This is a genomic window from Acinetobacter sp. AR_0276 (assembly GCF_003000705.1).
GTDB classification, from domain to species: domain Bacteria; phylum Pseudomonadota; class Gammaproteobacteria; order Pseudomonadales; family Moraxellaceae; genus Acinetobacter; species Acinetobacter nosocomialis.
The window spans coordinates 1,383,766-1,441,436 of sequence record NZ_PSQO01000004.1; the positions used below are offsets into that span (position 1 = coordinate 1,383,766).

Annotated in this window: 53 protein-coding genes (2 of these 53 only partly in view); 24 read left to right on the forward strand and 29 right to left on the reverse strand. The window is 37.9% G+C overall.

Annotation, left to right across the window (positions count from 1 at the left end; all coding sequences use genetic code 11):
- The 3 genes from CSB87_RS07460 to dxs form a co-directional block, all read right to left on the reverse strand.
- Nucleotides 1–419 carry the start of a DEAD/DEAH box helicase gene (locus CSB87_RS07460; protein ID WP_016804170.1) on the reverse strand. 1,435 nt of this gene lie to the left of the window's left edge, so 419 of the gene's 1,854 nt are visible here — the first part of the coding sequence; its start codon is at nucleotides 417–419; its stop codon lies beyond the left edge, outside the window.
- Nucleotides 420–829: 410 nt separating this feature from the next.
- Entirely contained in the window at nucleotides 830–1,660 is an 831-nt protein-coding gene (locus CSB87_RS07465; protein WP_002052337.1) for an inositol monophosphatase family protein, read from the reverse strand.
- A gap of 121 nt (nucleotides 1,661–1,781) precedes the next feature.
- Nucleotides 1,782–3,686: a 1-deoxy-D-xylulose-5-phosphate synthase gene (gene dxs, locus CSB87_RS07470; RefSeq protein ID WP_031953386.1), complete on the reverse strand. Its 1,905-nt coding sequence runs from the start codon at nucleotides 3,684–3,686 to the stop codon at nucleotides 1,782–1,784.
- Between the two features lie 303 nt (nucleotides 3,687–3,989).
- On the opposite strand from dxs, the gene ribA reads away from it, so the two are divergent.
- From ribA to aroE, 3 genes are all read left to right on the forward strand, one after another.
- Entirely contained in the window at nucleotides 3,990–4,592 is a 603-nt protein-coding gene (gene ribA, locus CSB87_RS07475) for a GTP cyclohydrolase II (protein ID WP_001121170.1), read from the forward strand.
- A gap of 127 nt (nucleotides 4,593–4,719) precedes the next feature.
- Nucleotides 4,720–5,670, forward strand: coding sequence for an oxygen-dependent coproporphyrinogen oxidase (gene hemF, locus CSB87_RS07480; protein ID WP_004884608.1), 951 nt, complete (start codon nucleotides 4,720–4,722; stop codon nucleotides 5,668–5,670).
- A 177-nt stretch (nucleotides 5,671–5,847) separates the two neighbouring features.
- Nucleotides 5,848–6,636, forward strand: a complete 789-nt coding sequence (gene aroE / locus CSB87_RS07485; protein WP_031953387.1) for a shikimate dehydrogenase — start codon at nucleotides 5,848–5,850, stop codon at nucleotides 6,634–6,636.
- Between the two features lie 47 nt (nucleotides 6,637–6,683).
- Here aroE and CSB87_RS07490 read toward each other — a convergent pair whose 3' ends face one another.
- Nucleotides 6,684–9,026 carry a hypothetical protein gene (locus CSB87_RS07490; protein WP_031953388.1) on the reverse strand — a complete coding sequence of 781 codons (2,343 nt, stop codon included), beginning with the start codon at nucleotides 9,024–9,026 and terminating at the stop codon, nucleotides 6,684–6,686.
- A 257-nt stretch (nucleotides 9,027–9,283) separates the two neighbouring features.
- Between CSB87_RS07490 and CSB87_RS07495 the strand changes: the two genes are divergently transcribed.
- A complete protein-coding gene (locus tag CSB87_RS07495; protein ID WP_004884612.1) occupies nucleotides 9,284–11,107 on the forward strand; it encodes an acyl-CoA dehydrogenase C-terminal domain-containing protein in 1,824 nt (607 codons plus the stop codon).
- A gap of 71 nt (nucleotides 11,108–11,178) precedes the next feature.
- Here CSB87_RS07495 and CSB87_RS07500 read toward each other — a convergent pair whose 3' ends face one another.
- A complete protein-coding gene (locus tag CSB87_RS07500) occupies nucleotides 11,179–11,826 on the reverse strand; it encodes a hypothetical protein (RefSeq protein WP_016803860.1) in 648 nt (215 codons plus the stop codon).
- Between the two features lie 251 nt (nucleotides 11,827–12,077).
- On the opposite strand from CSB87_RS07500, the gene CSB87_RS07505 reads away from it, so the two are divergent.
- Nucleotides 12,078–12,332, forward strand: a complete 255-nt coding sequence (locus tag CSB87_RS07505; protein WP_031959411.1) for a PspC domain-containing protein — start codon at nucleotides 12,078–12,080, stop codon at nucleotides 12,330–12,332.
- 69 nt (nucleotides 12,333–12,401) lie between these two features.
- On the opposite strand, the gene CSB87_RS07510 is transcribed toward CSB87_RS07505, so the two are convergent.
- The 4 genes from CSB87_RS07510 to CSB87_RS07525 all read right to left on the reverse strand — a co-directional run bounded on the left by CSB87_RS07510 (nucleotide 12,402) and on the right by CSB87_RS07525 (nucleotide 16,224).
- On the reverse strand, nucleotides 12,402–13,502 hold the full coding sequence (locus tag CSB87_RS07510; protein ID WP_002052280.1) for an HPP family protein: 1,101 nt from the start codon (nucleotides 13,500–13,502) through the stop codon (nucleotides 12,402–12,404).
- A 132-nt stretch (nucleotides 13,503–13,634) separates the two neighbouring features.
- A complete protein-coding gene (locus CSB87_RS07515) occupies nucleotides 13,635–14,432 on the reverse strand; it encodes a TIGR03915 family putative DNA repair protein (RefSeq protein WP_031953391.1) in 798 nt (265 codons plus the stop codon).
- A gap of 3 nt (nucleotides 14,433–14,435) precedes the next feature.
- Nucleotides 14,436–15,698, reverse strand: a complete 1,263-nt coding sequence (locus CSB87_RS07520; protein WP_004711767.1) for a putative DNA modification/repair radical SAM protein — start codon at nucleotides 15,696–15,698, stop codon at nucleotides 14,436–14,438.
- Nucleotides 15,699–15,807: 109 nt separating this feature from the next.
- Nucleotides 15,808–16,224 (reverse strand): lysozyme inhibitor LprI family protein, encoded by a 417-nt coding sequence (locus CSB87_RS07525; RefSeq protein ID WP_004711766.1) that lies wholly within the window; start codon nucleotides 16,222–16,224, stop codon nucleotides 15,808–15,810.
- Nucleotides 16,225–16,253: 29 nt separating this feature from the next.
- Between CSB87_RS07525 and CSB87_RS07530 the strand changes: the two genes are divergently transcribed.
- From CSB87_RS07530 to glyS, 3 genes are all read left to right on the forward strand, one after another.
- Entirely contained in the window at nucleotides 16,254–16,679 is a 426-nt protein-coding gene (locus tag CSB87_RS07530; protein ID WP_031953394.1) for a hypothetical protein, read from the forward strand.
- 89 nt (nucleotides 16,680–16,768) lie between these two features.
- On the forward strand, nucleotides 16,769–17,746 hold the full coding sequence (glyQ, locus tag CSB87_RS07535) for a glycine--tRNA ligase subunit alpha (protein ID WP_000085212.1): 978 nt from the start codon (nucleotides 16,769–16,771) through the stop codon (nucleotides 17,744–17,746).
- Nucleotides 17,746–19,815, forward strand: coding sequence for a glycine--tRNA ligase subunit beta (glyS, locus tag CSB87_RS07540; protein WP_031953395.1), 2,070 nt, complete (start codon nucleotides 17,746–17,748; stop codon nucleotides 19,813–19,815). The genes glyQ and glyS overlap by 1 nt, the downstream gene beginning before the upstream one ends.
- 46 nt (nucleotides 19,816–19,861) lie before the next feature.
- Here the strand turns inward: glyS and CSB87_RS07545 are convergent, their stop codons facing one another.
- The 3 genes from CSB87_RS07545 to CSB87_RS07555 form a co-directional block, all read right to left on the reverse strand.
- On the reverse strand, nucleotides 19,862–21,658 hold the full coding sequence (locus tag CSB87_RS07545; protein ID WP_031953396.1) for an AAA family ATPase: 1,797 nt from the start codon (nucleotides 21,656–21,658) through the stop codon (nucleotides 19,862–19,864).
- 266 nt (nucleotides 21,659–21,924) lie between these two features.
- On the reverse strand, nucleotides 21,925–22,209 hold the full coding sequence (locus CSB87_RS07550; protein ID WP_031953397.1) for a YciI family protein: 285 nt from the start codon (nucleotides 22,207–22,209) through the stop codon (nucleotides 21,925–21,927).
- 36 nt (nucleotides 22,210–22,245) lie between these two features.
- Entirely contained in the window at nucleotides 22,246–23,148 is a 903-nt protein-coding gene (locus CSB87_RS07555; RefSeq protein ID WP_031953398.1) for a DMT family transporter, read from the reverse strand.
- 108 nt (nucleotides 23,149–23,256) lie between these two features.
- Here CSB87_RS07555 and CSB87_RS07560 point away from each other — a divergent pair, with 108 nt between their 5' ends.
- The 3 genes from CSB87_RS07560 to CSB87_RS07570 all read left to right on the forward strand — a co-directional run bounded on the left by CSB87_RS07560 (nucleotide 23,257) and on the right by CSB87_RS07570 (nucleotide 25,206).
- The gene (locus CSB87_RS07560; protein WP_004884623.1) at nucleotides 23,257–24,123 is read left to right on the forward strand and encodes a LysR family transcriptional regulator; all 867 of its coding nucleotides are present in this window, start codon (nucleotides 23,257–23,259) and stop codon (nucleotides 24,121–24,123) included.
- Between the two features lie 145 nt (nucleotides 24,124–24,268).
- On the forward strand, nucleotides 24,269–24,688 hold the full coding sequence (locus CSB87_RS07565; RefSeq protein ID WP_031953399.1) for a hypothetical protein: 420 nt from the start codon (nucleotides 24,269–24,271) through the stop codon (nucleotides 24,686–24,688).
- An 86-nt stretch (nucleotides 24,689–24,774) separates the two neighbouring features.
- Nucleotides 24,775–25,206: a hypothetical protein gene (locus CSB87_RS07570; RefSeq protein ID WP_006580724.1), complete on the forward strand. Its 432-nt coding sequence runs from the start codon at nucleotides 24,775–24,777 to the stop codon at nucleotides 25,204–25,206.
- A gap of 100 nt (nucleotides 25,207–25,306) precedes the next feature.
- Here CSB87_RS07570 and CSB87_RS07575 read toward each other — a convergent pair whose 3' ends face one another.
- Nucleotides 25,307–26,638, reverse strand: coding sequence for a S8 family peptidase (locus CSB87_RS07575; RefSeq protein WP_006582579.1), 1,332 nt, complete (start codon nucleotides 26,636–26,638; stop codon nucleotides 25,307–25,309).
- A gap of 35 nt (nucleotides 26,639–26,673) precedes the next feature.
- Entirely contained in the window at nucleotides 26,674–26,982 is a 309-nt protein-coding gene (locus CSB87_RS07580; protein ID WP_031944342.1) for a hypothetical protein, read from the reverse strand.
- A gap of 583 nt (nucleotides 26,983–27,565) precedes the next feature.
- Here CSB87_RS07580 and CSB87_RS07585 point away from each other — a divergent pair.
- Complete coding sequence (locus tag CSB87_RS07585) at nucleotides 27,566–28,300, forward strand: hypothetical protein (protein ID WP_031953400.1); 735 nt, start codon at nucleotides 27,566–27,568, stop codon at nucleotides 28,298–28,300.
- 55 nt (nucleotides 28,301–28,355) lie between these two features.
- Here the strand turns inward: CSB87_RS07585 and astE are convergent, their stop codons facing one another.
- From astE to CSB87_RS07625, 8 genes are all read right to left on the reverse strand, one after another.
- Nucleotides 28,356–29,333 carry a succinylglutamate desuccinylase gene (gene astE, locus CSB87_RS07590; RefSeq protein ID WP_031953402.1) on the reverse strand — a complete coding sequence of 326 codons (978 nt, stop codon included), beginning with the start codon at nucleotides 29,331–29,333 and terminating at the stop codon, nucleotides 28,356–28,358.
- Between the two features lie 12 nt (nucleotides 29,334–29,345).
- Complete coding sequence (gene astB / locus CSB87_RS07595; protein WP_031953404.1) at nucleotides 29,346–30,689, reverse strand: N-succinylarginine dihydrolase; 1,344 nt, start codon at nucleotides 30,687–30,689, stop codon at nucleotides 29,346–29,348.
- 17 nt (nucleotides 30,690–30,706) lie between these two features.
- The gene (gene astD / locus CSB87_RS07600; protein ID WP_031953405.1) at nucleotides 30,707–32,176 is read right to left on the reverse strand and encodes a succinylglutamate-semialdehyde dehydrogenase; all 1,470 of its coding nucleotides are present in this window, start codon (nucleotides 32,174–32,176) and stop codon (nucleotides 30,707–30,709) included.
- On the reverse strand, nucleotides 32,176–33,207 hold the full coding sequence (gene astA, locus CSB87_RS07605) for an arginine N-succinyltransferase (RefSeq protein ID WP_002052326.1): 1,032 nt from the start codon (nucleotides 33,205–33,207) through the stop codon (nucleotides 32,176–32,178). The genes astD and astA overlap by 1 nt, the downstream gene beginning before the upstream one ends.
- Before the next feature lie 18 nt (nucleotides 33,208–33,225).
- Nucleotides 33,226–34,440 carry an aspartate aminotransferase family protein gene (locus CSB87_RS07610; protein WP_017392622.1) on the reverse strand — a complete coding sequence of 405 codons (1,215 nt, stop codon included), beginning with the start codon at nucleotides 34,438–34,440 and terminating at the stop codon, nucleotides 33,226–33,228.
- A gap of 138 nt (nucleotides 34,441–34,578) precedes the next feature.
- Nucleotides 34,579–35,850: a Glu/Leu/Phe/Val family dehydrogenase gene (locus CSB87_RS07615; protein ID WP_002048804.1), complete on the reverse strand. Its 1,272-nt coding sequence runs from the start codon at nucleotides 35,848–35,850 to the stop codon at nucleotides 34,579–34,581.
- A 1,036-nt stretch (nucleotides 35,851–36,886) separates the two neighbouring features.
- Nucleotides 36,887–38,320 carry an amino acid permease gene (locus CSB87_RS07620; protein ID WP_004711738.1) on the reverse strand — a complete coding sequence of 478 codons (1,434 nt, stop codon included), beginning with the start codon at nucleotides 38,318–38,320 and terminating at the stop codon, nucleotides 36,887–36,889.
- Nucleotides 38,321–38,734: 414 nt separating this feature from the next.
- Nucleotides 38,735–40,012, reverse strand: a complete 1,278-nt coding sequence (locus CSB87_RS07625; protein WP_031953407.1) for a hypothetical protein — start codon at nucleotides 40,010–40,012, stop codon at nucleotides 38,735–38,737.
- A gap of 127 nt (nucleotides 40,013–40,139) precedes the next feature.
- Between CSB87_RS07625 and CSB87_RS07630 the strand changes: the two genes are divergently transcribed.
- Together CSB87_RS07630 and CSB87_RS07635 are read left to right on the forward strand one after the other, a co-directional pair.
- Nucleotides 40,140–40,934, forward strand: a complete 795-nt coding sequence (locus tag CSB87_RS07630) for a class I SAM-dependent methyltransferase (protein ID WP_031953408.1) — start codon at nucleotides 40,140–40,142, stop codon at nucleotides 40,932–40,934.
- A 15-nt stretch (nucleotides 40,935–40,949) separates the two neighbouring features.
- Complete coding sequence (locus CSB87_RS07635) at nucleotides 40,950–41,483, forward strand: hypothetical protein (protein WP_031953409.1); 534 nt, start codon at nucleotides 40,950–40,952, stop codon at nucleotides 41,481–41,483.
- A gap of 48 nt (nucleotides 41,484–41,531) precedes the next feature.
- On the opposite strand, the gene CSB87_RS07640 is transcribed toward CSB87_RS07635, so the two are convergent.
- Nucleotides 41,532–42,104 (reverse strand): hypothetical protein, encoded by a 573-nt coding sequence (locus tag CSB87_RS07640; RefSeq protein WP_004884649.1) that lies wholly within the window; start codon nucleotides 42,102–42,104, stop codon nucleotides 41,532–41,534.
- A 139-nt stretch (nucleotides 42,105–42,243) separates the two neighbouring features.
- Complete coding sequence (locus CSB87_RS07645) at nucleotides 42,244–42,711, reverse strand: Holliday junction resolvase-like protein (protein ID WP_002048811.1); 468 nt, start codon at nucleotides 42,709–42,711, stop codon at nucleotides 42,244–42,246.
- A gap of 158 nt (nucleotides 42,712–42,869) precedes the next feature.
- Here CSB87_RS07645 and CSB87_RS07650 point away from each other — a divergent pair, with 158 nt between their 5' ends.
- The 4 genes from CSB87_RS07650 (at nucleotide 42,870) to yccS (ending at nucleotide 47,794) form a co-directional block, all read left to right on the forward strand.
- Nucleotides 42,870–43,514: a ParA family protein gene (locus CSB87_RS07650; protein WP_002048798.1), complete on the forward strand. Its 645-nt coding sequence runs from the start codon at nucleotides 42,870–42,872 to the stop codon at nucleotides 43,512–43,514.
- Nucleotides 43,515–43,639: 125 nt separating this feature from the next.
- A complete protein-coding gene (locus CSB87_RS07655; protein ID WP_004711728.1) occupies nucleotides 43,640–44,758 on the forward strand; it encodes an AI-2E family transporter in 1,119 nt (372 codons plus the stop codon).
- Nucleotides 44,759–44,874: 116 nt separating this feature from the next.
- On the forward strand, nucleotides 44,875–45,450 hold the full coding sequence (sodC, locus tag CSB87_RS07660; RefSeq protein WP_006580736.1) for a superoxide dismutase family protein: 576 nt from the start codon (nucleotides 44,875–44,877) through the stop codon (nucleotides 45,448–45,450).
- Between the two features lie 193 nt (nucleotides 45,451–45,643).
- Nucleotides 45,644–47,794, forward strand: a complete 2,151-nt coding sequence (yccS, locus tag CSB87_RS07665; RefSeq protein WP_031953414.1) for a YccS family putative transporter — start codon at nucleotides 45,644–45,646, stop codon at nucleotides 47,792–47,794.
- Nucleotides 47,795–47,830: 36 nt separating this feature from the next.
- Here the strand turns inward: yccS and CSB87_RS07670 are convergent, their stop codons facing one another.
- Nucleotides 47,831–49,060 carry an MFS transporter gene (locus CSB87_RS07670; protein ID WP_031953416.1) on the reverse strand — a complete coding sequence of 410 codons (1,230 nt, stop codon included), beginning with the start codon at nucleotides 49,058–49,060 and terminating at the stop codon, nucleotides 47,831–47,833.
- Between the two features lie 368 nt (nucleotides 49,061–49,428).
- A complete protein-coding gene (locus tag CSB87_RS07675; RefSeq protein ID WP_031953418.1) occupies nucleotides 49,429–49,794 on the reverse strand; it encodes a hypothetical protein in 366 nt (121 codons plus the stop codon).
- Between the two features lie 221 nt (nucleotides 49,795–50,015).
- Here CSB87_RS07675 and CSB87_RS07680 point away from each other — a divergent pair, with 221 nt between their 5' ends.
- Both CSB87_RS07680 and CSB87_RS07685 read left to right on the forward strand, forming a co-directional pair.
- Nucleotides 50,016–50,603 (forward strand): NAD(P)H-dependent oxidoreductase, encoded by a 588-nt coding sequence (locus CSB87_RS07680; RefSeq protein ID WP_006582570.1) that lies wholly within the window; start codon nucleotides 50,016–50,018, stop codon nucleotides 50,601–50,603.
- A 13-nt stretch (nucleotides 50,604–50,616) separates the two neighbouring features.
- On the forward strand, nucleotides 50,617–50,931 hold the full coding sequence (locus CSB87_RS07685) for a putative quinol monooxygenase (protein WP_004711717.1): 315 nt from the start codon (nucleotides 50,617–50,619) through the stop codon (nucleotides 50,929–50,931).
- A gap of 45 nt (nucleotides 50,932–50,976) precedes the next feature.
- On the opposite strand, the gene CSB87_RS07690 is transcribed toward CSB87_RS07685, so the two are convergent.
- Entirely contained in the window at nucleotides 50,977–51,345 is a 369-nt protein-coding gene (locus tag CSB87_RS07690) for a hypothetical protein (protein WP_002051640.1), read from the reverse strand.
- A 185-nt stretch (nucleotides 51,346–51,530) separates the two neighbouring features.
- Between CSB87_RS07690 and CSB87_RS07695 the strand changes: the two genes are divergently transcribed.
- Nucleotides 51,531–52,319, forward strand: coding sequence for a hypothetical protein (locus tag CSB87_RS07695; RefSeq protein ID WP_031953419.1), 789 nt, complete (start codon nucleotides 51,531–51,533; stop codon nucleotides 52,317–52,319).
- Between the two features lie 66 nt (nucleotides 52,320–52,385).
- On the opposite strand, the gene CSB87_RS07700 is transcribed toward CSB87_RS07695, so the two are convergent.
- Nucleotides 52,386–53,795, reverse strand: coding sequence for an FAD-binding oxidoreductase (locus CSB87_RS07700; protein ID WP_002051720.1), 1,410 nt, complete (start codon nucleotides 53,793–53,795; stop codon nucleotides 52,386–52,388).
- 378 nt (nucleotides 53,796–54,173) lie between these two features.
- On the opposite strand from CSB87_RS07700, the gene serA reads away from it, so the two are divergent.
- From serA to CSB87_RS07715, 3 genes are all read left to right on the forward strand, one after another.
- Nucleotides 54,174–55,406 (forward strand): phosphoglycerate dehydrogenase, encoded by a 1,233-nt coding sequence (gene serA, locus CSB87_RS07705; protein ID WP_002051786.1) that lies wholly within the window; start codon nucleotides 54,174–54,176, stop codon nucleotides 55,404–55,406.
- Nucleotides 55,407–55,504: 98 nt separating this feature from the next.
- On the forward strand, nucleotides 55,505–56,389 hold the full coding sequence (locus CSB87_RS07710; protein WP_004884668.1) for an EamA family transporter: 885 nt from the start codon (nucleotides 55,505–55,507) through the stop codon (nucleotides 56,387–56,389).
- A 90-nt stretch (nucleotides 56,390–56,479) separates the two neighbouring features.
- On the forward strand, nucleotides 56,480–57,343 hold the full coding sequence (locus CSB87_RS07715) for an EamA family transporter (RefSeq protein ID WP_031953420.1): 864 nt from the start codon (nucleotides 56,480–56,482) through the stop codon (nucleotides 57,341–57,343).
- A 7-nt stretch (nucleotides 57,344–57,350) separates the two neighbouring features.
- Here the strand turns inward: CSB87_RS07715 and CSB87_RS07720 are convergent, their stop codons facing one another.
- A protein-coding gene (locus CSB87_RS07720; RefSeq protein WP_002051715.1) for a hemerythrin domain-containing protein crosses the window boundary here: on the reverse strand, nucleotides 57,351–57,671 show its 3' portion. The gene runs 123 nt beyond the window's last position; only the last 321 of its 444 coding nucleotides appear in the window; its start codon lies off the right edge, out of view — the gene reads right to left on this strand; it ends in the stop codon at nucleotides 57,351–57,353.

The following is a 57,671-nucleotide window of genomic DNA, read 5'->3' on the forward strand; positions in this document are numbered from 1 at the left end:
GTTGCAACAACAACTTGCGCGCCTTTTAACTGTTGAATTTGTTTAGCAAACGGCATACCACCCATAATGGCAGCAATACGAACACCTTTCATGTGACGTACAAATGCGATTGCATCTTGGCTTACTTGTTGTGCTAATTCACGAGTAGGAGAAATTACCAAAATATTTGGTTGAGTTACAGCTTTCATGCGTTCTTTGAACGGAACGAAAGTTTCTTGACCTGCCAAGTTATTTAATGTCGGCAACAAGAATGCAGCAGTTTTACCAGAACCAGTCTGGCTAGAAACTAAAAGGTCTTTACCTTCTAAAGCTGCAGGAATAGATTGTTCTTGCACAGGAGTCGGGGTAGTAAAACCTAAACCTTCAAGCGCTTGTTGTAAGGTTTCATGCAAAGAAAATTCGGCAAAAGTTTTGCTCATAGAGAGTTTCACCCTAATGGGTGCTCCATTTTTAATAAGTACAAAATAGACATCGGCACAAAGCGGCAAAGCAAAATTAGCTGAACCTTATTATTCAGCGGCAATCCGAGTAACGACGATGTGGATTAAACGCACGCTTGATTACGGCCGAACCTGAAGAATCGCTGAGCGATCGGGGCGCAAGAAATGGTCCTCTCTATGGACAGCGTGCGCTTACAATGAATAGAACAGAATGTTCAGGTAATGAACGGAAATTTAAGTGCGTGGGCGGATTATAGCAGAAAGAATTTAAAAGTCATGTGTTTTAATCAACTTTATCGTTATTTCTATTATTATTTCTATTTTACCGATCATTAAAAAATTAAAACCCTCTATAAAAAGAGGGTTTTAACTCACAAAGCGTTTCTCAATTATTTTGCAGCTTTATCCCAAGCAGGAACTACTGTTTGCATTAATGGTTTTAGCATTTTAAGTGAACAAGCAAGCACTTGACCATTTTCAAGTGAATCATTTCCACCACGAGCATCAACCACTACACCGCCTGCTTCTTTAATAATAAGTTCACCAGCAGCGATATCCCATGGTTTTAAACCAAGTTCAAAGAAACCATCGAAACGACCAGCAGCAACATAAGCTAAATCTAGAGCAGCTGAACCACCACGACGGATTTGAGCACCCGCTTGAGTAACAGCTAATAATGAAGCAAAGTGCTGCTCTGCATAAGATACGATTTCACCAGCACGTTTAGCACGATAAGGATGGCCTACTGCCAAGAACGTATTTTCTAAGCTATCTTTTACATTTACACGAATACGGCGTTGGTTCATCACCGCACCACGACCGCGACTTGCAGAGAACAATTCGTCACGTACAGGGTCATAAATTACGCCGTGCTGAGTAACGCCTTTGTGTTGAACTGCAATAGAAATACAGAAATGAGGGAAACCATTAATAAAGTTTTGCGTGCCATCAAGTGGGTCAATGACCCAGCACCAGTCTGCATCATGGCCTTTGCCTTCTTGCAAACCGAACTCTTCACCTAAGAAGCTATGGTTTTTATAACTTTTACGTAATGTATCAATCGTTAATTGTTCTAAATAACGATCTACACGTGTTACAGGACCATCAATGCCTTTTTCTTCAACTTGCAAATCGAGTTTATGACGATTTTGATGCGCTTTTAAAAGCTCTTGACCAACTGTTTGAGCCGCACGCGCAGCCATCACCACCATAGGTTCCATTGAACACCCACTACAATACAAATTTGAAGATTTTGACAAAGAATAATGCATAAAAGCGCATACATTTTAGCAAATGAATGCGCTTTATGGGAAAAAATGTTTCAAAAATTTTATTAACGGATTAAACGACCTGATTTTGCTTAAGCCAAGCTCTCTCAATTGAGTTCAAAATACCTTTCGCATCTAAACCACAATCTTGCAGCATTTGATTATGTGAAGCCTGATGCAAGAATGAGTCTGGCAAACCTAAGTTAATGATAGGTTTAACAATTTGCTCTTGTGCCATAAACTCATTTACTGCACTACCCGCTCCACCCATAATCGCATGTTCTTCAACTGTCACGAATAAATGAGTATGTTCAGCCAAGTCTCGAATCATTTGCTCATCAAGCGGTTTTACAAAGCGCATATTTACAACACGCACACCAACATCGTGTTTTGGTGCAAGTTGCTCGGCAGCTTCTATAGCAACCATGACACGGCTACCAAATGCTAGAACTGTAATTTGCTCATCACTATTTGGTTTAATTTCTGCAACGATTTCAGCTTTACCTAATTCAAGAACCGTCATTTCTTTTTGAATTTCGACACCCACACCTGCACCACGTGGGTAACGTACTGCGGCAGGACCATTATAGGCATAGGCTGTATGAAGCATTTGACGGCATTCATTTTCGTCTTTTGGCGCCATAATCACCATATTCGGTACAGTACGCATATAGGCATAGTCATATGCACCTGCGTGTGTTGGGCCATCTTCACCCACTAGACCGGCACGATCAATACCGAAAGTTACATCAAGGTTTTGCAATGCAACATCATGAATAAGTTGATCATAACCACGCTGTAAGAATGTCGAATAAATTGCAACAACAGGTTTTAGTCCTTCACATGCCATACCAGCTGCAAGTGTTACAGCATGCTGCTCTGCAATCGCGACATCAAAGAAACGTTGGGGGAATTGCTTGGCAAACTTAACCATGCCCGAGCCTTCACACATAGCAGGCGTGATCGCAAGCAACCGCTCATCTTGAGCAGCTTCATCGCATAACCATTCACCAAAAACATCCGAATACTTTGGTGGGGCTTTCCCGCCTGAAGTCGCATTAATTTTACCAATCGCATGGTAAGTAATCGGGTCAGCTTCAGCAGGAGCAAAGCCTTTGCCTTTTTTAGTATAAACGTGAACTAAACGTGGACCTTTACGCTTTTTAAGTGCATTGAACACTTGAACCAACTGATTGACATCGTGCCCATCAAATGGTCCAAAATAATCAAAACCAATTGCTTTAAATAGGTTATCTGCCGCATCGGTTGCCGATTGGTGTAATCGAGAGTTATAGGTCCATTTTGGATGTGGCTGGATATAAGCTTCACCATGTTCATTTACATTGACTAAATGACCTTTTTCCCAAATTGCAGCTAAATGCTTAGCGAAGCCACCAGTACTGCAAGAAATGGACATGTCATTGTCATTGAGTACAACAATCAAGTCAGCATCATGTGCAACCGCATCATTCATAGCCTCAAATGCCATGCCTGCTGTCATTGCACCATCACCTACGATACAAACAACTTCACATGGGTCATTTTGATAACGGCGTGCAAGTGACATACCTAGGCCAGCTGAAATCGCTGTTGATGAATGCCCTACCCCAAAGGTATCAAAAACCGATTCTTCTCTGGCAGGGAAAGCTGCTAATCCATTTTTTGAACGGATAGTTGTAATTTGTTCACGGCGACCAGTCAGGATTTTATGTGGATATGCTTGATGTCCTACATCCCAAACTAACCGGTCATTTGGTGTATTAAAACAATAATGCAGCGCAACCGTCAGCTCAACCACGCCGAGGTTAGCACCGAAATGGCCACCACTCTGGCCTGCTGCATATAAAATATATTGACGCAACTCATCAGCCACTTGAACCAGTTGGCTATGCTCGAGCTGACGTAATTGTTGAGGATGATCAATTGCATCTAACAATGGCGTAACAGGGCGTTGAGTTGGAATTTCGGTATACAACATATGTGGCAAAGCCTTTATAAGCCTGGCAAATCCTAAGCTGGGTCAAAATGGGTCGATCATACAATCGAATGAAGTCACCTTCAATCAGCCACATTTGCGAACGAGATCATGCAAAGCAGTCTCTCATACATTATGGGTATGGTTGGCAGATTATCCTGAATAATCTGACTATTTATCAACTATTATCGTCTTCTTTATACAAAAAAGAAAACCTTAGTGTGCAAAATGATTATGACAATTCGACCAATCTCCCAGCATTACGCTATACTTTAAACCGTTTTCGGTTAAAAGATGAGTTAATCTGTGCCTATAGAGTTCATTGCAACATCAAAACTCCCGACCGCTTTTGGTGAATTCAATATTTCTGTGTTTCAAGATCCAGCAACAGGTGAAGAACATGTGGCACTTTCTAAAGGATTAGAAAATCCGCCAACAGGCCCTGTTTTGGTTCGTGTACATTCTGAATGCTTAACAGGTGATGCTTTTGCGTCATTAAAATGTGATTGTGGCCCACAATTACAAGCCACTCAAAAACTCATCAATGAAGCAGGACAAGGTGTAATTTTATATTTACGCCAAGAAGGTCGTGGAATTGGTTTAACCAATAAAATTCGTGCCTATGCTTTGCAAGATCAGGGTCACGATACAGTAGATGCCAATTTACTACTGAATTTACCTGCCGATGCACGCCGTTACGATATGTGTAGCATTATGCTCGATCACTTAAAAGTAAAAGAAGTGAAGTTAATTACCAATAATCCTTTGAAAATTCAGGCACTCAAAGATCAGGGTATTAATGTCGTAGATCGTGTACCGTTAACTGTCGGCCGCAATCCTTTTAATGAACAATATTTAAAAACCAAACGTGAAAGAATGGATCACCTTTATCAAAAAGATGATTTTTGATTCCAATTCCAAAATTTAAAAACAATATTTAAGGGATTTTTTCAAGATTTAGAAAAAATCCCTTACTTTTTTTATGGTTTTATGTTTTGATGTATTTAATTTATATCAATCATCTTTGAGGGTCATTATGCAACATCCGACTTCCACAGATATTCAACGTGTCCGCGAATTTCTCCTCGATTTACAAGCCCGTATTTGTGCTGGTTTAGAACAACAAGAAAAAGCTGGCGGTGGTACGGCAGAATTTATTATTGATGATTGGGAACGCCCTGAAGGCGGCGGCGGTCGTTCACGTGTGCTGCAAAATGGTACAGTGATCGAAAAAGGTGGTGTGATGTTTTCTCACATCAACATTAGTAAACTTCCTGCGTCTGCTACAGAACGTCACCCTCAAATTGCTGGGGCTAAAGCTCAGGCACTAGGAGTTTCTTTAGTTATTCATCCTAAAAACCCAAACATTCCGACCTCTCATGCAAATGTCCGTTTATTCGTTGCAGAACGTGAAGGACAAGATCCGATTTGGTGGTTTGGTGGTGGTTTTGATTTAACGCCATTTTATCCAGATGACCAGGATGTTTTAAATTGGCATCAAGCTGCTTACGACCTATGTAAACCTTTTGGTGACAATGTTTATGCTGAACATAAGCAATGGTGTGATGATTACTTTTATTTAAAGCATCGTGATGAACAGCGTGGTGTGGGTGGCTTATTTTTTGATGATTTAAATTGCTGGGATTTCGAAACTTGCTTTAAATATATTCAAGCTGTAGGCAATGGTTATTTAAATGCCATTTTGCCAATTTTCGAAAAACACCGTGAACAGCCTTATACCGAAGCTCAACGAGAATTTCAGCTTTATCGCCGCGGTAGATATGTTGAATATAACTTGGTTTATGACCGTGGTACGTTGTTTGGTTTACAAACAGGTGGCCGTATCGAGTCTATTTTAGTCAGCCTACCTAATTTAGCTGCATGGTCTTATCGTCCTGAATGGGATGAAGACTCTCCAGAGAAGCGTTTAACTGACTATTACTTAAAACCTCGTGATTGGTTAGGTTTAAAAGAAAAAGTCGCTTAATTTTTTGTTTTGGGGATTCTTTGGCTTCCACCCTAAAGAATCCCCTTTTTTGATTTCAATTTCCCTTCCTTCATTCAAATATTTTTTCTTGTGTTATTTTGACTTATAGTGAGGCCTGCTGAATATTCAGCACAGGCTTTATCTGCTTTATGCCATTTTAAAATTTTGGATACAAGAATGACCAAACAGTTTGCAGTAATTGGCAACCCGATCGAACAATCACGCTCGCCTGAATTGCATCATGCTTTCGCTCAAAAAACAGGTGTTGATCTAAACTATCAAAAACGTCTCGCTCCTCTAGATGGTTTTGAGTCAAGCATGCACAGTTTCTTTGCAGAAGGCGGCAGTGGCATGAATGTTACTGTTCCCTTTAAAGAGCAAGCTTTTGCTTTATGTGATGTTTTAACCGAGCGTGCCCAAATTGCTAAAGCTGTAAATACCTTGTGGATGGAAAATGGCAAATTGCATGGTGACAATACAGATGGCCAAGGCCTAGTCGCCGCAATACAAGCTTTAGATTGGAACTTAGAAAATACAACTATTTTAATTTTAGGAGCTGGTGGTGCAACTCGTGGTGTCATTTATCCACTGGTACAGGCTGGCGCTAAAAAGATCGTCATTGCCAACCGAACCCTCGCTCGTGCAGAACAACTTGTAGATGACTTAAAAACAGCAGTTCCACAAGCCCAATTACAAGCAATTTCTCTAAATGATTTAGACGGCGATTTTGATATTATAATTAATGCAACTTCTGCAAGTCTTTCAGGTGATGCTTTACAACTTCCTGAAAAATTACAGTTCAAATATGCGTATGAAATGGCTTATGGCAAACCTTCTAGTTTCCTTGATCAGGCGAAACAGCGTAATGTGCCTTATGCAGAAGGTTTTGGTATGTTAGTAGGCCAAGCCATCGAAGCTTTTTATATCTGGAATGGTGTAAGACCAGAGTTGAAAGATTTCTTATAAACAAAAAAAGAACCTACTTAAAGTAGGTTCTTTTTTTATCTCATTTACTATTTTTTAGCAGCGACCATTTGCTTATAAACATCTCGGAAAATTTCATAATCAATAAATTCATTATGTTCAGGTTTTAACTTCTGAATTGTTTTTTCCGTAAGCTGTTGTTTACGCGCGGCCACATAAACGTTTCCTAAAATATCAGCTGTTTCTGATAACAAATGCTTTTCTTCAGCAGAAACACCATTTTGTTTTTCAAATTCTAACTGATACTGCTTTGAGAACAGTTGGGCTGGCTGTTTATATTGCTTTTGTAGTTTCTGCCAAGCTTCACGCCCTGCTTTACCTTGCATAGTCTCTATTACAATATGATCTACAGCACGCCCTAACTCATGGTCAAACTGTTCATCCTGTTCAAGATGATGCTTTTTCTGTAAAGCAGTAATACGCTCTAAAGCTTTTCCTTGAGGGTTATAGGTATCTTCTTCCGAGAACCAGTAAGCATAAACCTCTGCAATTTCTTGTAGCTGTTGAACAGAGTAATATTTGATATATGACGGTTTTTCAGCTGTTAATTTGGCAATAAATACTGCTTTATAAGTTTTGTCATAAGCATGCGTTGCATCATAGGTTTTATCAGCCAGTACAGCCAGATTTGCATCTAAATCTTGTACATCACTATGTGTGCCTACCGGATGCTCTAAAACATCACCTTGTCCAAGCTTTTCTCCAAAACCTTTAATAAAGTTTTCGAGCATAGAACCTTTACTTGCTTCAGCTACAGACTTGGCCTGTTTAAGCTGCTTTTGATCAATTGAGGTTGCTTTACCGTAATTTAAAATTTGCATATCAGCTTTAATATTAAAGCTATGTTTAAACTCGGCTGGCGTATAAGCAACATCATAGGTCATGTTCACTGCACGACCTTTATCATCTAAAGCCACATCAATCGTGATTGGATTTCTTTGCTTAGGTAAAGCTTGCTCAATCTCGGCCTTGTGTTTTAGCCATAAAGCTTTGAATGCTTCATCATTGATAAACTGGTTTTGGTTATAAGCTTCAAAAGTTTGTTTTAAAGCATCTCGGCGAGACTTGGTTTGAACTTTTTCAGCACTTGCAGCACTCTGGTCTAGCACATCAATGCCATAAACTTGGCAATAATTAATATCACCTAAAGCAACCGGTTTTTTCAGTGACTTTAATTCAATACATTGATCTTCGGTAAGCGTTACAGCGTCTTCACCTTGTGCATCCTGTACACCACCTGCAGCTGCTTCTTCACTGACATCTTGATCTTCAGAAACTGATGCATCTGCTGCTGCCGGAGCTTGTGCTGCCGTAGTTAAATTGTCTTCACCTGCATCATTTGATGAAAGGCCACCATCAAAGTGTGCATTGATTAAACTATACAATTCCTGACTTACAGCAGCGGCATCATCAGAAGAAACCTTTTGTTCTTCTTTATTAACAGCGCCTTTTTTTGCTTCAGAAGCAGCAAGCTCTTTTGCTACTTTTTCAGCCATTTTTTGGTTATCAAAACCTAATACACTTTTTTGAAGATATTTATCATTGACCTGACCATACAGCTCAACTTCTAAAAGCAACTCTTCAATGGTGGTTTTCAAACGAATTTTGTCAACTGCCCCAGCCTTACGATCAGTCTCTGTCAAAGATACACTTTGTAAGTTTTGCGAGTCAGCCAAACGATAAGAAACCGCGCTAGAAGCTTTAAGATATTCAATAAACTTCTTTGTATCGACATTTTTAAAGAAGTCTTTATATTTTGAAAAATCAATATAAGCCAAATTATTTTGATTTTCTTTATTGACTAAATACGGCATTAAACCGAAGTAATTTACGTAAAACTTATAATTTTCCAGATCAAGCACCATTGGCAATTTTGCCTGAACCAATAGCGTTGGTTTTTCATATTTAGCAGTAAGGTTAAATGAACCCATTTTTTGACGGTAATGAATTGAGCCATCATAGCTAAATTGAAGATCATTTAATAAATTAATTAATACGGCATTTACTTTTTCAGAACGTGCTGAGTGCCCCAAATCACCTTGTTCATTTGCAATAGCTGCATATAAGGTCTGTTTCTGAGCTTTACTTAAACCAACTTTTTGCTCACGTAAATATTGATCAACTTTCTTTTGTAATTCGGCGTCAAGTTTTAGACTATTTTCAGCTTTTCCATTTTGCTTTATTTGTGATGGATCAACCGTGATTTTAAAATTTCCGCGATAGTCATAACTTGGATATTCATACATCGCATTAACGCTTTGAATGGCCTTTTGCTCTAAATTCGCAGATGCCACTTGGGGACGCACGCCGTGTTGTGCACATGCAGTCAAGCCCAAACTAAATAAACATAAACTGAGATATTTTAAATGCATAACCTTTTTTAAAACCTTATCACTTTATCTTTTTAACAAAACTTGCTAAAAATAAAAAAATTAGTTGTTTTTTCACATAAAAGTATAAGACCTGACTTTATCAGAAAATATAATTTCCAGTGTATTTATTTTCGACAAAATTCGCTTTTCTGACATTCTTTTCGGGTGTGATTAACATTGTATTTTTATCATGCGAGTGAATAATCAAATCATCGATTCAGATAATCCCACAATGTCTTACAATTAGGATTAAAGCCATGCCAGCATATAAAGCTCCCCTACACGATATCCGCTTCTTAATGAATGAAGTATTAGACTATCCTGCTCACTATAAAACTTTATCAAATGGTGAAAGTGCAGATCCAGATACGGTAGATATGATTCTTGAAGGTGCGGCAGATTATTGTGAAAACGTACTCTCCCCCCTTAACCAATCTGGCGATGAGGAAGGTTGCCATTTTGACAATGGCGAAGTGAAAACACCAAAAGGTTTTAAAGAAGCTTATGACCAGTTTGTAATGGGTGGCTGGCAAGGACTTTCTTATCCTGAAGAATTTGGTGGACAAGGCCTTCCAATGTCTTTAAACCTGATTAAATCAGAGATGATGGGTACTGCGAACTGGTCATTTACCATGTATCCGGGTTTAAGCTCAGGTTGTATGAATACGATTTTGCAATTCGGTACAGATGAGCAAAAACAAACCTATATGCCTAAACTTGTTGAAGGTACATGGAGCGGCACAATGTGCTTAACCGAACCTCAATGTGGTACAGACTTAGGTCAGGTAAAAACTAAAGCTGAGCCTCAAGCTGATGGTACTTATAAAATTTCTGGTACAAAAATCTTCATTTCTGCTGGTGAACACGATTTAACTGAGAACATTATTCACATCGTGCTTGCACGTCTTCCAGATGCACCAGCAGGTACACGAGGTATTTCTTTATTTATCGTTCCTAAGTTTATTCCAACCGCTGATGGCGGCGTAGGTGAACGTAACACTGTTAGCTGTGGTTCAATCGAACACAAAATGGGTATTCGTGCTTCTGCAACTGCTGTGTTGAACTTTGACAACGCAACAGGCTACCTCATTGGTGAAGTAAACAAAGGCTTACATGCGATGTTTACTTTTATGAACACTGCGCGTATTGGTACTGCGGTTCAAGGTATTGCACATGCTGAGTTATCTTTCCAAGGTGCTCTACCTTATGCCAAAGAACGTATGTCTATGCGTGCCCTTTCTGGTAAAAAAGATCCAGATAAAGTGGCTGATGCGATTATTCACCATGCTGATGTACGTCGTATGTTATTAACTCAAAAAGCGATCGCTGAAGGCGGTCGTTCAATGATCTATTACGCAGCACAGCTTGCTGACAAAATGACAGACGCTTTGACGCGCGGTGACCAAGCTGCATTTGAAGATTATGATGACAAACTTGGTTTCTATACACCAATTTTGAAAGGTTTCTTGACTGAGCTTGGCCTAGAAGCTGCTAACCACGGTATGCAAGTGTATGGTGGTCATGGCTACATCAAAGAATGGGGTATGGAGCAAATCGTACGTGATGCTCGTATTTCTACTTTATACGAAGGAACAACTGGTGTTCAGGCACTCGACTTGATTGGTCGTAAAGTATTGTTAAGCTCAAAAGGTAAAGTAGTGCGTGAATACACTGCTGAAATCTTAAAATTCTGTGCAACACATGCACGTAATAAATACTTACGTCGTTTCGCTTGGGATTTAACAAAGCTTTGTGCTCAATGGAACACTTTAACTGTTCGTATCATGCTTGCTGCACGTAAAGACCGTGACATCGTATCTTCTGCTTCTGTAGATTTCTTGATGTTCTCAGGCTATGTCATGATGGCTTATTTCTGGGCTCAACAAGCCGTAGTTGCTTCTGAAAAATTAGAAGCAGGTGACGGTAAAGAAACTCCTGAATTCTATAAAGCAAAAATTAAAGTTGCTGATTTCTACTTCGACCGCTTATTACCACGTGCACAAGGTCATGCAGAATCAATGGTAACGACTTCTCGTACACTTACTTCATTACCAGTTGAACACTTTAGCTTCGACTATTAATAATAAGTAAGTAGTAAAATAAAAAAGAGCGCAATTAATATTGCGCTCTTTTTTATTGAATTAAAATAACTTTATTCTTTATTAAGTACATAAGCTTTTGTAGGAACAAAATAGTTTTGTTCTAAAAACTCACGATTTTTACCATAATCGCTATAGAACAGTTTTTCTAAATTTACGATTAATTTCTGTTTCGAAATAATATTAAAGTAGAAGTTAACATCTGATGTTGGACACTGAATCTTTAACTCATGAGCTGCAGAATCAACTTTCCACTTTAATGAAGGACATAATCGATTGATGACTGCACTTTTTGCACCATCTTTATTACTGATTCGCCCAAAATGAACAACGTTCCAATACGCAGTGCCATCAGGTAATAAGTTTAAAATATATTCCGCTTCACCTGTTTCACAATCGGCAAAATTATCTTCACATGAAATACGGGTATGATAGCGACCTGCATATTGTTGATCTGATTCAGATATTTTAGATGTCTGATCTGGGGCACCATCGGGTAAAAAAGTTCGTCCCGCTGCATCATCCAACGTTTTAACTGCAGTCGTACTTTTAACTAGACTATTATCATGTTTAGAAGTCGTTGCTAACGCTGAGTGATCCTTAGAATCGGCATGATTTGCATCACAGGCACTCAGCGCCATACATAAGATGGCTGCCAAACCTAAATGTTTAATTAAAAGACCAGACCACTTCAAAGACATATACATCATTCACATACAACAGCAATGTGACTGTTCAAATTATGATTTAAGAACACTACCATTACTGCTACAAACACTTTTAGCCCCGAAAGGGTGCATTTTAGTAGATGTTGCTTTCATTCATTTAAATCATTTACATATTTTAACTATTTTTAATTTTAACGGACTTTAATTAGTTAATTTTGTCGCCATATTTCTATTAACCAAGGGAAATAACAAACCTTGTCATTTATATATTTGAGGAGAACTACATGACCAATTCTGGTTTATATCGCTCGAACCGACAAAGCATGATCGCCGGTGTAATGGGCGGTATTGCTGAACGTTTTGGTTGGAACGCAAATTTATTACGCATTATTTTCGTATTGGTCTCGGTAATGAGTGCGGCTTTCCCAGGAATTTTAGTCTACTTGGTTTTATGGTTAGTTATTCCGAAAAGACAGCCTGAACAAGTCCAAGGTTATCAACAACCTGTTCGTACTGTACAAGAAGAACAAATACATTAAATCACTTAGTTTATTTTGGTCGCTACGGTTGCATCCCCTAATCAACCGTAGCTTTTTTTATGCTTAAAATTATAGTTTTCGATTTAACTGCTGTTGTAAAGCCGCGATCATATCTGCACGGCTAATGATTCCTATCAGTTTTCGCTCTTCAACAACAGGAATATAGTTAAATGATTTCTCGACAAAGTAAGGTACAAGATCTTGAATAGGCTGAGTTGGTAGTACAGTAACTACTCGACGACTCATAATTTGCTTTACATAATGTTGCCATGAGTTTCTTGGATCGGCTGCCCCTTTAAACCACTCTACAACTTCATATAGCGCTAAAGTTCCTACTAAATGGTTTTCTGCATTGACCACAGGTAAGCTCATCAAGTTCACTTGTTTAAATTTATCTAATGCCTGATGAATATCATCATCTTCATGTAGTTTAATCACATCACGGCTCATAATATCCTGACAGGCATATTGGTTCACCATGCGTTCATTGGCATGTTCTTGCGCTTCTAAAATGATTTTTTCTAAATCGTACTGACTAATATCTAATAGTTCAGTGTGATGCTCTAATGCATATTCAATATCTTTTGGCTGAATTGATACTTTTTGAGTTGGCGTTGGGTCTTTACTGCGTTCATTTAAGTGTGCAGTAACCGGATAATGCCGCCCAATCAGTCTATTAAAAAAGATGGCGAAACCGAGTAGAAGTAATGAATTGAGTAGAACTGGGTAGAAAACAAAATAGAAACCTAATTTGTGAATAGCCGCACCACCCAACACAGCCGTAATCGCAACTGCACCACTTGGTGGGTGCAAAGAGTCAGTGGTCATCATTAAAAATATAGCAAGCCCTACAGCCACACTAAAAGCCGTAGTTAAATCCGGAATGTACTGTGCACAGGCTACGCCAATAATGGCGGCTAAGGTATTACCAACAATAACATTCCAAGGCTGAGCCAGCGGACTGGTCGACACAGCAAATAAGAGAACTGAGGAAGCTCCCATAGGTGCAATGTACCATGCATTAATTCCACCTAAAACATACCAGCTAATTAAGGAAGAAATTGCTAAACCACATAGCGCTCCAACGCCACAAAGCAACCGTTCTTTTAGTGGTAAAACCTTAAAATTCGGTTTTAAAATCTGTAACCATTCTGGCTGTATAACACTCACAGTACACCTTAGGGGATATGCCGTTATTTATAACGGGCAAAAGTATACGCCCAAAGCCACATAAAGTGCATTTAAATTATATCTTTCAATTATCAGAAAACCTGTTGAATATATTCTTACTATTTGAAAATTTTAATATTCCATCAATTTTTCATTTAAATAACGCCAGTAACGTTTCGGCAAATATTGCACATGGAGCTTGATATTTTGGCGTTCTGTAATATTTACGCTCTTAAAATAATCTTTCCAAAGCTGATCATACAAAACTTCTTGCTCATCTAACTCAAGCTGAAAGCTTTGACTCATTCCATTTTTTAAATTACGGTCAACGCCCGAGGCTTCGAGCGAAACTTCATGTATTTCCCGTAAATCATAATAAATTCCAAACTTACGTTGCTCATCATAAATCAACCAACGCTGATCTTGATAACGCCGTTTAAAATGCGGCTGAATGAGTGGTAAAACATTAAAATCAGGACGAACCAGACTTAAAAAAAGCTCATCTTTAGTTTTCTTAAAACGAATAAAAGCCTCCATTCGATGCTTCTCTCGCCCGACCTTTTTCGTCCACTGTGCAATTGCCAGAACACTAGGATTTGAATAATCTTTTTCTATGGAAACATGGCTAGTAAACACATAAATACAGTAATTAAATAAATGCTGATAGGCATCTAAAGATTCGGATAAATAAGCAAAATAAAATTGTTTTAACGAAGAAGATGAAAGCTTTCTTTGTAGCGCAGCCCATACACGTTCAGCATGTTGCTCATTATTTGCAACCTCAATTTTATCGGCAAATAAACCATGTTGAGCTGCATCATTCAAACAGAGCCTGACCTGTAATTCTTTAAATTGAAATGCACGAAAAACACAGCTCAGCAGCCCAATCATTGAACCATCAAAATAGTAAGCAACCTCCTCATTAAACATGGCCTAAAACCCAAGACTTAATTGTGGCGAGAGCTGCTGCACATATTTCGATGAGCCTTGCGTTAAAATCTGCTGCCGAATAAAACTTGAAGACAATTCTTTTTGGAATTTTGGAGTGTCTTCACAGCGAATAAAGAATTTTGCACGCTGATAGGCCACACCGAGTTTTTTAAGTAAATCGGTATGGATTTTGCCAAAACGGCGTGCTTGCACAATTTTCTTGGCCGATTTCACCCCAATACCCGGCACACGTAAAATCATTTGATAATCTGCACGGTTTAAATCTACCGGAAACTGTTCGGGATGCCTTAAGGCCCAGCTTAATTTTGGGTCTACATCCAGATCCAAATTTGGGTGTTTTTCATTAACAATTTCATTGACTTCAAAACCGTAAAAACGCATCAACCAATCACTTTGATAAAGTCTGTTTTCACGAAGCAACGGCGGTGCAGAACCAACAGCAGGCAAGTAATTATTTTCGGTATTAATTGGAATATAACCCGAATAATAGACGCGTTTGAGTTTAAATTCTTTATAGTGCTTGTCTGCCATGAACAAGACATCTTGATCTGACTCTTGATGCGCTCCTACCACCATTTGGGTGGTCTGCCCTGCTGGTACATATTTCGGCACATGCTTAATAACTTGTCGTTCATCTTTTAGTTGAATGAGTCTGTCACGAACCAAACCTAAATCTTTTTGTACTTCCTCATGTGATTTTTCTGGCGCAAAAGTTTTTAGCCCCATCTCTGTCGGCATTTCTAAATTAATACTCATCCGGTCAGCATATAAACCTGCTTCATGAATCAGTTCAGGCGATGCGCCTGGAATCGTTTTTAAGTGAATATAACCATTAAAGTTTTCTTCAAGACGCAACTTTTTAACCACTTGGAGCATGCGCTCCATCGTGTGATCTGCCGATTTAAAAATGCCGGAGCTTAAAAATAACCCTTCAATATAATTACGACGGTAAAAATTAATGGTTAAATCGACGACCTCTTGTACCGTAAATGCGGCACGTTGAACGTCATTAGAACGACGTGAAACACAATAGGCGCAGTCAAAAATACAGACATTGCTAAACAGAATTTTTAAGAGAGACACACAACGACCATCTTCAGTATAGCTATGGCAAATACCCGAATGACTAGCATCCCCCAGACCTTTATTTTTGTTTTTACGATCACTGCCACTTGATGAACAAGACACATCATATTTAGCAGCATCAGCAAGAATTTGTAGTTTTTCCCGAATGCGATCAGACATATCAAACGACTCATTTATGGCATCGTTTAGAAAATATCATGTCGCATTCTTAAATTTAATCTAGGGAAGTACGCTCAGCGTCATGAGGTGACGTTTAAAATAATCTGTCTTAATTAACGTATTCTTCAAGCTGCTTTACACGCTTTTCATACTCTTGCATTGGGCAATATGAATACATCGGTGAGCCGATATATGAACCTGCATTATTACATTCCTGATCTACATAGGCTTTCCAGAGTCGCTGAGATTTTAAAATATCTTGGTAACGTTCTGGCTGTTTGTATTCTTCGCTTTGTGCACGAATTTGATCAATCAGAGCAACAATTTTTTCTTCATAAGTCTTTTTAGCTTGTTCAGAACAGCTATACACGACCATATTATTAATGCTTTCAAGCTTCATTTCTTTAATGGTCTGGTCTACACATTGATTGTATTCATCTTGCTCATCAGTTTCGGTTTGCGCGTAAAGCCACGGGCTACAGAAAAGGCTGGATAAAACAATAAGTTTGCAGCAAAATTTCAACATAACTTCTTCTCAGTTCTATAATTTTTAATATGCTTCAATATAACAAAAAAACAATTATTCATGCACTTGCGCTTGCACCCCTACCATTGCTGAGTTTATCTGCCTTAGGGGTCATGACATTAAATGCTGAGTTTAACCTTTATTCGATTGGAGTTATTTTACTAGCCCATTTCTTATTTTATTTACTTTTTTATGGCCTTCTAGTTATTCCTTTCGCATATATCATTTCCTATTTTCTGGCCCGTAAAAGTCGTTTAAATCTGATGAGTATTTTCATCAGCGGAACTGCGATCTGGATTTTGATTAGCCCTATTGCACGTTTGTTTTTTGTCGGGTCATTCCCGTCTCCTTGGTGGAATATTTATAAGATTTACAGTTTTTATCTCAAGATTTTATTTACCGGCTTTTGCTACTGGTTAAGCTTGAAATGGCTAAGCCGAAAACAAATAGGCTAATCACGTATTCATTTGATTAAGCCTTTGCCACTCCCCTACAAAATCCTTATACTTAGGGGCAATTTTTCTCATAAATTCGTGGATGCTACATGAGTCGCGCCATCTCGCACATTGATACATTTCAGGGCTTAATTCTTGCCCTACAAAACTATTGGGCCGAACAAGGCTGCGTCGTACTACAACCTTACGACATGGAAATGGGCGCTGGAACATTCCACACCGCAACATTCTTACGTGCTTTAGGGCCAGAGACTTGGAATGCGGCATACGTTCAACCTTCACGTCGTCCAAAAGATGGCCGCTACGGTGAAAACCCGAACCGTTTGCAACATTACTACCAATTCCAAGTGGTACTTAAGCCAAACCCAGACAACATCCAGCAGCTTTATCTTGATTCTTTAAAAGCAATCGGGATTGATACGCTTACTCACGACATTCGTTTCGTAGAAGACAACTGGGAATCTCCAACTCTTGGGGCTTGGGGCTTAGGTTGGGAAGTTTGGCTTAACGGTATGGAAGTAACTCAGTTCACTTACTTCCAACAAGTTGGTGGTGTTGAGTGTTATCCGGTAACAGGCGAAATCACTTACGGTTTAGAACGTCTTGCGATGTACCTACAGGGAGTTGATTCGGTATATGACCTTGTTTGGACGAAAGGCCAATTCGGTACTGTAACTTACGGCGACGTATTCCATCAAAATGAAGTTGAACAATCGACTTATAACTTTGAATACGCTCCAGTTGACAAACTATTTGAACTGTTTGATTTCTACGAGTCAGAAGCAAACCGTTTAATGGAAGCTAAACTTCCACTTCCAGCCTATGAGCAAGTTGTTAAAGCGTCTCATACGTTTAACTTGCTTGATGCACGTGGTGCAATTTCTGTGACTGAGCGTCAGCGTTACATTTTACGTGTACGTACTTTGGCGCGTGCTATAGCACAAAGTTATGTACAAGCACGTGCAGAACTTGGCTTCCCAATGGCAGAACCACACCTACGTGATGAAGTATTGGCACAGCTAAAAGCACAAGCTGAAAGTGAAGCAGCAAAGGCGGAGAAAAACTAATGAGCAAACATACTGTTTTATTCGAACTTGGCTGTGAAGAGCTTCCACCAAAAAGCTTAAAAACATTACGTGATGCACTACAAGCAGAAACTGTAAAAGGCTTAAATGAAGCAGGTTTAAACTTCGCATCTGTTGAAGCTTATGCTGCTCCACGTCGTTTAGCGCTTAAAATTGTAGATGTAGATGCTGCGCAAGCGGATACACAAAAACGTTTTGATGGTCCTGCTGTTCAAGCGGCTTACGATGCAGAAGCCAAACCGACTAAAGCGCTCGAAGGCTTTATGCGTGGTCAAGGTATTACTGTTGATCAGCTTTCTACTTTCCAAGCAGGTAAAGTTGAAAAAGTTTGCTATTTAAAAGATGTGAAAGGTCAAAGCCTTGACGCTTTACTTCCACAGATTTTACAAACTGCATTAGACAATTTACCAATTGCTAAGCGCATGCGTTCTGCTGCAAGCCGTACCGAATTTGTACGTCCAGTGAAATGGGTTCTCTTACTCAAAGACGACCAAATTGTTGACGCGACTATTCAAGATCATAAAGCTGGCAATGTGACTTATGGTCACCGTTTCCATGCACCTGAAGCTGTAACTTTAGCGCATGCAAATGATTACTTAGAGGCTTTAGAAAAAGCTTACGTCGTTGCGAACTTTGAAAAGCGTCAGGCAACCATTCAAGAACAAGTGAAAAAGTTAGCTGATGAAGTTAACGCGACTGCGATTGTTCCAGCAGACTTACTTGATGAAGTAACAAGTCTTGTTGAATGGCCTGTAGCTTTACGTGCAACTTTTGAAGAGCGCTATTTAGCTGTTCCTCAAGAAGCTCTTATTACGACAATGCAAGACAACCAGAAATATTTCTGTTTGATCAATGCGGAAGGTAAATTACAACCTTACTTCATTACTGTTTCAAACATTGAGTCTAAAGACCCGACTCAAATTATTGAAGGTAACGAAAAAGTTGTTCGTCCTCGTTTGTCTGATGCTGAATTCTTCTTCTTACAAGATCAAAAGCAACCACTTGCATCTCGTAAAGAAAAACTAGCAAACATGGTATTCCAAGCACAACTTGGTACGCTTTGGGACAAATCAACACGTATTGCAAAACTTGCTGTTGCATTATCTTCAATCACTGGTGCAAACCCAGCCGATGCTGAAAAAGCTGCATTACTTGCTAAATGCGACTTAACCTCTGAACTTGTAGGTGAATTCCCAGAACTTCAAGGTATTGCGGGTACTTACTACGCACGTATTGAAGGTGAAAACACTGAAGTTTCTGAAGCTTTAGGTGAGCAATATTTACCAAAATTTGCGGGTGATGTTTTACCAAAAACCAAAACAGGTACAACCATTGCCCTTGCCGACCGTTTAGATACGCTGGTTGGTATTTTCGGTATTGGACAAGCGCCAACAGGCTCTAAAGACCCGTTTGCTCTTCGTCGTTCAGCAATTGGTATCTTACGTTTAATCATTGAAAATGAATTAGATGTAACGATTGAAGAGCTAGTGAATCTTGCGCTTCAAGGCTATGGCGATATCGTTAAAGACCACGACAAGACTCGTGCTGATGCTGTTGCATTCTTGGAAGGTCGTTATCGTGCCAAGTACGAAGACCAAGGCGTTGCTGTTGATGTACTTCAAGCCGTTCAAGCACTTGCACCAAAATCTCCACTTGATTTTGACAAGCGCGTAAATGCTGTTAACCACTTCCGCACATTACCTGAAGCTGCTGCACTTGCTGCTGCAAATAAACGTGTTGCTAACATTCTTGCGAAAGAAGCAGCGCCAGAAGGTTCTGTAGTTGAAACAAACTTGGTTGAAGATGCTGAAAAAGCATTATTTGCTGAGCTTCAAGCAGTAACTCCTGTGGTTGAGCCATTACTTGCAGCAAAAGATTACACAGCTGCTCTTTCTAAGCTTGCAGCACTTCGCGCGCCGATTGATGCATTCTTTGATGGTGTAATGGTAATGGCAGATGATGCTGGCCTGAAGGCAAACCGTTTACGTTTATTGGCTCAGTTACGTAACTTGTTTACTGCTGTGGCTGATGTGAGTGTGTTGCAGGGTTAATATTCTTTATAAAAAAACCCGCTTTAAAGCGGGTTTTTTTATTTTATTAAGCTAAGAATTGTTCAATAATCGGAAAGACTAATTCTTCATATCTATCAAATACTGATGGATCTGTAATATTTTCACAAATATAATTACAGAATCCGTTTTTATCAAAATTTTTCTTAATTATAACACCTCCATAATCATCCACTGATTCACGGGATGGATAAAAATTTTCTGTAAACAATTCTTCTTTAAGCAGATTTTCTGAACCCTTTTTAATTTTAGTATTTTCAAAATTCATAGGAACTTTATCTTTGGCAATATAGCCTATTGTTTCTCTTGATATTTTTGTATCACAGTCATATAGAAATAATACTTTTCGGTTTATTGCATTTAAATTATGTTTTAGAAAATCAAAACCTTTATCCAAACTACTTTCACCACCAAATTTAACTTGACCACCTTCTTGAGTAACACCAATTTCATCTATTTCTATATTTTCTAACCATTCATTTTTCCCTTTTAGCTGAAAGGCTTTCTGCATAAATTTAATATCAGTTTTACCTTCAACAAGTATCAATGGTTTTTGTTGATCCTGAATTTTTTTATGCAGAGCTTCTTCAAATGTTATTGTTTCCTTATAAACATTAAAAGATTCTTCAAACTCACCAAATCGTTCAGAAGTAATATTCATACCGGATGGAAGATCAATTAACTGAATATTTTCTTTCCCAAATTCTTTTTCCATTCCTAAAACAAAAAGTGGTGCATGAGAAGTCATGATAAATTGTATTTTAGGAAATAACTTAATAAGCTTTGGTAAAATTTCACTTTGATGTTTAGTATGCAAATGCGTGTCTATTTCATCAACAACAACTATTCCCTCAATATTCTCTAAACGAATACTATTATTTAGATCTTTATAGTCAGCATGTCTAATTATTGTAATGAACAAATTAAGTAAGACTAATTGACCTGTCGAAAGCTGTTCTAAGGTTGGCACAATCACTCTTCCTTTACTATGCAAAGATAATCGAGATTGAGCATCATTTCGCCATCCAGTTTTTAAATATAATTCATCATTATCTAGAATTGTTTTAAATATTTTATTGATATTTCTATATGAGTTATTGATTGCATGCTTATTTTGTATTACAAAATCTTTTTCTTCTTGACTCGCTAAATAATCTAGTTCGGCAGGTAAAATTGCAGAATCCAATACTACATCTAACATCCACTGGATATTTCTTTGGAAAGTATCTACACACATGATTTCTTTACCCAAATCACCTGCAAATTTACCTTCAATATTAAATATTTCTTGTGTTAGAGCATTTAAATTTAACCAATGTGGAATTATTTTTCTAAAACTTGGAAAAAAATTAATCGTATTCGAAAAAATTTTATCAATATTTTCTTTAGTGGCTAAAATTTTCTTATCATTATTATTATCACTATTGATATTATTGATTTTATTTCCATATAAATTTAATAATCCCTGTGCAGAATCTATATTACCAATTTTTTCGCAATAATGTATTTCTTGACCTTCCTGATCATTAAAAAATCTCAAATAAGCAGCCCCACTTTGACTATCAGTGGTTGTATTAATATCCCTACCTGAAATAATTCTAAAATAAGGGGAGTCCATACCAGAAGATTTTACTACATCATTATATTGCTTTTTAGCCAGCTCATAAAAAGCGTCTACAATATAAGACAAAGTATATGTTTTACCAGACCCGTTTTTACCAATTAGAATTACTGGTTTAGGATTTAAATCCTCTTTAAGTTCTAGTTCTAAATCTAATTTTTCAATTGGCCCAATATTTCTAATATGAATATTTCGCAAGTACATTTTTTATCCAAATTTCACACTTAACTCCATACTATAAAAGTACCAGTTCCAACTCAAGATATTTTCTAAAAATTCATAATAAAGCTAAAGGTATATCTTTTTATAGCAGAATAATACTTAAAATTATAACTATTATTTAATAGTACTCATCCATTCACTATCACCAAAATTTTTACAATGATTTGTATTGTCTAATCTAAAAAATAATTATTAGCCACATAGTGATAGATAATTAAAAAGAATAAAAAGATCCCTTTATTTTTTAGTTAAACAAACGCTTTAATTTCTTCTAAACTTTTCGATGGCTCAAACCACATAAAATCATAATCGGCCACATCATGAATATAAAACGGATCATTTTTCATGATTTCTTCGGCTTCTTGAATCGAAGAACTTAAAACCAAAATCACCCCACCTACTCTATTTTCACGACGCCCTGATGCCAGAAATTTCTTTTGCTCATAGTAACGATCTAAAAATGCAATATGCTCTTTCAGTACAGCATCAACTTCGGCTAATGGTTTTTTATAGGTCAAGGTAACAACAATCATCTCATTCTCTTAAAGCAGGTAGCGCATTACATATGCTTATTCGATAGTACGCCTATTCCCCCAATTCATCCACACCAAACTCCCCACAATAATCACTCCACCTAGCAGCACCATCATTGATGGTTTTTCATTTATGAAAAGAACTGCCAAACTCATAGCGACAATCGGCGAACAATATAAAAAATTCGATGCAATCGTTAACGGCATATTTTTAAGTACATAACCCCAAAGTACATAAGCCATCGCACTTGGGAAAATACCTAATAGGACAACTGACATATTGGCTTGCCAAGTAGCATGTAAAATTTCACTAGGTAAATGAGCACTATAAAATAATAAAGGAATGGTACCGAACCAAATGATGTAGCACATCATGCTCAAAGCATCATAATTTAAAGCAAATTTTTTATATAAATTAAAGTACAGCCCCCATGCAATTGCAGCTAAAACAATCAACAAACTATAAGGGCTCGGCACACCAAAACCATGATCTCCACTAACCACCAACACAGCGCCGCAAAGTCCCAGCAAAATACACAACCACTGTTTAAAACTGATTTTTTCTTTAAAAAGCAAAGCTGAAATAATAAAAGTGAATAGTGGAATGGATTGGCTCAAAATACTAGATGCAACCGCAGTCACATATTGCTGCCCTGTATTTATAAGCAAATGATGCAACGTTACAGAAAAAAATCCTAACACCCCAAGTGCAGGAACATCTTTCCACTTTAAAGGCTGAATTCCTTTTTTCATGACCAAAAGCAGTAAAAAAACTGATGCAATTAAAAAGCGGAGCAAAGCTATATGCTGCGGTGTATATGAATGCAAGGCACTATGTACACCAATAGGTGAATAGCCCCAACAAAAGACAGTAATAGCAATACATAAGTAAAGCTTAAAAGCTGGAGGCTGGGTTTCCGCAGCAAGAGAAATTGCCATATTAAATCTGCACTAATGAAATGGAACTCTTTCATCATATGCACATAGATAGTTGAATAAAATTAACTTATATTGAGTCAAATATTCATTAAAAGTGAATGATTAAATATGGATATTACCCAGTTAAAAATGTTTCAGACCGTGGTTGAATGCGGGACCATGGTTAAAGCATCACTACAACTACATTGCGTACCCTCCAATATCACTACACGCATTAAGCAGCTTGAAGAAGAACTCGGCGCACCATTGTTTTATCGTGAAGGGAAAGCTTTAAAACTCACCCCATCAGGAGAAATCTTCCTTAGCTATTGCCATAAAATTTTAGCGCTATGCGATGAAGCGAAACGAAGTGTTCACCCTGATGCCCCACCTTCTGGCCCATTGAAAATTGGAGCAATTGAATCTTCTGCTACAACTCGCCTGCCCAATTTACTTGCAAAATATCATCAACGTTTTCCAGAAGTTTCCATTCAAATTATTACTGGCACGTGGAAACAGTTATTGGTTGATATTTCTCAGCACAAACTTGATGGTGCAATTGTCGCAGGTAATATTGAGTTTCCAATGCTGAATAAACTCAGTATTTACCAAGAAGACATGGTCTTGATTGCATCTCACTCTTTGGGTGAAATTCATTGCCAAGAAGATCTGATTGGTAAAGAAATTTTTATGTGGACTGAAGGCTGCCCTTACCGTGCAGCTTTAGAAGAATGGCTTAAACTCAAGAATATTTCACTTCCCATCACCAGCATTACCAGTTATGCCACGATTATTGGTTGTGTGAGTGCAGGTTCTGGTGTGGCGTTAGTGCCTAAGAGTATTTATGAACAATATAAAAATTTAGCGCATATTCAAAGCTATAAGTTTGAACATCTTGCCTTTATGCAAAATCACTTTTTCTGGCATAAAAACGTGAGCAACCATAAAGCAAGAGATACGTTTATAGAACTTATTAAGTCTGAATTTTATTTATAAGTCTCAGAAGAGTAAGTCAATTGCTGTTAAATGATGAATTCTCGTAATTAAATCGTATGGGTTTTATCACATGCCTGCACAAGATTTATTTTTAACAGTAAGATCAGCACTTCAACTTTTAAAGTAATTGGGGAGATTGATCCAAATGAAAACCTTACGAGTGTTATGCGTTGCAAGCCCTATACTGGCCTCATCAACCCTTTTTGCTGAAACAACACAGACACAACAAGTAAATGAAGTAGCACCTAAGACGCAACCTTATGGTGACAATCCAAGTTTAGGACGTGTCCTATTATATAAAACAGGAAAAGGCATACAAAATTTAGGAGATTCTATTCAAGGTGCTTCCGAAAACACTTCACAAAAAATTAGTGAAAAATGGCAAAGTACTAAAGAATTTACAGCTGAAAAAGCAGAGGTCGTTCAACAAAAAGCAGATACAGCGAAAGTGTTTACTGAACAGAAAATAGAACAAGCCAAACAAAATATTACTAGTAGCCGAAATGGCCAAAACATACCAATTGAACAAGGCGAGTTAAGCAAATCTAGCACGACGACCAATTAAGTTTGAGTTTGAATAGCGCGATCATTTCGCGCTTTTTAAAAAATATAGACATTTAAAAATACTACAAAGAGCGAGGAATGTGCCTTATGAATAGTCAAAAACTTCTCTTTTCAACACTCTGCTGTGTAGCACTAACTGCTTGTGCAACCACAAAATCCGTTTCTTCTTATTCTCAGGCACAAGTTTTAGAACAAGATACTAATATTGAAGCTTATCCCACCACGACAGGTAATGTAGCCAAACTCATTAAACACGATAAACAAGCTTGTATGATTGAATTTACGGGTTATTTAGGTGGTGGCCAAGTTACTGAGCACTGGATTTTTAACAATAAAGGGTTAATTTCAGCTCAATCATTTACGGAGCAATATCCAGATTCTTCTGGCATATTAAGTCAAGCCATCAACTCAACAACGAAAAGTTCAACCACTTTTAATATCCAAGATCCCGCAATTCAAAATAATTTTAAAAAGCTACAGAGCAATTTTAGTAAAGCCAATTTAGCGAAGTGTGGTTAAAAAACTCCCATAAAAAAAACTCGTTGCAGAAGTAATCTTTTGCAACGAGCCCTAGCCATTTAAATTTCTTGGACCTAATAAGAAATTATAAATGTGCTATTTAGTTAACGGTTAAACCATTGGTTGCCGCCAGTAAATCAATACGTGGGAAAACCAAACCTGTTCTTGAATCTGTAATAGGTTTACCCGTGGTTTTTAAACGATTAATGGTCTGATCAATAGTTTCAGTTGGTGTAACACTGTTTGCTCTTAATAACGCAATTGCGCCAGCCACATGTGGCGTGGCTTGAGAAGTACCTCCCATAGTATAACCACCCGCAGTAATCATTGCCCCTGGTGCCAATAAAGTCACAAGACTGCCCCCGTTACTAAAACATGCCACCTTGTCCGCTGCCGTGGTTGGGTCAGAACATTTCACTGGGTTCCCCCATGAAACACCACCAATATTACTATCATATACAGCACCTACTCTTACCGCTCCAGCAACACAAGCAGGTGAAGAAATACCATCAGGAAATGCATCGTTACCTGATGCAACTACTGGTACTACCCCAGCAGCTCGCGCATTTGCGAACGCCGTTGCATAACTACTATTACTACATTCAGATTTGTATTTAACACCAGGAATACCAAGACTTAAATTGATTGCTTTAATATTGTATGTTTTAGCGTTATTTACTGCCCAGTTAATCCCTGCAAGGATATCGCTATCATAGGCTGAACCTGACCGAAAAACGTCTATTCCAATAATTTTTGTTTTGGTGGCAACTTTAGACACAATCGCTGAAACATTACTACCATGACCATTATCGTCAAGTGAGCCATCATCTGGGGCACTATCAAATGCATAAACGACACGGCACGTACTTGAAGGTGAATTAACTGCTGTACAACCAAAATCCGAATGTAAGTAATTTACCCCCGTATCAAGCACAGCCACACTAGAGCCGGTTCCATTAAAACCTTTGGTATTAGCTTGAGGCTGGTTAATTAAAGGCAAACTTTCCATGGTTGTCGCCTGATTAATCCGGTTTGGATATACAGCCTTAACGTTCGGATCATTAAGCAAATCAACCAAAGCTTCTTTATTACTAATTCGGTAAAAAGCTATAGGTAAATTATTGTAGTCCCGAAGTACTTGTACCCCTACACCACGATTAAACCTTGACTGGATATTCTTTTTATTTGCAGCAATATAATTTCGTCGCTCCAAACCTGTAGCCACACTTTCCGAAGGAATATTGTATTCAACAATAAGATCATTAGACTCATTGGTAACCAAAGCATCTAAGTTAATTTTACCCTGAAATACTTTTTGTTTTGCTGCTTGATTTAACTGCTGTTTGGCACCTTTAGCGTCCAAAGGAACAGCGGATGCAGTTGTACTTAAGATCGTACATAGACCTAATAGAAATAACGTTTTACTTTGCATTATTTTTCTCCGTAGTTTTTCAACTAACAATTTACTTATTTCGCTTTTATTTCATTTGCTGGATCTTTTTCTGGATCAATCGGTTGAATCGAAGGATCACTTTTTGTGTCATAAAAAGGAACAGTATCTTCTGATACGGGTTTGGGTTGAGTTGAATTTAAAGATAAGTTTTTAGGTTGAGCAGGCTCCTTAAGTTTAGAAAGTAAAGATGAAGTGTCTGGTTGTGATGAATTCGACTTGTTTAAAGCAGAATTGAACACCTCAGATGCACCGTTTGTTGGCTTAAAATAGAGAACAACGGCGACTAAGCCGACCAATATGAAAAGGGAAGCAATAATTTTCATCATTTAAGATCTCTGTTATTTTGTTTATAGACATCTATATTTATTTTTGATTATTCGAAATAAAGTGCTATTTCTTAAGATATATTTCATGTGAAATTTCTATTTCATAAAATATATAAACATGAGAAAAGCAAAATCATCTTTTCCCGAATAAGCAAAAATACAGTTCTGCCCTTTACGTTTATATTTCTGGCAGAATATGGTTCAAAAAAGCGCCAAAAAGCACCTTATTCTCATAATAAGCAATAACTATGCCGTTATCTCGAATAAAAAATGAAAAAAGAATCATCTTTATAGATATAGAAAAATGGTCATGTTAAATATTTTTGGGTATTTTTATTTTAGAAAAGAAAAAGACGAAAAGTTTTTTGCTCGTTTTTAAATCATAAAATATCGGTATCTATTTCACTTTATTATTAATATTTTCTTTTCTCCACAATTTCTCCCTAATGTGTTGAATGACTGTAATGCTGTTGTAACGTTTTGATTAAGGTGATTCCCAAGCGAATCAAGCCTTAGATATGATGCGATTGCGTTTATGAAATACCTCACTAAAAGGGTATATTCTTTGAAGGATATCGCAATGAAAATGATGAAAACAGCTATCGTGACTGCAAGCGTTCTTGCCTCTGCTTCTATTTTTGCACAAAGTGCGGGCATTAATGCAGACGCTTCTGCTCAAGTAAATGTACAACCGGGTGGACTTGTTAGTGGCGTAACAAATACAGTTAAAAATACTGCACATACTGTAGGTAGCACTGCAAAACATGCTGGTCATGTAGCTGCTAACACTACGGTTAAAGCAACTAAAAAAACAACAGGAAAAGTAGCTGAACTTTCTTCTGATGCTGTAACAGGCACTAAACATTTTGCTACTGAAGCAGCAACAGGCACAAAAAATTTAGCGACTAAAGCTGCAACAGGTACTAAAAACTTAGCAGTTGAAGCTAAAGCTGATACAAAAGCACATCTTGATGCAGTAAAAACCAAAGTTGCTGAAAAACAGGCTGAACAAAAAGAATTTAGCGCTGAAAAACAAGCTGATGCTCAAGCACGTGTAGATGCAGTTAAAGCTCGCGTAACTCAAAATCAAGCAGAGCAAAAAGAATTTGTTGCGGGTACTAAAGCTGATGCTCAAGCACAATTAAATGCAGCTCAACCAGCTCATGCAATCAACGCTCAAACAGGCGTAAATGTTGGTGTTAATGTTGCTCCAGTTGGAATCAGTGCAAATGCAAACGTAAATGCAGGGGCTCAAGGCTCTACACAAAAAACTGAAAAGAAATCTTTCGTAAAAGGCCTTTTTGGCACTAACTAATTAAAGTTAGCAATAAAAAAGGGCGACTCATCGCCCTTTTTTATTTATCTAAAAATTATGAGTGTGTTTCGGTTAAAACCAAACCTGCACGTAAACCAATCTTCACATTTGGGTTTGGAAATAAAATCCAGACCTGATCTTGTTCAACTACATAGTTACCAGAAGGCTGTATCGCAATGATTTCGCCTTTGGTAAATGTTGAAAAGTTCGGAGCCTCAGCCGATAAGTTCATTTGGAAATCCTCATCTTTTTTAATTAAAGAATCAGACACCTGAAACACTCGAATTTTTGTTTTATTTCTTAACGGTAAAGCTTGTTCAGAAACGACATTGCGAATAACTTCATCAATTGCGGCAAACTGGCTCAAGTCATTTTGTCCAAATGGCAAAGCTTTGCCTAACTCCAAAGTTGCACTCGCAGCTTTAAAGCTTTCACTTGTAAAATGTGTAAATGTTTTACCCGCAGCCCTGTGATAAACCAAAGCATCTAAGTCAGCAGCTTCAAGGCTTGCTGTCAAATCAGCATCATAGTCATGCGTTTGATAAGGTAATAGAGCAAAGGTTGGTAATAATGAAGCACGAATTGCTGTATGTAAATCATAGTGATAGCGCCTAGCATTACTTGCACTTTCTTTAAAGAAAGTAGCAACTGCCTGCTCTAAAACCTCAGCTCGCTTAGACTCTTCTGTTACAGGTAAATTTTTATACCCACCACAGAACATACGGTTTACATCATCATACACATAACGCTTGCCTTGACGCATCGCATAGGGATTACCCAATACAAGCAATAATCTCACCGCAAGCTTTAAACGCCCGGCAAATAAATCGGTGCAAAGATGAGATAGCAATTCAATTGGTGCCGTTTCATTCCCATGTACTCCAGCTGACAGTACGACAGCTTTGTCGTACTGCTTATGTGGTGTACATTCAAGAAGCCCCTCACCTAACCAACGCCAAGAAAAATTATCTTGTTTTCCCTCGCGCGTTGCAGGCAGCTCACCTTGTAAGGTTAATGCTAGAAAATCTTGCATGTCACCTCCTCATTATTTTTGGAAAGGATAAACCGAACCTAAACCTAAAATTTTAGTCAGTTCATCAAGCGCCATACGGCTTTCCATGAGTAAATGCGGATCTGCCAAATCTTCTTGTGCTAAACGATCGCGATAGTGTTTATCTACCCACTGGTTGAGTGTGCTAAACAATTGATCATTCATAAGAACTTTTGGATTTACGGCATTTAATTCGGTTTCATTTAATGCCACACGTAAACGCAAACAAGCCGGACCACCACCGTTACGCATACTTTCACGTAGGTCATACACTTGAATTGCATCAATTGGTGTACCCATTTGAATCATATCGTTCAAATAGCTCCATACCGCAGCATTTTGGCGAGACTCTTCTGGTACAACAATGGTCATGCCGCCATCTGGACGAGTCAAAATCTGGCTATTAAACAAATAAGTAGCAACAGCATCGTCTACAGTAACGCGGTTTTCAGGCACTTCAATCGAAATAAAGTCTTCACCGATGCTTGCCATCTTTTGACGAATTTCAGCAAATGCCTGATCTTGATTTAAGAAAGCATGTTGATGGTGGAATAAAACCTGTTGGTTACTTACCGCAATCACATCGTTATGGAAAACACCCTGATCAATCACATCTGGATTTTGTTGAACAAAAACCGTATGTGCATCATCTAAACGGTGCAAACGCGCAATTGCTTCACTTGCCTCACGCGTCTGACGTGCTGGATAACGCTTTGGTCCCGGTAAACCATTATTTAAATGTTGCTGACCATAAACAAAGACCTGAACACCACGCTTAGCATAATCACCACCTAAACGATTGTGATTTGCTGCCCCTTCATCACCAAACAAAGCCACTTGTGGTAAAGCTTCATGGTGTACAAAGTGACGTTCATTTTTAAAGATGGCTTGTAAGACTTGGCTTGTAGTTTCAGCTTCAATTGAACGATGAAATTTATTGTTCAGGTTCGCTGCAGTAAAATGCACGCGCTCATCTTGGCTATCAGCCGAAGGTGAAACAGTTGCAGCATTTGCAGTCCACATTGGAGAAGCTGAACTTAAAGATGACAATAGTTCTGGTGAATAGCGCATTGCTTGAGCAACAACACTAATGTCATCTCCAGTAAAACCTAAACGGCGTAGCATTGGAACATGTGGGCGTTCATGCGGAGCAAGTACACCTTGTTTCATTCCCATATCAGCCAAGGCTTTCATTTTTAATAAGCCTTGTTTTGCTGCTAATTTTGGATTCGAGGTATTGTTACGGTTTTTGGTTGATGCTTCATTACCAAAAGACAAACCCGCATAGTGATGTGTTGGCCCCACTAAACCATCAAAATTTACTTCATATCCTTTCATTTTTTCTTTCCCTAGTGTTAAGGCAACACAATCCCTGGAGATAATTTTTCTGGCAACGTCAAGCTTTCACTTTCAAGTGAAGCCATTGGCCAAGCACAGTAGTCAGCAGCATAAAACGCACTTGCACGGTGGTTACCCGAAGCTCCAACACCACCAAATGGCGCAGCACTTGAAGCGCCTGTTAATGGTTTGTTCCAGTTCACAATACCGGCACGCGCTTCAATGAGTAAGTCATCAAATAGTTCACGTTTTGGAGAAACCAATCCAACAGACAAACCAAAACGAGTTGCATTGGCAATTTTTAATGCTTCATCAAAACTGTCATAACGTTGAATGGTGGTAAGCGGACCAAAATATTCTTCATCTGGAATACCCGCCACACCTGTTACATCAACAATACCTGGAGTAAGTAGCGAGCTGTCTTCTTGAGGACGCGTCATTAGCAATAAACTTTTGGCACCAAGCTCAAGTAACTTTTGCTGAGCATTCATCATGTTTGTCGCAGCAACTGATGAAATTACACCACCCATAAATGGTTGTTGCTCATCATTCCAACGGCCAACTTTCAGGTTTTTAGCAACCTCAATAAAACGTTGAATAAATGCATCACCTTCAGCGCCATTTTTTACCAAGATACGGCGTGCACACGTACAACGCTGACCTGCCGAAACAAAAGCAGATTGAATAGTGAGATTAACAACCGCATCAATATTTTCAATTTCATCAATAATCAATGCATTATTGCCGCCCATTTCAAGCGCAAGAATTTTCTCAGGCGCACCTGCCATTTGCTTATGCAAGTGGTAACCAGTGTTTGCACTTCCGGTAAACAATAAACCATCAATTTCATGAGAAGCAGCCAAGGCTTCACCAGTAGTACGGCCACCTTGAACTAAGTTCATTACACCATTTGGCAAACCTGCTTGTTGCCAAAGTTTTACAGTTTCTTCAGCAGTCCAAGGCGTTAATTCACTTGGTTTAAACACAACTGTGTTGCCAGCAAGCAAAGCAGGAACGATATGCCCATTTGGTAAATGGCCAGGGAAGTTATATGGGCCAAAAACAGCAAGTACACCATGTGGACGATGACGTAAAGATGCCACACCATCTGCCATTTCAGTTGAGCTTTCGCCAGTACGTTGATGATAAGCACGAATCGAAATCGCAACTTTGCCAATCATTGACTGAACTTCAGTTAACGTTTCCCAAAAAGGCTTACTGGTTTCTTGACTAATTACTTCAGCTAAATGTTTTTTATTTTCTTCAAGCAGCTTTGCAAACTTTTCTACAATTGCAACACGCTCTGCAAAAGCTAAACGTGCCCATGCAGGAAATGCTGTACGTGCGGCTTGGCAAGCTTTTTCAACATCTGCAGCTGTAGCTTCAGTACCTGACCATACAGTTTGGTTATCAACTGGGTTTGTTTTTACAAATGTTGTACCGCTGCCTTGTAACCAGACACCGTTTATAAATAAAGAGTTTGACATCAGGATACTTCCATAGGATTTAGTGATAACACACGAACAGCGTGCCCTTCTTGTACACCGAGTTTTTCAGCTTGTTCATGGTTTAAATTTAGAATGTTATCTACGAGATCAAGCTTCATTAACATAGCCCGATAGTCGTGATAGTTATCATTGGCAACAAGGTATTGTGTTTTACCCACAGTCGCTTCATTAGTAATTTTGACAGTTAAAAATTGGCTTTCTTTAACTGCACGCAACTCATCAATATTGGCTTCAATGGTTGGACCTGCATCAAAAATATCGACATATCCTTGATAACGTAAGCCTTCGGACTCAAGCACATGATAAGCAGGTAAAGTATGTGGATGCATTTTTCCAATCACTTCTTGTGCAGCCTTTGGTAAAAGGTCTACATAGACTGGAAAACGTGGCATAAGTTCCGCAATAAAAACTTTTTGGCCAATACCACTTAAATAGTCTGCAGTTGAGAAATCCATATTGAAAAAATGGTGCCCAATCGCATCCCAAAAAGGTGAACAACCATTTTCATCAGAAAAACCACGCATCTCGGCAATTAATTTTTTCTCAAAATATTGCTTAAATGCTGCGATAAACATAAAACGGATTTTTGATAAGAATTTACCGTTTTGGTTTTCACGACGTTCCGGATCTAAAAATAATGTGCAGAGCTCACTACTTCCCGTTCGATCATTACTTAAAAATAAAGTCGGTAATGCTTTATAGACATTTAATGCTTTTGAAGCGTGTACTTGTGTTCCCACATGAAAGTTATACCAAGGTTCGATTAAACCCACAGCAACTTCAATTGCACTCACCCCAATAACACGTTGAGCTTCTGTATCCTCAAGAACAAACAAATAACCCTGTTCGCTCTTATGAACATTACCATTTAAAGTATTGCGAGTACGTGAAATTCGAGCCGAAAGCGTATCCATATTTTGTGGCAAGGAAGTCAGGCCAACACCTGACTTACCTGCTAATTTATAAATATCTTCAAGGTCTCGAAACTCGGCATGACGGACAATCATCATGGCTAGCTTTCCTTTTTTTTATTTAGCCAACTTTGCCAAAGCTCTTTTTAAACGAGCTATCCCTTCATCAATATCTTGTTCAGGAATAATGAGTGAAGGTGTGAAACGAACTACGTTAGGCCCTGCGATCAAAGCAAGTAAACCTTCTTCACCTGCCCAAGTCGTAATATCTTTTGCTTTACCTGCATATTCAGCTTTTAATACGCAACCAATCAATAAACCTTGACCACGAATTTCATCAAAAACTTGATATTCAGCATTTAACGTATTTAATGCATCAAGGAAATATTGATGACGGTGTTTTACACCTTCAAGTACTTCTGGTGTATTAATAAACTCAAAGACTGCGCCTGCAACTGCACTTGCCAGCGGGTTACCGCCATACGTCGTGCCGTGTGTACCCACTGAAAAATGCGGCGCAAATTTATCAGTTGTTAACATTGCACCGACAGGGAAACCACCGCCCAGCGCTTTTGCAGTAGTGAGCACATCCGGTGTAACACCGTAGTTCATGTAGGCATAAAGTGCACCTGTACGGCCGACACCTGTTTGCACTTCATCAAAAATAAGTAAGGCACCAAACTGATCACACAGTGCACGTAAACCTTTTAAAAATTCGATATCAGCAGGAATTACCCCACCCTCACCTTGTACAGGCTCTACAATTACTGCACAGGTTTGCTCATTAATAACTGCTTTAGCTGCTTCTAAATCATTATAAGCAACATGGCTAATGCCGTTTGGAAGTGGTGCAAAGTCTTGTGAATATTTTGGCTGACCACCAGCCGAAACGGTAAATAAAGTACGGCCGTGGAACGCGTTGTTAAATGCCACAATACCGCTTTTACCTGCGATACCGCTGTCAAGTCCAACTTTACGAGCAAGCTTTAATGCTGCTTCATTTGCTTCTGCACCTGAGTTACAGAAGAATACTTTGTCTGCAAATGTATTTTCAGTGAGTTGTTTAGCAAGACGCAGTACTGGTTCATTGGTATAACCATTGCCGACATGCCAAAGTTTTTTTGCTTGTTCTGTTAACGCATTGACTGCCACTGGATGCGCATGACCTAATGCATTTACTGCAATCCCGCCTGCAAAATCGATATATTCTTTATTTTCTTGATCCCAGATACGTGAACCTTCACCACGTACCGGAATGAAATTTGCCGGTGCAAATACTGGAACCATCCAGTCATTAAAGTTGCTTCGAGTTACAGAAATTGGCTGTTCCATGCTTACCTCAGTATCTATTTAATTTATTTAATCTGTCTTACTGTCTTTAATTCATTTAGAAAAAGGGACTGAACAAATAACCCTATACATCCTTTATATTTGCTCAGCCCACTTTTCCTAAAAGGTAATTTCCTCAGATTAGCCTGGGAAAATACCGCGTTCTTTACGAGCCTTTAAGATACGCTCACAAGCCAAGATGTAAGCTGCTGTACGTAAAGTACAAGCATTCTTATTCGCTGTATTCCAAACGTCATCCATTGCTTGAACCATCAACTTGTCTAAACGTTCGTTGATTTCTTCTTCGCTCCAGAAATAGCTCGCCATGTCTTGAACCCATTCGAAGTAACTTACAGTTACACCGCCGGCGTTACATACAACGTCAGGAACAACAACAATGCCACGCTCAACCAATACATCTTCAGCTTTAGGATAAGTCGGGCCGTTCGCGCCTTCTAAAATCAACTTAGCTTTAAGTTTTTCAGCACGCTCAACTGTGATTTGGCCTTCTAATGCAGCAGGAATAATGATGTCTACTTCAGCAGTCCAGAAATCTTCATCTGCAATTGATTGTGCACCAGCAAAACCGCCAACACCTTGGTTTGCGTTTACGTGCTCACGTAATGCAACAAGATCAATACCGTCAGCATTGAAAATTGTGCCAGTGTGGTCTTGAACGTGAGTGATTTTTGCTTTTGATTCAACAAATAAGAAAGCAGCTTCACTACCTACGTTACCAAAGCCTTGAACAGCAACTTTCGCGCCTTCAATTGGTAAGTTGATTTTTGCAGCAACTTCACGGCCAGTAACGAATACACCACGACCAGTCGCTTTAACACGTCCTAAAGAACCCCCTAAGTGAACTGGTTTACCAGTTACAACACCAGTCACTGTGTGACCTTGGCTAGTAGAATAAGTATCCATCATCCAACCCATGATATTGGCATTTGTACCAACGTCTGGAGCAGGAATGTCTTTTTGAGGTCCGATAATGTGACCAATTTCAGTCGTATAACGGCGAGTTAAACGCTCTAATTCACGAGTAGATAATTTACGTGGGTCAACACGGATACCACCTTTTGCACCACCAAATGGCAAGTTCAAAACAGCAGTTTTAATTGTCATCCATGCAGACAACGCCATCACTTCATTTAAATCAACATTTGGATGGTAACGAACACCACCTTTACCAGGACCGCGAGACAAGTTGTGTTGTACACGGTAGCCTTCAAAGTGCTGGATTGAACCGTCATCCATTACGATTGGTACATCAACAATAAGAGCACGCTTAGGACGCTTTAAAGTATCGATATAATCAGCTAAGTGTTCTAGATATGGCGCTACACGGTCAATTTGTGCCAAGTAAGTTTGCCATGCATCGCTATGTTCGTTTACGTATGAAAGATCTGACATCTTTTTTCCTATATACCTACATAGACTCAGATGTGATAAATCCGTAGTCTTTATTATTCAGCAACCAAAACCTTGCAATAACAATGTTTTGATTTATTTATAAAATCTTCCGCTCTTCTAAAGCTTCAGACCTTTTAAATTCCATCTTGTGATATCAAAAGTAAGATTTACTTTTATATATCGATATCTTTTACAATCTTTCTCTTGCTCATCTGCTGTTTATAAAAAATGTCTTTATAAAAGCAAAAGTTCCACCGCAATCAACTCAAAAAAGTCGATTGGAAATAAGTGCAAAAGAGGTGACATAACCGTTTGGGAGTTAAAAAGAACTAGGGTTCATAAAACAAAAAACCATAAGTCCATGAAATTATTTTTGACTAATCGATAGATCCCTCCATTAGTCTTTTTAAATAAAAATTGTTCAATAATACTGCAAGCTTCACATCACTACTCAAGCTGATTAATCGCGCTTTCATATAGACATAAAATCTTTAAGTAAATATAGCACAGAGCAAGATAATTTAGAACATTTTAAAATAAACAAGCAGAGAAAAAATAATCAATTTCCCCGAAATTTTATAATAAAAAAGTAACAAAGCCTAAAAAAAGCCTCAGCCATAATAATTTTATTTTATGGAAATTAAAAAAATATTAAAATTAAAAATGGTTAAAAAATTACCATTTAATAACAATAACTTAATTAACAAAAAATTTCAAAAATCCTTCAATTTTTTTAGAAAATTTCATAATATTTTTTTGTACAGTCTTATTTAAAATAAAAAATAGAAATATAAAAATTACACAACTATTAAATAATCATGTTAAACATATACTTATTTAAAGACTTATAATAATTAGCTATTAATAACATTCCGATAAATGGTTAATTTATGAATCATTATTTGAATTTATTATTAAAATAAAAAAAACATTTTTAAAAAAAATATATAAAAGTACTCTTCTATGCACAATTTATAGACATAAAAAAAGGTCCCATGAGGGACCTCTTATCAACCAAATTAAGCAATAAATAGGCTTAGTTTGGAGCACTCTCTTTCTTACGATAAAAGACAAAATAGCTGATATAACACAGTAAGATAAAGATAATACAGCAGATAAATCCAACCTGCATAGATGGATCAAACACCATACTGATACAAGTAACTATACAAAATAGCCCACCTACAATTGGAGTAAGAGGGAAAAGCGGAGCAGCAAAACGTAAATCTTTTGCTGTCTTTCCTGACTTATACCATTGTCTACGGAAGTTAAATTGTGAAATACAAATGGCAATCCAAACAACAACCATTGTAAAGGCAGCAACACCTAACAAATTTTTGAAAATTGTTTCTGGTGCAAACTGTTCTGAAAGCAACCCAGGAATAGCACCAAACATCGTCACAATAATGGCAACAATAGGTGTGCCAGATGGTGTAAGTTTAGCGAAAATTTTAGGTAATTGATTTTTTGCTGAAAGCGACCACATCATTCGTGATGCAGCAAATAAACCAGAATTGGCAGCTGAAAGCAGCGCCGTAATAATTACGAAGCGGATAATGTCTTCTGCATACGGAATACCAATATAATTAAATACTGTCACAAATGGACTACTGCTCACATCATTTGCATTAAGACCAGCAAGATGAAATGGAAGCAAAGAACAAATGACAACAATTGTTCCCACAAAGAATATGAGCAAACGCCAAATCGCTGCATTAATTGCCTTAGGTACAGTCTTTGCCGGTTCCTCTGCCTCACCTGCAGCAACTCCAATAAGCTCAGTACCAGAGAAGGCAAAGTTTACAATGAGCATGGTTGTGAAAATTGGGAATAAACCGTGCGGGAACCAACCTTGAGCCGTTAAATTGCTGAATAAAGGCGCTGTTTCATGTCCGTGATAAGGAATAAAACCAAAAATTGCCAATAAACCCAAAGTAATAAATACAATAATTGTTATAACTTTAATCAGAGCAAGCCAGAACTCAGATTCGGCAAATAAACGCGTTGAACTAATATTAAGGAAAAAGACAAGACCACCAAAAAACAAAGTCCACGCCCAAACAGAAGTAGATGGAAACCATTCCTTAACCAGCAAAGCTGCGGCAGTAAATTCAGTTCCTAAAGTGGCAGTCCAAGTCAACCAATATAGCCAGGTAATCATATAACCTGTGCCTGGACCAATATAGCGTCGTGCGTATTCACCGAAAGAGCCCGATTCAGGCACATGAACCGCTAGCTCACCAAGACAGAGCATAACGGTGTAGGCAATCAAACCGCCCAAGAAATAAGAGATAATTGCGCCAATTGGGCCAGCTTGAGCAATTACGTCGCCAGACCCTAAAAAAAGACCTGTACCTATGGCACCGCCAAGGGAGATCATCACCAAATGTCGAGTACTCATTGCTCGTTTCAAAGGTGCAGAACTTCCATGTTGCGATGCATCATTATTCCGATAATTTAATGATTGCATATAAAAAACTGTAACGACAATTTAGTAAAAAATCATTTTAGGAGAAAAAAATAAATATGCAATTATCTTGGAATAGTGAAGCTATTTTAAACACCCCTTCTCAGCACAAATAAAATTACAATAAAAAACAATTAATTAATAACCTTCGAATCAATCATTGTATTTTAATCAACCTAATACTATTTCTTTAATTTATATAAAAACAAAAACCATTAATTTTTAAATATAATAATTTTTCGCTTAATTTATCATGGCTACTTTTAGCCCTATCTTTATTTAAAAATTAATCGCATTATTTATTTAAATAATGACTTTTGATTTTATATACAAATAAATTAATAAAAAAATATTTTTTGAGCAAAAAATAAAGCCCAAATTTGAAGATTTGGGCTTTATTTAATCAGTAAATTAAAATTAATAACTGGTCAGTACAAATTGTTGCGATGGTTGAACTGAACCTTCAATGTAGTCACAAACGCCTTGTTCATCACAATCTAAATTAAATTGCTTGTAGCTCAATGCAAAAAAATCAGCATATTGTTTAATGACAAACGGACTCATATCCGAGCTTAATGCATCACCTTGTTTGAATAATTTAATAATTTTTCGGTCATTCATACCTAACAAATAAATTTCATTATTTAATTCAATATGTGCAACTCCTGTCCGCTCTGTCGCAATTGGAATTAGATACGATGTGTTTGCTAGCACAACATCTATAGCATAAGCTTCAAGCTTTAAATTAATTAAATTGAATACCAAGACTGTATCAGAGTGAGTCTGCAAACCTTTTTTATAAGTTGCAGCTTGCTGAATGTACTGAATTTTAATTCCAAGCTTTTGAAAATCGTGCTCAGTTGCCTGCTTTGTTTTTAAAAGACTACGTGTAATCGCTTGCTTGAGCGGGTTATCTAAATAACGTTCATCTAATTGAAAATCATTTTGACGTAAAATTTTTAATAACATGCTGTCATGGTATGTCAGCACATTCGCAAGTACATTACGGTAATAGAATTTACTTTGTTTTTTGATTTTACGCACATGTTGATAGAAATACGTTTCATCAAATTCATGCTCAATAAAATCATGTAACAGACTTGAGCTTGCCAATACTGATAAAGCTTCATGCCCTGTAAAAGGTAAATGAACCGTATGTAAACTTGGCAATAGCTCTTTTATTTTTAAGTAATGTTCGCGATCGACAGCAAAGTAAGGGTCATAAACAATAATATATTCACGACTTGCATCTACATCTTGCTGTTGAATTTGCATATCTTTATTTGCAACAGCATCAAAGAATTCAGCATAGCGGCGGTCTTCGACCTGTTCAGGGTCAATTGAATATTGAGGTACAAATGCAACGATTCGATTCATGTTTAAAAGGTTCGAATATTTGATTGCTGCATAGCCGCCCATTGAGCCGCCATAACCTACAATATTTTTAAAACGCTGAATAATAGTCAAAATGGCTTTGGTCATTTCAACCATACTGGCTTTTGGGAACCATGATTTTTGTTTTGGCATAATCCCAATAACATTGTATTGGTACTTTATTAGAGACTTTTCAGCATTGATAGATAAGCCACTCGCTCGGGTAATCAAATCGCCAAAAGAGAGAACTAATGTATTAGAATCGCCTTGTAAAAAAATGGCTCTAATGTGTTCGTCTTCAAAAATAATTTGCTTATCCATGCTCACACCGAAAGAAAATTTACTCCCACATACATCGTCAAAAATGAAACAAAATAGGTGTTTTGCCAATTTATGATTGCGGAGTATCTTATTTTATAGATGCCAGTCAGATTAAAAAGCGCAAAATATGACACAATCCTTACATCCTGCCGCTCAAAAAGGATTCAGCTCCGCTGCGGAGCTTTATCAGCAAGTTAGGCCGAATTATCCAGCAGAAATAGTCAGTTGGCTGCAAGAACGTCTCCAAATACATGAAAATTCTACTGTTATTGATCTTGGCTCAGGTACTGGCAAATTCTTACCCTACTTAAAACAAACACGTGCCAATATTATTGCAGTAGAGCCAATTGGCGAGATGTTACAACAGCTTCAGCAAGCCTATACTGATATTAAAACTTTACAGGCATTTAGCCATGCTATTCCGGTAAACGATCAACAAATTGATGCGGTCATTTGCGCTCAATCTTTCCATTGGTTCGACAACATGGAAACACTGACCGAAATCCATCGAATATTAAAACCACAAGGACATTTAGGTCTCGTTTGGAATCAGCGTGATGAGCGTACAGACTGGGTGAAAGCCTTAGCAGATTTTTTACTACCTCTTGAAGGCGATACGCCGCGTTACCATAGTGAAAAGTGGAAAAAGGTTTTTGAAAACCAAAATTTATTTATTTTTGACAGTTTAGAAACTTTTTCGCAATCACAGCATGGTACTGTCGAACAAGTGGTGAGTAAAAGATTACTCTCTACAAGTTTTATTGCAGCAATGACTGAAAAAGATCAATTACAGCTCAAAGCTCAATTTGAGAAAATTATTTATGATTTTACAGGCCTAGGCCCACAAGATCAGATTGATTTTCCATATGTCACATATGCATATCATTTTCAAAAAAGTACGTCGTCAAATCATAGAGAATAGGTTCGGTTGAAAGCTATGTTTAAAAAAACGCATCATATCATTTTAATGTCTTTGCTCAGCTCTAGCCTATTATTGACTGCTTGTAAAAAAGCAGATGAACCAGCAAAGACTGAGCAATCTCATACAAGTTCATCTACTGATCAGGTGATGGAAAAGCTCAATGAAAGGCCTGTTAAAAAGTTCGCAGCCACTGCTGACGATGCGCATGACATTGCTTTATTAGAAGACTATGACCGTCGCTTTACTGAAATGAGCGATGAGATGGAAACTGAATTAGAAAAAATGCATGCGGCAGGTACACTCACCACAGAGTTTGAACAAAAACGCACGCTTGATAATGTTCGCTCAGCATTGACCATGTTAAAAGACCTCGACTTAAAAACTGAACAAGGTCGCTATATTCAAGGCTTACTTTATCAATATTGGGAAAACCAAGAAAAACACATCAGTGATAAACAGGCCAATAAAGATGAACAAGTCAATCAACTTGCTGACTACTTACAAGCTCAGAACCAGTTGAAATACTGGAAAGCTTCACAGCAGCATTAATTTTATAGTGTGCAATAAAAGGCCTTCTGAACAAGAAGGCTTTTTAATTTATATATTTTGTTTTTCAACCCAATGAATCGATTGAACACGGAATAACTCACAAGCACCATCACCTGTATCAGTTGAGGTTAAAGATGACCGCCAAACTAAATTTTTATCTTTAATTTCGACCAAGTCACCTTTGAGGTATACCAAGTCACCGCGTTTAACTTGTTTAATTTGTTGAGCAATTTGAGGACTCGCAGGAATGATGTGCATATTAGACACCATTTGCATCGCTTGCTCAGCAGGTACAGGAAGCTTACTCATTTTCCAGTTCAAATAGCGGTCATACTGTTTAACTGAAATGGTACGAGCAATATCTGGTTGAGCAAATAGCCCCCAACTTACCGCATAATCGATCGGTGAGAACTTAGCTTGTTCATCATTTTTATAAATTTTTGAACCTAAAATTCTAAAATTGCCTTGAAATGGCTGTAACACAGAAATTGACTGATCTTTTTCAATCGGTAACAAACCATTTGCAATATTATATTCACCAGAAGTAGAGGCCGTCGAAGCAAAAGCTGAGCTGATACATAAAGAGGCCAATAAGCCTAACATTACATGTTGTTTTTTCATCGCTTTATACCTCAAATATTACTAGATCAAATGCAGCAGATCTCTAATTTATAGTAGCTCTAAGCGATGAAAAAAATATCGGTATTTAGTAACAATACAGATCAATTTCGTCTATTTTTGTGCCTAATTAAATTGATTGTTAATCTTCAAAATCAATTCGCAACGTTTCAAAGCGTACCTTTCCTTCTTTTATTGCTTGAGCAATTGCTTGCTGTCCTTTGGTTAGACGAGCTCCCCCACTTTTAATATCAAGCAAGATAATCTGGATATCCTCGGCAGTTCCATCTCCATCTCTAAAATCGGTATAGCCATCAAAAATAACGTAATCAACCGGGTCACCCAGAAATTTGGCATCACTTGGTAAGTATTGAAACTCAGGTAAAATCGGAGCAAATTGTTCTGCCATTTTACCTTTTAATACAGCGCGGCTTGTATTCACACTCCGCTTTTGTGCCTGGGCAAGGGCCTGTTGATGCTCAAGCTCTAACTCTGCAATGTATTGCTCGTATTCAGCCTTGATTCGACCATTACGGGTATTTGATAAAATAAGCGTTGTGATAATAATACCAATACCAGCACCTATAAGCATGGCCAGCCATACGGACATAAATTTTCCTTAATAAATACATATCATCACGGTAGATGAGCAATCATATCTAAAATTACGAACTAGCTTAAACTTTTGTCAAAGGCAGTCATCTACTTCTCATAAAAAGATGCTAAGGTATAAGCAGAACAAGTGTGCTGCTGAATATAACTGAATTTATGAAAACGATACTTATTGCAAATCAAAAAGGTGGATGCGGAAAAACCATGACAGCCATTACGTTGGCAACAGCTTTGGCACAAAAAGGATATAAAGTAGCTTTAGCGGACTCTGATAACCAGAAATCTTCCTTACAATGGTTAAAGCAACGTCCAGAAAATGTAGCTGCAATTCAAAGCCTTGATTGGCGCCAAGAAAAATCTATTGGTGATGCACCTAAAAATTTAGATTATTTAATTATTGATGCACCCGGCGCTCTTTCAGGCGACCATGCTGAACAATTAGTCAGCGAAGCTCATGCCATTATTACACCACTTCAACCTTCATTTTTTGATATCGACAGTACACGTCGTTTTCTCAAGCATTTGCAGGATATTAAACGTATTCGCAAAGGAAAAGTACAAATTTTACTGCTTGCAAATCGTGTTAAACCGAATAGTGCTAGCTCAAAAGATATTCAGCAATTTTTTGAAAAAATCGAACATGAACCGATTGCATGGATTGCAGAGCGTAGTGCTTATGGCAGTTTAGCAATGCAAGGTTTGAGTGTGTTTGATAAACCACAAAAAAACTTTATTGCAATTCAAAGCCAGTGGCAGCCACTTTTAAATAAACTAATCGAAGATAAGTCCGAGTGGTTTTAAAAATAACTTTTTCATTTTTATTGAGCAGGAATGTATAGATCAGCATTTCTGCCTAAAATTTGCCTCAGGTCATTTTTCAGTTAATATGACCCCATTCTATTTAAATAATTAGAGAATTTTTGTTCGTGCATCCATACGCTCCTACTTTACAGCGCGTTTTATTGTTTGGGCTGTTTTTCATCCTGTTATTTTTAGGATTTAACATCCTGAAGTACTTTATTGTACCTGTAGTTTGGGCTGCGATTATCGCCTACATGACTTGGCCAATTTATTTAAGAATTCAGCGTTTTTTTGGCGAAAACCGTAATAATTTAAATGCCACAGTCATGATTAGCTTTGTTATCTTAGTTGTTGGTGTACCCCTAATCTGCGCTATTTTTATTCTGCAACATGAAGGCCGCAATCTGTATCTTGATTTACAGCGTCAGGTTTTTTCTGGTCATTTAAGCGTACCTGATTTCATTAAAAATCTTCCTTTTATTGGCAAAGAAATAACCAGAACACTAAATGATATAAACACCGACCCAAATAGTACGATTCAGAGTATTGCCGTTTGGATACAAAGCCATTTAAGTTATGGGCGAGTTTTAATCAATGAAATTAGTAAAAATCTCGTCAAACTTGGTTTTGCAATTTTAAGTCTTTTCTTCTTTTACCGTGACGGTCACACGATCTTAACTCAAGTGAGTAAAGCCTTAGAAATGGTGATTGGCCTACGTATTCACCATTATCTAGATACAATTTCAGAAACAACCCGTGCCGTTGTCTATGGTGTCGGTTTAACTGCAATTGCTCAAGCAGTACTTGCTGGATTGAGTTATTTCGTCGCTGGTGTACCGAATCCAATGGTGCTCACGATTGCGACGTTCTTATTAGCACTCATTCCCTTCGGTACCCCTGTTTCCTATTTAGGTGTTGGTCTATGGCTGTTTTCACAAGGGCAAACCATGGAAGCCATTGGCGTGGTTTTATGGGGTGTTCTGATTGTAAGTAGCTCAGACAATGTGATTCGCCCACTTGTAATTTCTGGTGCAACTCAAATTCCGTTTTTACTGATTATGTTTGGTGTACTGGGTGGTATTGCGAGTTTTGGTTTAGTCGGTTTATTTATTGGCCCTGTTATTTTAGCTGTTTTATTAGCGATTTGGCGTGAATGGCTTCATGAAACGATTGATCCTGAACCCATGCCCAAAACGACCATGATTTATGATTCGGATGATGATTTACCACCATCTAAAAATTAAGCCAATGATTTAAAAATGTTTCAGGATACAAAGTGACTATTTAAATTAACTTGTAGGGTTTACAGGACTTTGCTTGAATAAAAAAATTAGATTTATATCTATAAGGACATCTAATAATGCCAGTATTAAATAAAATGAGTGCAGTATGTGCACTAACAGCTTTATTAACAGTTGGTTGTAGTACGGTAAGCAAAACAGTATCTGATACGACTCATGCATTAACGACAATGCATACCAAAAAAGTAGTCGATGTAAATGAAGTCACAGCTAATGGGATTGGTAAAAAAATCGGGACGATTAGCTTTCAAGACAGTGATAAAGGCTTAATTATTACCCCTGCTTTAGCAGATTTACCAAGCGGTACTCGTGGTTTCCATATTCATGAAAATGCATCGTGTGCTCCTGCTGTTAAAGATGGAAAACCAGGTGCTGCTTTAGCTGCAGGTAGTCATTATAATCCTAATCAAGCACCACATCATGGTACGCCAACTAACGGGCACTTGGGCGACTTACCAGCATTAGTCGTTGACAATACTGGTGTAGCTACCACTGCTGTTATTGCGCCACGTTTAAAACTTGCTGACATTCAAGGTCGCGCAATCATGATTCATGCGGGCGGAGATAACTATTCAGATTCTCCTCTACCTTTAGGCGGTGGCGGAGCACGAATTGCCTGTGGCGTAATTCAATAATTTGTTATTTTTTAAATTGTGGGTATCTAAAAAGATATCCACAATTTTGTTATTTTATTAAGCAGTTTAGACAAATTAATTATTATAAAATCTTAAAAACAAACTGACTTTTTTAAATAAAACGCATAATATTTTTCAAGTAATAAAAATTTAAATATTCCTTATCACGTACCCTCTCATTTAGAAAAAAGCCGTGAATTATTTGACTCAAATATTTAATCGTTTTAAAGCGAATTCAATTTTAATTTACTGCCTGCAAATTTTAATTGTACTCACAGGCACAACTTTAGGCTTACTGTGGTTGGGCCATAACGAACTCATTGTTCCTGTAACGTTAGGTGCGATTGCCGCAGCACTAACCGATTTTGACGATCGCTTAAGTCTTCGTTTACGCAACTTACTGTATGTCTGCCTACTCTTTTTTACTGTCAGCACTATTCTTGGATTTTTAGCACCCTATAAACTTTTATTTATTTTATATCTTTCAATTTCAAGTGCTTGTTTCATTTTATTGGGCGCCTTAGGTCAGCGCTACGCTACCATTTCTTTTGGTACAATTTTACTTTCAATTTATAGCATGTTTGGTTTAGGAGAATATGCTCACTGGTATCAACAGCCTACTTATTTTGTCTATGGCGCACTGTGGTATGGCATAACTTCTATTTTATTTTTTATTCTTAAACCAACACTTCCTTTACAAGATAAACTTTCACAAATTTTTGAAGAAATCTCTGCCTTACTTCAAGCTAAAGCGCGCTTGTTCGATCCTGATAATAAAGAAAATGTTGAACAGCTTTTATTTGAATTATCACTACAAAATACGCAAGTCGCGCAAAGTCTTAACCAAATACGCAGCTCCCTGCTTACTCGCCTTAAGGCATCACGAGTGAGTAATAAAAGTATTTACTGGTTAAACCTGTACTTTTTTGCCCGCGATATACATGAACAGGCGACTTCTAATTATCTACACTACGAACATATTCAACAAAATTTTAGCCGTAGTGATCTTATTTTCCGTTTTCAAAAAAATCTACGTTTACAGGCCCAAGCTTGCCACGATTTAGCCCAATGTATTTTGCATAACCAGCAATATCAGTCTTCTCAAGAAGGACAAATTGTTTTAAACCATTTGGAAAGTTCTTTAAAAGACTGGATACAACAGCACCCGCAAAATTTTGAAGTTAAAAATCTAAAATTGATTTTTAATAATTTAAAAGGCATGCATGAACAATTTGAACAGCTTCAATATACTCAGCCGTTTAATGAAACGCTAAGTCAAAACAAACAAGAACACCTCAATTTGCTAGATGATGATATTCAAGGTTTTTCTGACCTTGTCTTAAAAATTCGGCAGCAACTAACACCACAATCTGCCCTATTTAGACATGCAATACGAATTGCGGTTGTGTTTGCTGCGGGTTACGCAATTTCTCTATTACCTTTTGCCCAACATGGCTACTGGATTTTACTCACTAGTTTATTTGTTTGCCAAATTACTTACTTTGCAACCAAAAGCCGTTTAAAACTTAGAACAATTGGAACCTTACTTGGCGTTTTATGGGGTATTCCTATTTTGTATTTTGTTCCAAGCATTGAAGGTCAACTCATTCTCACTATTATTTGTGGAGTTAGCTTTTTCTACTTGCGCCAGAAGAAATATGCGTTGGCAACACTGATGGCAACCTTAATGGTATTGCTCATTTTCAACTTAAAAGGCGCAGGTTTTAGTATTATTTTACCTCGTCTAATCGACACCTTATTAGGCTGCTTTATTGCATGGCTTGCTGTTAATTTTATATGGCCAGACTGGAACTTTCGTAATATTCCAAACAATATTAAAAAAAGTAGCCAAGCCACCCTGGATTATTTCAATATGATTGTTGAGCAATACCAGCATGGTAAAAATCAGGACATTGAATATCGTAGAATTCGCCGTGCTGCACATAATGCACAAATTGAGCTCTCGAATATGATTTCGAGCTTAAGTGCTGAGCCCAACCCAAAACCAGAGCTGATTCATTACGCCTTTCGTTATTTAGTTTATAGTCATAGCCAGTTGAGTTATGTCGCAGCATTAGGTAGCCAAAGACAAAAAATTGAAGATCAACATGTATTACAGCTTTTACTAGATTGCCAGCAAATTCTTAACCAAAGTTTATTTGAACAAGTTTCTGTTGACTTGAATTTTATTGAGCAAACTTTAAAGCAAATTCAAAGCTTAACAACTCATGAAGACTTTTCAGAAAGCTACACGCTCGTGTTAAAACAAATGAGCTTACTATTAGAAACCTTGCCTGAGTTGTTGACCCTTAAAAACAAACTTTTAGAGCAAGAAATTAAGTAGAATAAAAAATACCGGAATATAAATTCCGGTATTTTTTTAATGTAAATTTTGTGCAACTCTTTCCTGCATTTCCTCTTTTAAGGCCAAGCGTGGTTGAGTAAACCACAGTACGATAAATGCAAAAGCAGATAGCACGAAAGCCCATAAGTGAAATTGAGTATAGAGATAACGTACAAGCTCAATCATTGCAAAAAAGCTCGTCATTAATAGCATTGAAACAGCAGCAGCTACAGTTCCTTTCGACACTTCAGATGACATAAGTGCAAAGCGATACAACACTGAGAAACTAATTCCTTCACCAAAGCAAATAAGTGTCATGCCCGTAAGTAAACAAGGAATTAAATAGGTTTGCCAGACAACACCTAATATTAAAATGACTGTACCAGTGAGCATAATTGGTAAACCAATCAGGACTGTTCTACCTAAAGCCAAACGGTCAATAATTTTAATTAAAACGATGTTACCTACAATTAAACCTAAAAATACTGGAAATTGAGCTAATCCATATTGCACACTCGTTAGCTTGAGCTCATCGACCAAAATAATTGGCGATAATGCAATCCAAAGCATAAGCGGCATACCGACAAGCGGTAAGGCTAGCGTTAAACCAAGGAATTGCCGATTGCTAAATACTTTTTTAAAGTCATCAAAAAGATAACTAAAAGGCTGTTTGGTCACACTTACCTTCTGACTCGGCATTTGTTTCTTTAAGCCAACCCAACTCAGCAGCGCAAGTAAAGCAATTGCCACAAAACCCCAGTGCCAAGATACATAATCAATTAAGAAGGCTCCAAGTACAGGTCCTAGCAAGGGCGCAAGCAATGAGATATTTGCCATGAGTGCCATGACTTTAATTGCATCACGTTCGGCAAAATTTTCTTGAATTGCCGCATATCCGACTGCTGAAATTACGCTTAATCCAATACCTTGTAAAAAACGTAATGTCAGAAAGTGTTCAATTTGTCGCGTTAATAAAATTAAAAAACAGCACAAGGCAAAAAATAAAACACCGGTCAAAAGTACTTTTTTACGGCCTAATCGATCTGACAAAGGTCCTAGTAACCATGCAACAGATGCACCACCTAATAAATAAAATGACATTGAAGACGGCGCCCAAGTTGCACTTACACCGAAATCTTCAGTAATTGCCAACATCGCTGGCTGAATCAGGTCATTACCAATATAAACCGCAAATTCAAATAGCACTAAAGCTAAAGGAAACATCAACGTTGTACGGTTCAACGCTGTCGTTTGAATATTTTTCATGAGTTGTACACTTCAAAATAGCGGCCAAAATGTCTCAGCAACTACATATTGAAATAAATAATGTAGTCATGACGATGACAGTATGGTCAGTCAATCTTTAGTTAAGCTGTTATATGCCGTGAGAGTGCATGTTTAGAATGTGAAACACCGTATTCACAAGGTGTCTAAGACAAGAAAAAATGTATGACGTGAGATTCGGTAATTTTTACCATTTGGCTTAATTGCCGGATGACACAATATCACTTTTTATATTGATCAGCAATCGGACAATTTCAACCATTTTAAATTCTATATTTTGCTTAGCCTCAACCCACTTTTATATTGTGAATAACTCTAAAGTTATCCACATATCTTCTAAGGATTCAGCCTTAAGGACAAGGGTTAACTTGAAAATCTGTTGTTTCCTGCCCTTTTGTACATTGGTAGCTTTGCTTTTTATTTACGATTTTCCAAATGGTCTGATCACGTTTTAATAAATATTCAGTACGTGTTTTTGATATAGCATTTTCACTAGGCACAGTTTGTAAAATAGTTACTTGTGCATTAGAAGCATCATCCAAAGCATTCATTTGCTGTGAAATACTTAAATTACTTGCGTTATTTAAAAGGTTTGGTTGATCGATCAAAACAGCTTGTATCGGACTATTAGCTTGAGGTGTAGGTGGGTTTGTATTCGGTGTACATGCACTCAGAACCAATAAATTACACATCATGAGTAAACCAATTTTTTTCATACTCAACTCCACCACAACTTCACCTTGATGCTAAAGGCTACAAACAATTTTTTCCGTTCAACTTTGTAAAATATATCTTTCAAGTAAAGCATAAATACAATATATCCAGTCCATATTAGTGATTTTTACTCAATAATATTTTTCCAATTACTGCATTTTTCTCTAAGAGTATCTTCTCTAAAGTATCGCTCAAGTTTAAGAATTGAATTAGAGAAACTTCCATGAGCAATATTTTAGTCATTAATGGCGCTAAACAATTTGCGCATTCAAATGGTGAATTAAATGACACACTCACGGCATTGGCAACGGACCATCTCACTGAACTAGGCCATGACGTACAAGTCACTCGTGCAGATAGCGACTACAATGCAGAAGCTGAGGTAGAAAAATTCTTATGGGCAGATGTCGTGATTTATCAAATGCCCGGCTGGTGGATGGGTGCACCGTGGACTGTAAAAAAATATATTGATGATGTATTTACGACAGGTCACGGTTCATTATATGCAAACGATGGTCGTAGCCGCTCTGATGCCTCAAAAAAATATGGTTCAGGTGGTTTAATTCATGACAAGAAATATATGCTGTCACTCACTTGGAATGCACCGATGGAAGCATTTAATGATGCAGATCAGTTCTTCCACGGCGTTGGTGTAGATGGTGTTTATTTACCATTTCATAAAGCCAATCAGTTCTTAGGTATGAGTACCCTACCAACATTTATTGTAAATGATGTAATTAAAATGCCTGACATTGATAGTTACGTTGAAGAATATAAAGCACATCTAAACACTGTATTTGCAGCAGCCTAATCCGGAGAAAACCATGCTTACCATTATTGCGGAAATTCGTACTCAATCGGGTGGACAGCACCGCCAAAACGTATTGGATGCATTTCAGAAAATCATTCCAACTGTTTTAGCAGAAGAAGGTTGTCATGGTTATGAACCTTTAATTGACCATAAATCAAATGCGAGCTTCCAGACTCAAGAGCCTGACACGATTGTTATGTTAGAAAAATGGGAAAGCGTGGCTCATCTTGAAGCACACTTAGCTACACCTCATATGCAAGCGCATCATGAAGCAGTCAAAGATGATGTCGTTGATGTCAAAATTAGAATTTTAGAGAGTGGCGCATAATTTAAAGGGTATAAAAAAGACGATATATTTATCGTCTTTTTATTTTTATGAGCAAAGCTGTGTTTGGAAACCTTTAGTATTTTTTCCTCTCGCACATTGGTAGCTCTTTTGCTTATTTTGCAATTGCCACTTTTCATCGACTAATTTAAATGAATATTCTGTACGAATAGCTGAAACAGAGTCATCCATTAAACCTGTTTGAATGACCGTAATACGAGAAACAGTCGGAGACTCTACACGGTTAAACACTTGCTGAACTGAGGTGTTATTGTGCTCTTTTACAATCTCAGGTTGAGCTTTAAGTACTTGTTGCATTGGGGTTTCCGAACCCACAAATGGAATTAATTTACTGGTCGTCGCACACCCAGTGAAAAGTCCAGCACAAAGAGCTGAAATCAAAAATAAACGTTGCATCTTTATCACCAAAACAAAAGGCATAGCTTTATGATGCTATGCCTTGCTCGGTTACTCTGTAGAAACTATGTAGTTGTAAGTATGGCTACTCTTTTACAGACCAAATATTTGTTCTTGCTTACTCAACTTTAATTACAATCGTTTGATAAAATTAATTTCAAATACACATAACAAATAGGATTGTTATGCAACTGACTTATGCGGGACAAGTTTTCTTGGTGGTCGTTGCAGTTTTGATGATTTGGTCATTTGTACTCACCAAGTTTTGGGTCAAGCGTTTAGCTAAAAATCGTAAAAGTAGTAAATTTGAATTTGCTTATTTATTTGCCGTGGTTTTTAGTATTAGTGCTTTATTTTTCCCATTTACTTATTGGGTTTCTCAGGCAGTCTACGGCTTAGCAACCAAACCAACTTACGATGCAACTGTAGTGAGTTATACTTCTGAATGGGTAGATACTGAACGCACAGACTCAAATGGGCGTAAATATAAAACTAAAACACTCATGCATACTGCTCAGGTTCAATTTAAAGATAATCAAAATAGAACTCTAACTTTAGATAATTCAGTTCGCTCTGTTGATATGCCTGTAGTTGGTGAACATATTACTGTTGTTTATGAATCTGGTGATCACACAGCGCAAGAAAAGAGCTGGCGAACAATTCTATTGTTTGCAGCCGCTTTATTTATGCTATTTATTTTAGGTTATGTGTTGCTCATGATTATTGCCTACAGTCTAAAGCGCGACATGGAACCCTACAAAACATTTGCTAGCATGTTAATTTTTAAAGTCACGCTTCCACTTGGAACAATGGCGATGTTTTCGATGTTGTCTTATTCTATTTTTGCCTATTTCTTTTTAGGTAATCCAAGGGATTTACCTCTATGGGCCATTGTGCTTTGTAGTTTTTTTGCTCTTAGTCTTTTACCGTTGATTTATCATATTCTGACAGGTTGGAAAGCGTACAAGAAATAAAAAAATTAATAAAAAAGCGCATCTTACGATACGCTTTTAGCAGAACTTCTTTTATTTAATAAAGCATTAGAGATCAAATAATTTACCCGGGTTCATAATACCTTTCGGGTCAAATACTTTTTTCAAAGCTTTCATATATTCAATTTCTTCAGGAGAACGCGAATATTCCAAATATGGCTTTTTCGTCATACCTACGCCATGCTCGGCAGAGATTGAACCATCGTATTTTTTCACGGTATCAAATACATATTTATTCACAACCTGACACTTCGCAAAGAACTCATCTTTGGTTAAGTTTTCAGGTTTTAAAATATTTAAGTGTAAGTTACCGTCACCAATATGACCGAACCAGCAAATTTCAAAGTCAGGATAGTTCTCTTGAACAATCGCATCAATTTCACGAATAAATGCAGGTACATGAGTAATTAATACAGAAATATCATTTTTGTATGGAATAAACGGTGCAATTGATTCAGAAATATCTTCGCGTAAACGCCATAAACTCTCTACTTGGTCAAGGCTTTGGCTCATCACGCCATCAAGTACCCAGCCCTGCTCCATACAGTGCTCGAAAATTTCCATTGCTTTGTCGATAATCGGCTCGTATGGTGCTTCAAACTCAAGCAATACATAGAACGGACATTCGGTTTCAAATGGACGTTGTACATGACCATTGTTTAAAACTTTTTGCATTGCAAGTTCACCAAAGAACTCAAATGCTGTTAAGTCGATATCTTTTTGGAACGCATGTAATACAGGCATCACTGCATCAAAATCAGGAACACCTAAAACTAAAACTTGTAAGTTTTGTGGTTGACGCTCAAGTTTAATTTCTGCTTCGGTCACTAAACCTAATGTACCTTCACCACCAATAAACAAATGCTGTAATGCATAACCAGTTGCATTTTTAACCATGCCTTTGTTTAAACGTAAAATGTCGCCTTTACCAGTAACAACAGTTAAACCAAGCACCCAGTTACGTGTCATGCCATATTTAATGACTTTAATACCGCCAGCATTGGTACCAATATTACCGCCAATCTGACTAGAACCCGCTGATGCAAAGTCAACCGGATAATACATACCTTGTTCTTCTGCATAATTCTGCAATTGCTCAGTCACAACACCAGCTTGAACACGCACCATACGATCTGCCGGGAAGAACTCAAGAATCTGGTTCATTTTGTCCATACTAATGACAATTTCACCATTGGTTGCTACTGCGCCAGCAGAGAGACCAGTACGGCCACCAGACGGCGTAATCGCGACATTAAACTGGTTCGCAAGTTTTACAACTGCCTGAACTTGTTCAGTCGTTGATGGAAAAACGATGACCGATGGGTTCGGATTAAAATGCTTGGTATGATCTTTACCCCAGTTTTCGAGACTATCAGCATCGGTTTTAATACGGTTTTCACCGACGATTGCTGTTAATTGGGTGAGTAACTCAGGTGTTAAAGCGACTGGAGCATTCATCGTTTGCAGACCTAGCAAGAAGTAAACTGTGGTGGGATTATGACCTCATATTCTCAAGGTTTTCACCTGAGCAAAGCCATAATGTTCAAGGAACTTCTATATTCTACATGTAACCGCACAAGCGATAAAGTTCATAATAGAGATACTGTCACTACAAAACATGTTTAAAACCAATAAATGTGTTTTTATCAGGCTCCGAAGGAAAGTCTAAGCCTTTAAGAATACCAAGCATATTTCATAGCGCTCGGCAAGCCATAAACAGAAGTGATTAGACATAGATAAAATTGCCATAAGGCGATGGTATAAACGAAATATCTATAGCGCTGCCCAGTATGTTATTATACCGCCACCAAATTTGGCCTTTGTAGCGGAGCCGTAATGAGCCAACATCTTTCACTACCTAAAGATAAAATCCGTTTCCTTTTGTTAGAAGGCGTTCACCAAAACGCAGTCGATACTTTAAACGCTGCGGGTTACACCAATATTGACTATCGTAAAACTGCTCTTGAAGGCGAAGCGCTTAAAGAAGCAATTAAAGATGCTCACTTTATTGGTATTCGTTCGCGTACCCAATTGACTGAAGAAGTTTTCGAAGCTGCAAATAAATTGATCGCAGTAGGTTGTTTCTGTATCGGAACAAACCAAGTTGATCTTAAAGCAGCAATGGCACGTGGTATTCCTGTATTCAACGCACCGTATTCAAATACGCGTTCGGTGGCAGAGCTTGTACTTGCTGAAACAATTCTTCTTCTTCGCCGTGTTCCTGAAAAGTCAGCGGCTTGTCATCGTGGTGGTTGGGACAAATCTGCTGTGGGTTCTTTTGAAACTCGTGGCAAAACTTTAGGTATTGTGGGTTACGGTTCCATCGGTTCTCAACTTTCAGTTCTTGCTGAAAGCATGGGTATGCATGTTATTTATTATGATGCAGTCACTAAGTTACCAATGGGTAATGCTCGCCAAGTTGGTTCTTTAGATGAACTTTTAGCAACTGCTGATGTTGTGACTTTACATGTACCAGATGTTCCGTCTACACGTAACTTCTTTACTAAAGAACAATTTGCAAAAATGAAAGAAGGCGCAATCTTCTTAAATGCTGCACGTGGTACATGTGTAGTAATCGAAGATTTAGCTGATGCAATCAAATCTGGTCACCTTGCAGGTGCGGCAGTTGACGTATTCCCGAAAGAACCAAAAGCAAATGGTGAAGAATTCCAGTCTCCACTTCGTGGTTTAGACAACGTGATCTTGACTCCTCACGTTGGTGGTTCAACGATGGAAGCTCAAGCAAACATCGGTTTAGAAGTAGCAGAGAAATTCGTTGCTTACTCTGACAAGGGTATGACACTTTCTGCGGTAAACTTCCCAGAAATCGCATTGCCATTAACGGCGGGTCAACACCGTTTACTACACATCCATAAAAACGTACCGGGTGTATTGTCTAAAATCAACAACTTGTTTGCTGAACAAGGCATCAACATTTCTGGTCAGTCTCTTATGACTAAAGGTGACATTGGTTACCTCATTATGGATGTTGACGCTTCTGCATCTCAAGAAGCTTTAGATACATTACACGAAGTTGAAGGCACAATTCGCGTACGCGTATTGTTCTAATTCGAACTGTAAATTTAAAAGCCACAGCATTGTCTGTGGCTTTTTTATGGGTATTTACATTATCATGTGAAAAGTATACCAATTGATCAAATAATAAAATGTCCAGTCCAAGCCAGAAATCCCAGCTCCATGCTTTGGGCTTCCTTATTCTTGCTATGTTGAGCGTCCAAAGTAGCGCATCGTTAGCTAAAGTTTTATTTCAGAGCTTTCCCGTTTTGACAGTGTCTGCAATGCGTTTATGTATTGGAGCGTGTATTCTGGCTTTTATTTTTAAAATCTGGCGAATTAATTTTAGTCAGGTTCGATGGAAAGCGATTTTGGCTTATGGCTTTGCTCTTGCAGGCATGAATGCTCTTTTCTATTTATCTCTTGAACGTTTGCCGATCGGTATTGCAGTTGCATTTGAATTTATTGGCCCATTAAGCGTGGCTTTATATCATGCTCGCCAAAAATATGATTTTGTATGGGTCACTTTCGCAATTCTTGGACTCATTTTATTATTTCCTTTTAATCAAGCTCATAGCTTGGATTGGATCGGCGTTTTATTTGCAATGAGTGCGGGCGCATGTTGGGCGCTTTATATTATTGCAGGACAAAAACCTTCTGGAATTTCAGGTAATCACACCGTTTGTTTAGGTATGGCTATAGGTGCTTGCATACTTTTACCAATTACATTTTTTTCAGGCTCAATTGCTCAAGTTATAGAGCTGCCCTATCTTTTTTATTTTATTGGCTTAGCAATTTTGGCCAGTGCGCTTCCGTTTTCTTTAGAAATGTTAGCACTACGCAATTTAACCCCACTAAGCTTTGGAACATTGATGAGCCTAGAACCTGCAGTTGCAGCCCTTTCTGGCTTTATATTTTTAGGCGAATATCTGTTATGGAACCAATGGTTGGCACTCGCAACAATTATTACTGCTTCCGTCGGTTGTACCATAACGACTCAAAAAGCTCGTCAACAACGTGAAAAAACAGCAGGTTAACGCTATGAAACCTGCTGGTTAAAACACAATATTGGCTATAATTAATCACTCTTATTTTTTAAATATCAAATGAAGCGTTAAGGTATGTCCATGCAAAATCTTTCAATTATTGCTGTGCTATACATGATTTTGTCGATGGTCTCATATCAAATCAGCGCCTCATTTGCTAAGCAACTTATTGCAGCTTTGGACCCCCTTACCGTTACTATCTTAAGGTTATGTTTTGCCACAGTTATTGTTGCGGTCATGTTTCGCTCTTGGAAAATCTGGTCGCGCTTACCCTACTTAAAATGGCGTGATTTATTGATGTACTGTGCATCTTTAGGGTTAATGAATATTTTATTTTATACGTCGCTTGGAAAATTACCCCAAGGGATTGCTGTTGGATTAGAGTTTATTGGTCCATTAGGTCTTGCGCTTCTTTCGATTAAACAAAAGAGCGACTACATTTGGGTAGCGCTTGCCATGTTAGGTATTGCACTTATGGTACCTTGGCAAAACCCAGTTCAGCACCATTTCTCATATATAGGTGCAGCATGTGCTCTAGGTGCTGGGCTTTGCTGGGCGTTCTATATTTATTTCGGCCATAGAGTTGTGACTCAAAATATAGGAATGCATGCATTAACAATTGGAATCGGCGTATCTGCACTTGCATTACTACCAATTGGTATTTGGCATAATGCGCCTGCATTACTTGAGACACAGTACTGGGGTAAAGCATTACTTATCGCTATTTTAGCGACTGCAATTCCCTATGCACTCGACTTAATGGCACTCAAACAACTCAATAAATTAACTTATGGCACTCTAACGAGTTTAGCACCAGCATTGGCAGCATTAACGGGTTTCCTATTACTTCACGAAGAAATCAGCATGCTGCAATGGGTGGCTTTGGCTTGCGTAATGCTGGCCTCGATTGGAGTTACTTTAAGAAGTACTAAAAAAGCTGCATAGGTTTAATCTACTGCTGCTTTTTATACTTTTTATATTCCTTTAAATATTTATTGCCGAGCGTTTCTTTTTCGCTGTCTTTAAGAATTTTTCCAGCTTGTTGAAAAAATTTATGCTCTTCTTCTTTTAAATGATGATGAACTTTTTCACTTAACTGTCTGGCAGTGGCCAACCAGCTTGGGCTACTCATATCCGTTTTTTCAAGCTGTTCAACCAACTCATCCATTTCATGATGTTCAGATAAGGCATGTCGAGTAATATCCAAACCCACATCGTCAAACATTAAAGGAATATATAAATAACGGTCCTCGGCAACTGAATGAGCATAGAG

Excerpts from the sequence above, each read along its gene's own strand:
- CSB87_RS07555 (WP_031953398.1), bottom strand. The coding sequence starts at position 23,148 with ATGGCAATTTCTCTTGCTGCGGAAACCCAGCCTCCAGCTTTTAAGCTT.
- CSB87_RS07490 (WP_031953388.1), bottom strand. The coding sequence starts at position 9,026 with ATGCATTTAAAATATCTCAGTTTATGTTTATTTAGTTTGGGCTTGACT.
- CSB87_RS07550 (WP_031953397.1), bottom strand. The coding sequence starts at position 22,209 with ATGATTGTTGTTACCTTGACCTATAAAAAACCATTAGCCGAAGTTGAT.
- CSB87_RS07610 (WP_017392622.1), bottom strand. The coding sequence starts at position 34,440 with ATGGAACAGCCAATTTCTGTAACTCGAAGCAACTTTAATGACTGGATG.
- CSB87_RS07680 (WP_006582570.1), top strand. The coding sequence starts at position 50,016 with ATGAGCAATATTTTAGTCATTAATGGCGCTAAACAATTTGCGCATTCA.
- CSB87_RS07625 (WP_031953407.1), bottom strand. The coding sequence starts at position 40,012 with ATGGATAAGCAAATTATTTTTGAAGACGAACACATTAGAGCCATTTTT.
- CSB87_RS07635 (WP_031953409.1), top strand. The coding sequence starts at position 40,950 with ATGTTTAAAAAAACGCATCATATCATTTTAATGTCTTTGCTCAGCTCT.
- aroE (WP_031953387.1), top strand. The coding sequence starts at position 5,848 with ATGACCAAACAGTTTGCAGTAATTGGCAACCCGATCGAACAATCACGC.
- CSB87_RS07630 (WP_031953408.1), top strand. The coding sequence starts at position 40,140 with ATGACACAATCCTTACATCCTGCCGCTCAAAAAGGATTCAGCTCCGCT.
- CSB87_RS07565 (WP_031953399.1), top strand. The coding sequence starts at position 24,269 with ATGAAAACCTTACGAGTGTTATGCGTTGCAAGCCCTATACTGGCCTCA.
- CSB87_RS07620 (WP_004711738.1), bottom strand. The coding sequence starts at position 38,320 with ATGCAATCATTAAATTATCGGAATAATGATGCATCGCAACATGGAAGT.
- CSB87_RS07530 (WP_031953394.1), top strand. The coding sequence starts at position 16,254 with ATGCTTCAATATAACAAAAAAACAATTATTCATGCACTTGCGCTTGCA.
- astA (WP_002052326.1), bottom strand. The coding sequence starts at position 33,207 with ATGATGATTGTCCGTCATGCCGAGTTTCGAGACCTTGAAGATATTTAT.
- CSB87_RS07465 (WP_002052337.1), bottom strand. The coding sequence starts at position 1,660 with ATGGAACCTATGGTGGTGATGGCTGCGCGTGCGGCTCAAACAGTTGGT.
- CSB87_RS07505 (WP_031959411.1), top strand. The coding sequence starts at position 12,078 with ATGACCAATTCTGGTTTATATCGCTCGAACCGACAAAGCATGATCGCC.
- CSB87_RS07685 (WP_004711717.1), top strand. The coding sequence starts at position 50,617 with ATGCTTACCATTATTGCGGAAATTCGTACTCAATCGGGTGGACAGCAC.
- CSB87_RS07580 (WP_031944342.1), bottom strand. The coding sequence starts at position 26,982 with ATGAAAATTATTGCTTCCCTTTTCATATTGGTCGGCTTAGTCGCCGTT.
- CSB87_RS07645 (WP_002048811.1), bottom strand. The coding sequence starts at position 42,711 with ATGTCCGTATGGCTGGCCATGCTTATAGGTGCTGGTATTGGTATTATT.
- sodC (WP_006580736.1), top strand. The coding sequence starts at position 44,875 with ATGCCAGTATTAAATAAAATGAGTGCAGTATGTGCACTAACAGCTTTA.
- astD (WP_031953405.1), bottom strand. The coding sequence starts at position 32,176 with ATGTCAAACTCTTTATTTATAAACGGTGTCTGGTTACAAGGCAGCGGT.
- CSB87_RS07710 (WP_004884668.1), top strand. The coding sequence starts at position 55,505 with ATGTCCAGTCCAAGCCAGAAATCCCAGCTCCATGCTTTGGGCTTCCTT.
- glyQ (WP_000085212.1), top strand. The coding sequence starts at position 16,769 with ATGAGTCGCGCCATCTCGCACATTGATACATTTCAGGGCTTAATTCTT.
- astE (WP_031953402.1), bottom strand. The coding sequence starts at position 29,333 with ATGCAAGATTTTCTAGCATTAACCTTACAAGGTGAGCTGCCTGCAACG.
- astB (WP_031953404.1), bottom strand. The coding sequence starts at position 30,689 with ATGAAAGGATATGAAGTAAATTTTGATGGTTTAGTGGGGCCAACACAT.
- CSB87_RS07500 (WP_016803860.1), bottom strand. The coding sequence starts at position 11,826 with ATGTCTTTGAAGTGGTCTGGTCTTTTAATTAAACATTTAGGTTTGGCA.
- CSB87_RS07670 (WP_031953416.1), bottom strand. The coding sequence starts at position 49,060 with ATGAAAAATATTCAAACGACAGCGTTGAACCGTACAACGTTGATGTTT.
- CSB87_RS07560 (WP_004884623.1), top strand. The coding sequence starts at position 23,257 with ATGGATATTACCCAGTTAAAAATGTTTCAGACCGTGGTTGAATGCGGG.
- CSB87_RS07515 (WP_031953391.1), bottom strand. The coding sequence starts at position 14,432 with ATGTTTAATGAGGAGGTTGCTTACTATTTTGATGGTTCAATGATTGGG.
- CSB87_RS07585 (WP_031953400.1), top strand. The coding sequence starts at position 27,566 with ATGAAAATGATGAAAACAGCTATCGTGACTGCAAGCGTTCTTGCCTCT.
- CSB87_RS07690 (WP_002051640.1), bottom strand. The coding sequence starts at position 51,345 with ATGCAACGTTTATTTTTGATTTCAGCTCTTTGTGCTGGACTTTTCACT.
- CSB87_RS07695 (WP_031953419.1), top strand. The coding sequence starts at position 51,531 with ATGCAACTGACTTATGCGGGACAAGTTTTCTTGGTGGTCGTTGCAGTT.
- CSB87_RS07640 (WP_004884649.1), bottom strand. The coding sequence starts at position 42,104 with ATGAAAAAACAACATGTAATGTTAGGCTTATTGGCCTCTTTATGTATC.
- CSB87_RS07715 (WP_031953420.1), top strand. The coding sequence starts at position 56,480 with ATGCAAAATCTTTCAATTATTGCTGTGCTATACATGATTTTGTCGATG.
- CSB87_RS07545 (WP_031953396.1), bottom strand. The coding sequence starts at position 21,658 with ATGTACTTGCGAAATATTCATATTAGAAATATTGGGCCAATTGAAAAA.
- CSB87_RS07520 (WP_004711767.1), bottom strand. The coding sequence starts at position 15,698 with ATGTCTGATCGCATTCGGGAAAAACTACAAATTCTTGCTGATGCTGCT.
- CSB87_RS07525 (WP_004711766.1), bottom strand. The coding sequence starts at position 16,224 with ATGTTGAAATTTTGCTGCAAACTTATTGTTTTATCCAGCCTTTTCTGT.
- CSB87_RS07700 (WP_002051720.1), bottom strand. The coding sequence starts at position 53,795 with ATGAATGCTCCAGTCGCTTTAACACCTGAGTTACTCACCCAATTAACA.
- CSB87_RS07650 (WP_002048798.1), top strand. The coding sequence starts at position 42,870 with ATGAAAACGATACTTATTGCAAATCAAAAAGGTGGATGCGGAAAAACC.
- dxs (WP_031953386.1), bottom strand. The coding sequence starts at position 3,686 with ATGTTGTATACCGAAATTCCAACTCAACGCCCTGTTACGCCATTGTTA.
- CSB87_RS07615 (WP_002048804.1), bottom strand. The coding sequence starts at position 35,850 with ATGTCAGATCTTTCATACGTAAACGAACATAGCGATGCATGGCAAACT.
- CSB87_RS07495 (WP_004884612.1), top strand. The coding sequence starts at position 9,284 with ATGCCAGCATATAAAGCTCCCCTACACGATATCCGCTTCTTAATGAAT.
- CSB87_RS07575 (WP_006582579.1), bottom strand. The coding sequence starts at position 26,638 with ATGCAAAGTAAAACGTTATTTCTATTAGGTCTATGTACGATCTTAAGT.
- serA (WP_002051786.1), top strand. The coding sequence starts at position 54,174 with ATGAGCCAACATCTTTCACTACCTAAAGATAAAATCCGTTTCCTTTTG.
- CSB87_RS07675 (WP_031953418.1), bottom strand. The coding sequence starts at position 49,794 with ATGAAAAAAATTGGTTTACTCATGATGTGTAATTTATTGGTTCTGAGT.
- hemF (WP_004884608.1), top strand. The coding sequence starts at position 4,720 with ATGCAACATCCGACTTCCACAGATATTCAACGTGTCCGCGAATTTCTC.
- CSB87_RS07570 (WP_006580724.1), top strand. The coding sequence starts at position 24,775 with ATGAATAGTCAAAAACTTCTCTTTTCAACACTCTGCTGTGTAGCACTA.
- glyS (WP_031953395.1), top strand. The coding sequence starts at position 17,746 with ATGAGCAAACATACTGTTTTATTCGAACTTGGCTGTGAAGAGCTTCCA.